Raw genomic sequence first — 57671 nt, 5'->3', positions numbered from 1 at the left:
GCCTGATATTTCAAATTCCAGTTATCAGATGTTATTCCTTGTGAATTAACTTGGAATGTATGAATCATATCAGGGCGTTTAAATAAATATGAAATACATTTTGAGTCAATTCCATTATTTGGGGCAAGTACTGTATATGCAGGACTAACTATACCTTCGTATGGGGAGTATCCACTTGCACCTTGCCACATTCTCATAGAGTTATAGGCTATGTCTCCAACACACACCTTCTTATACTTAGATTTATCATCGTTAGAAGTATCATGTCTTCCAAGTTCTGAAAATTTCTTTATTCCATCATTTATAGTAACAGAAATCAATTCCCCATCAGGCATACTTTCAGACCTTTCTGAAAAGCAGTCTCCCAACTTACGAAATTTCCAATCATCAGTAAAACCACCAAATCGAATTTCAGGCACATTGCTACCGCTACCATCTATAGGGAACATTTTTTCCAACATAGACTTTTTAACAATAATTAGCTTATCATACTTTCGCTGATGAAGAGTGATAAGGCTATCCAGGTTTTGAAAAAACTGCCCAATTTTTAGTTGTTCCTTTTCTGAATCTGGGTAAATTATTTCCGTGTTCTGTAGTGCCGACTTTGAAATAGATGAAATTTTTGTACCCTGTATCAGTGGTAATAACTGATCATGATAAGCGCTTGAATTCATATAATATCCAAGGTAACCAGTCTCAAATGTCTTGATAGGTCTACAAGGTATCGTATGCAATCCAGAGACAATACTTATACAACCTATTCCTTTGATTTCACTGCATTTCCCGACAGTTTCATCTTCTGCAGCATCAGCTATTACGATATCTCCATTCCGCAATAATGAAGTGCTACTGGTATTAAATTCATTATTAGAGATGAACGGAATTTCTGTTTTTTCTACATCCAAAACTTCTCCAAACTTTATTAGGACATCCCCATAATGAACGTTTTTTACCGAGCCTTGCTCATAGTTTAAATCTGTTCTTGAAAGTGAATTGTTCTGTAAATAAATAAAGATTCCTGAGAACTTGCGCTGCTCCCAAGCATCAGTAAAGCCTTTAAATCTGATTTCGGGTTTTTTCTTTTTTTCAGCCATGTCTATACCCCCAAAATCTTCTTCAATTCTTCTAATCCCTCAATATCTGCCACACTGCCAACAAGCTTATCAATCATATTTGATAATTTCGCACTTGTGTTTTCGATATCATGTTCAATATCGGAAAATGTAGTGCAATATTTATCGTGTAGATGAATTACTTTGTTAATCAGCTCTCCGATGATTTCATCTGGAATAGCAAAAAGGGAATCTACTAATGGCTTTATCCATTTTAATTCTAACAAACGCAAAGATTCGTCTTCATCCAGATTTTCAATGGTTTCTTTGGTCTTAATATGGAGGGCTTCCGATTTCTGTTTTAGATCTTTTTTAGCCTGGCTTTCTTCTTCCATAAGAGATAATACGGTCATCACTTTCTGTTCAAAGGAATCTTTCGGGAATTCATACATCCTTTGCAATTCGCTTATTCTACTAATAACAGAACCTTTCTTATATGCTCCATCAGAACCTTGTTCCATTAAATTCCACGAAACTATATCACATTTATTTACATAATCTAGCTTTTCTTTTTTCTTTGAAAGGCTTAGATATCCTCTTAATGCTTTAATTTCATCATTTTCCACATCGCTGAGGGCTTCTGCAACAAAACTCTTAACTTCTTTTGCTACAAAAGCATCGTTAGCTTCATTCAACACACTGCTTTCTCTTTCTTCTTCATCAAGCGAATCAATAATTTCACCATACAAAGAAGTGATTTCAGTTAATCTTTTTTCTATTGCCTGAAGTTCTTCTAAATCTTCAGTAAGAATCTCTCTCTGAACCAAATCAAAAGGCAGTATATGACCCTTCCACCCATCTTGTACCTCTGGAACCTCATCATCGTTAGCTTCTTTCTTCTTTAAAATCATGTTAGGATCCACTTGATTGATAACCTCAAAACCTTCTGACTGAATCATTTCCAAATCTGTTGAAATCACATCCCAATTATCCGAAAGTATCTGGTACGCTTTATACTTGTCAGCAAGTTTTACATTTTCTATTCTTATAAAAATATCCTTGCTTACCTTTTCTTTCTCATGCTCAGCAGATACATCAAGAATTTCTTCAATCAAATCATTTTTAAGTTCTTCATAAAAATTACCAAATTCATTTGAGAATGCCTGTTTATAGATTTTCAATGACTCATGAGAGGTAATAGCCGCTTTAATATCATCGCATTTCACAGCTAAATATTCATTAGAAATTTTCCGAAAAATTGCATCTTTGAGTTCGGGAAAAGCCTCCCAATACTCAAATAGTTGGTCTACTTCCTTTACAGGTATTCCACCAAACATAGTCGCATGAATATCCCAACTTTCTGCAGGTTCTAAGGAATTAACATAGCGAGGGATATTAAGGTTATAGCCATTTTCTCGGATGGTTTCCTTAGAAACAAGAGTCGAATACTTTTCAATGGATTCTCTGCTCTTAACAGTGTCAGCAATTTTTTTAATGTCACAGGCTCTCAATTTGTTATTCTTTCCAACTTTCTCAAACCCTTTAGATGCATCTATAATCAACACGTCTGAAGTAGGGCGAATTCTTTTAAGGACCATTATAATAGTAGGAATACCTGTACCAAAGAAAATATTTGGTGGTAATCCGATAATTGCATCTATGCGGTTTTTTTCTATAAGTTTCTCTCTGATTTTACCTTCCTCTCCACCTCTAAAAAGTACACCATGGGGAAGAACGATTGTCATGATACCATCGTCCTTTAGGTGATACAAATCATGCAATAAAAATGCATAATCAGCCTTACTCTTTGGTGCAACACCATAATACTTATATCGTGGGTCAAATTCTTTATCAGATGGATCCCATTTTTGTGAGTAAGGTGGATTAGAAACAACGGCATCTACTGGTATAAATTTATATGTTTTATCCTTGTCGGTATCCTCAAAAAAAGGCCAATCATCCTCTAATGTGTCACCATTTCTCACATTTATATTTGCAGGACTGATGCCACGCATAACCAAGTTCATTCTTGTGAGGTTATAAGTATTTTCCTTAAGCTCCTGTGCGTAATAATCTATCTTGTTTTCTCCATCTATAAATTTTGCAGCTGAGTTACCAATATTTATCAGCAACGAACCCGACCCAGATGTAGGGTCATATATTTTAATTTGCTTTCTATTTTTCAAATGTTCTGCAATAATTTCTGACATTAAAACAGAAACTTCATGCGGAGTGTAAAATTCTCCTGCTTTTTTACCTGCGTTGGCAGCGAACATACTAATTAGATATTCGTAAATGAACCCAAGAACATCATAATCTTGCTTTCCATCCATAGGAATTTTTCTTATCAATTTAAGAAGACTTTTTACAGCCTTTGTTTGTGCTTGTGCAGTTTCTCCAAGCTTAGATAAGCCTGTCTGCAATGTATTGAAAATTTTCTCAAACACTTTTCTATATACATCATCAATGTTACGATCAAAAGCAGATAATGCATCCCTAACATTCGATATATCAAAATCATTACCTTTCTTAAGCCAAGTTGAAAAAAGATTTTCATACGCAATAAAATATCCCAAATTTTCTCTTACATGGGATGCGTACTTAACATCATCTTCTGTAACTTTTTCAATATCTGCATCGGTTAATCTTTCTTTTCTAAAAAAGGCCACCTCTTTCTCAGATAAATATTTGTAGAAAATAAAGCCAAGAATAAAATCCTTATACTCATTAGCCTCAATTTTTGACCTCATTTGGTTTGCCGATTCCCAAATAGTTGATGCAAGCTGCTGTTTATTCATCTTCCTTATCCTCTCTTTTCACGTAAATTAATTCAATGTCATACCCCAAGCCTTCCATAATCTGCACAAAAGTTTTATTTAATACCCCATCATTCTTTTTCACAATTCGATTTATATACTGACCTGTCTTGCCAATTTTTTCTGCAAGGCCCATCTGAGTAGTATCATTTTCCAGACATTTCATTTTTATATCCTTTTCAATGTTATTTAATACCATCTTTGTCCTCCATTTCCTTACAAGGATATTCTAGTACTGTCAAGTTTTAATTGTCCGTTTATACTATAACACAATATCGTTTGAATTTCAGCACAAAAAAGATGATTTTATAAACATAATAGGTTTTTTGCATTTTATAATCATAAAGTAATCTACTAAATTCACCAATATCAATTCTATCTCCACAACCTATCCATTTTAATCCTGTCAACTCAACCCTAAGGTATTTCTATCGTGGATATGTTTGGTTCTGATTTATCCAATAAAAAATCCGAGAGTCAGAGTTTTTACTCCGGCCCTCGGAAATCCTTTTATTTCAAGGCTTTTTAACCCTTTACCTATCTTTTCGCTTGGTGCCATTTTCTGCTGTTGTCACATTACTACGGCGGGTCTTTTCAATTTGTACAGCCTTAAATTTTTCATCTGAAATAATTGCTGGATTATTATCTTCAACAAGATAATGAACTTCACTATTACGCGAATTGAAAATTCTAATTATTCCTATATATTTTTCATTACTTAAAATAACGTCAATAGTACACTTATTAACCCATTTTTCTTTACCCATAGGAGATTTAATTCCAAGCTGTTCCAACTCTGCTACTTATCATTTTAGCCGATCTTACTTAAATATTGATTAATCTAAACCGTTAATTTACCCAAATTTTCCTCTAAAATATCTAATCCACTCACTCAACAAAAACACATCTAACCTACCCACTCAACCTACCAAATATCTAATTTGCCTACTCAACCCTAAAGTCACCTAATCCTTATATATACTACATTAGGACATAAAAATAAGAGCTCCTAAAACTAAAAGTACTCTTTGCAAAAACAGCAAATTTGCTTCTAATCTTGGGAACCCTTTATTTATCAGTGCTTCACACACTCTTATTTTTCTTTTCGTGACATCAATACTACCGTCTCCACGTGAGCAGTCTGTGCAAACATATCCACAGGCTGTACTTCTTTAGTCATATATCCGAGCTCTCTCAACACTGCTAAATCCCTGGCAAGGGTTGCAGGATCACAGGACACATAAACTACAGTCCTTGGTTCCATATCTGCAATTGCCTTAAGGAGCCCCATATCACATCCCTTTCTTGGGGGATCAACCACTACCACATCAGCCTTTATTCCTTTGCTTATGAGCTCTGGTATCACTACCTCAGACTTTCCCGTTATAAACTCTACGTTATTTACCCCATTTTGCTCCGCATTTATCCTTGCATTTTTTATGGCTTCATCGATTATTTCCACACCATATACTTTCTTTGACTTCTGGGATAAAAATAAAGATATAGTTCCCGTACCACAATAAGCATCAAATACAACTTCATTCCCACTTAAGCCTGCATATTCCAATGCTTTACTGTAAAGCACTTCCGTTTGAATAGGATTTACCTGAAAAAATGAAAGAGGGGATATATTAAATTTAAAATTACCTATAGCATCCCTTATAGTATCCTGTCCCCATAGATTTACACATTTTTTACCCAATATCACATTAGTTTTATTATTATTTATATTATGTACTATACTCTTTACTCCAGATATGTTCTTACACATAAGTTCTACAAGTTCTTTTTTATGAGGCAAGTTTTCAGTAAAAGTTACAATTACCAGCATAATTTCACCTGTAGCAAATCCTTTTCTAGTCATTATATGTTTTATAGTACCTCTGCCTGTTTTTTCATCATAGGGTTCTATATTATACTTTTCAATCCAATCTCTCATAAATTTTACTATTTTATCTGAAGTTTCGTCTTGAATGAGGCAGCTTTCCATATCTATTATTTCATGACTTGCCTTTGCATAAAATCCTATATTTATTTTTTGATTACATTTACCTACTGGCAATTGTACTTTATTTCTATATCTATAGGGATTTGTCATACCTAGAGTGTTATACAATTTTACTGAAGTATCTTCACTGCTTTTCTCTAAAACATTATCTTTAAATATTCTATCCTGTTCCTCTACTTCAAATTTTCCTATTCTCTCTAAGCAATCTTTTACCCTCTTTTTTTTGAAATCAAGTTGCCCTTCATAGGACATATGCTGAAGCTGACATCCACCGCATCTTTTATATATACTACAGAGAGGATTTGCCCTATAAGGAGACGGTTCAAGTACCTCCAGCAATTTTCCAAAAGCAAAATTTTTATTTACCTTTATGACTTTTACCTTTACCTTTTCTCCCTGAATAGCTCCCTGTATAAAAATTGTAAACCCGTCTACCTTTCCAACTCCCTCTCCCTGGTATCCCATGCCATCTATTTCAATTATATATTCTTTATTTTTTTCTATTTTTTCACTCATATATTCACCTACTTAAACAAAATCTAAAACTTTTCATTATTAATTCTTAACTCAACCACAACCAATACATAGTCCAATTTATGATTCAAAATTTCCATAAGTACAGTATACAATTAAAGGAACACTTTGTACAAACAAAAAAAATTGCACCCGCAAAGGTGCAAAAAATAGAATCAGTTGTCTTACTTTCTCTGTTATATAATTTTAGCCATATATTGTTATATTATACATTAAAGTTATGTTAAATTTCAATAAATATTTAAAAATATAACTACATTATATTTACTCTGCCGTTATATACTATTCCTCTTATGACGTCCATAGTAATAAATGTGCCTGTCTTTAATATTTCAGTGGCACCTCCTGCATTGCAAATAATAGGTATTTCTCTTGTAAGACATTCAATGGCAAGGTGAGAGGTTAAGCCACCTTTTTCTGATATGATTCCTGCAACTCTATCCAAAATATTAATATATCCTTTATCCAAATCTTTAACTACTAAAATGTCGTCCTTTTCAACTACTTCATCTGCTTCTTTCGGACTACTTACTATCTTTGCAGTTCCATAACCCGGTCTAGTCCCTGATCCTCTTCCCTGAGCTAGTATATCTCCTACTATATGAACTTTAAGCATATTTGTAGTTCCAGAATAGCTTACAGGTATACCTGCTGCTATGATTACCAGGTCTCCTTTTTTTACATATCCACTTTTCAAAGATATTTCAACAGAATTGTCTATCATTTCATCTGTAGACTCCACCTTTTTGGCAAGTATTGGGAATACGCCCCAATTTAAAGCAAGTCCCCTAGCTACTTTACCACTTGGAGTTACAGCTATAACATGACATCCTGGCCTATATTTTGAAACCATTCTAGCAGTATTACCGCTTTGAGTAGCTGTTATTATAGCAGAAGCTTTTAATTCCGAAGCTGTAGTACATGCAGCAAGGCTTATAGCATTTGGTACATTTTGTATATGTGCTTCTCTCTTTTTCTCAAGCAAAGAATCATAGTTAATTTGCTCCTCTGCTCTCTTAGCTATCCTTGCCATAGTTTTAGCAGCTTCCACAGGATATTTTCCATTAGCAGATTCTCCACTTAGCATTATAGCATCTGTACCATCAAATATAGCATTAGCTATATCAGAAGCTTCTGCTCGTGTAGGTCTAGGATTTCTTATCATGGAATCAAGCATCTGTGTAGCAGTTATAACAGGCTTTCCTGCCTTATTACATTTTTCTATTATAAATTTCTGAATCATTGGTACTTTTTCTATAGGAATTTCTACTCCCATATCTCCTCTTGCTACCATTATCCCATCAGAAAATTTTATTATTTCATCTATGTTGTCAACGCCTTCTTGACTTTCTATTTTAGAAAATATCTGTATATCTTGTCCTCCATTTGCTTCAAGTACTTTTCTTATAGCCATAACATCAGCTGCTTTTCTTATAAAGGATGCAGCTACCATATCTACTTCCATATAACATCCAAATTTCAAATCATCTTTATCTTTTTCAGTTATGGCAGGAATAGATATAGAAACTCCCGGTACATTTACACCTTTATGATTGCCAACTGCCCCGCTATTTTTAACTGTGCAATTTATTTTATTTGCTTCAACACTTTCAACTTCAAGTCCAACTAGACCATCATCAATAAGTATGCTGTCGCCCTTTTTTACATCATTGCTCAATTCAGCATAAGTTATGGAACATTTAGTCTCATCGCCTAAAATATCTTCTCCGCAATAAACAGTAAACTGCTGCCCTTCTTTCAATTCTGCCTTATCTTCCTTAAAATTACCCGTTCTTATCTCAGGTCCCTTTGTATCAAGCATTATTGCTATTGGCTTATTGTATTTTTCTCTAAGTTTTTTTACCATATTTATTCTCTTCTCATGTTCTTCATGATCTCCGTGAGAAAAATTATGTCTTGATACGTTCATTCCAGCCTCAATAAGCTCTGACAAAACCTCTTCTGAACCACTTGCAGGGCCAATGGTGAAAATCATCTTTGTTTTTTGCATAGTAACACACTCCTTAATAGAAAATATTATTTACGCTAGCGCATAAGCTATCTCATAAAGCTTTTCGTCAAACCTTCTTGGCTCACTTAGTGCCTCGTCTATATCCAAATCAACAACCTTTCCGTTTCTAATTCCAACAACTCTAGAAGATTTGCCTTGTTCTAACAATTCGACAGCTCTATATCCAAATCTTGAAGCTAAAATTCTATCTGAACAAGTAGGACTTCCTCCTCTTTGAATATGTCCAAGTTTTGTAGCTCTAGTTTCTATACCGGTAATATTCTCAACCTTCTCAGCTAAAGCTTCAGCTCCACCAATACCTTCTGCAAGTAATATTAAATTGTGCATTTTTCCTTTCATCTTTGCTTCTAATATACTTCTACACAATTCTTGTTCATCATATCCTTTTTCAGGTAAAATTATATTTTCAGCTCCACCTGCAAGTCCAGAATAAAGAGCTATATCTCCACAATTTCTTCCCATAACCTCTACAATGCTTACTCTTTCATGAGAGGTAGAAGTATCTCTTAACTTATTTATAGCATCTAAAACGGTATTTACTGCTGTATCAAATCCTATGGTAAAATCTGTATATGCCAAATCATTATCTATAGTTCCAGGTAATCCTATAGTAGCTATCCCTAATTTAGATAATTCATGTGCTCCCCTGAAAGATCCATCTCCACCTATAACTACTAATCCATCTATTCTAAATGTTTTTAATATATTTACTGCTCTTTCTCTTCCCTCTTCTGTTTTAAATTCCTTAGATCTAGCAGTTTTTAATATAGTTCCTCCTCTTTGTATAATGTCTGCAACACTACTCCTCTGCATGGGTACTATTTCGCCATTCATTAATCCACTATATCCTCTTTTAATTCCCATTACGTTTAAGTTTTTATCTAGAGCTGTCCTCACTACTGCCCTTATAGCAGCATTCATTCCAGGAGCATCTCCTCCACTTGTTAACACAGCTATTGTTTTCATATGCACACCCCCTATGACCGCAGGGACTATTTATGTCCCGCTTTAGTTAAAACCAACTTAATTTACTATAATTACAATCATAATTATAACATACAATTATGTACTTTTCACCACATTATGAACTTTATTCAAATAAAATTCTAACAACCAAAACATTATAAAAATTTCTTTCTTATAGTATTTTGGTTGTTTTGTCACAAAAATATACTTCTTATCTATATAATTTTTACATTATTATCTCCAAAGCTTTTTCTTAGAAAAGACATAAGTTCCAAATCAGATTTTATCCATAATTCCCTATCCAACCTAAACTTTTTTCTTTCCTTTTTTGTACACAAATATACGGGAATATTTCCTTTAAAGTTTACAAATACAGGTCTAATTCTCTCTAAAGCTTCCTTTAAAATATCTTGATCTTCAATCAAAATATAAAGTTTTTCTGTATCTATTCTCACCAGAGGCTCTATAACTTCGCAGAGAAGCTTAGGCTGTTCATCTTCCCTTACGCTTACTCTACCCTTTGCTATAATCATATAATCATCTTCAATTAGACTTCTAACTCTCTGAAATACTTTTGGAAATACTATTATCTCCATAATTCCATAAAGATCTTCTAACTTTGCAAAAGCCATCATATCATTATTTTTAGTAATTTTTTTAGATACTTCGGAAAGTATTCCACCAACTATAACTCTATCACCATCATTTACTTTAGCTTCCTCTACAAAATTATCTTCTAAAGTTTTCCTACCTACTATGTCAGATATTTTAGTATCTGCCTGCAATTCTAATGTTCTTGCATATTCATCCAGCGGATGTCCTGAAAGATATAATCCAGTCATTTCCTTTTCCATAGCCAGCATATCTAGCTTTTTAAATTCTTCTATAGAAGGATATTTTATTCTTACACTACTATCTTCAATTTGAGAAAATAGGCTCACCTGTCCTTCTATATTCTTTTTTCTAGAATTTATAACACTGTCAATTACTTTTTCATGTACTGCTATAAGTTGAGATCTCAGCACTCCAAAACAGTCAAAGGCGCCTGCTTTAATTAAACTCTCTACTACCCTTTTGTTTATGGAATCCAAGTCTATACTATTACAAAAATCCACTATATCTTTAAACTTACCATGTTTGGACCGTGATCTGACTATACTATCTATTACATTCTCACCTACATTTTTTATAGCAGACAACCCAAATCTTATATTCCCATCTTCTACTGTAAACTTTGTACAACTTTCATTAATACTTGGAGGCATTATTTCTATTCCAATACTTTTGGCAAACCTTATATAATAGGCTACTTTTTCACTGTCTCCTTTTACACTATTTAACATAGCTGCTGTAAACTCAGTAGGATAATAATACATTAAATACGCTGTTCTAAACGCCACTACAGCATAGGCTGCAGCATGGGATTTGTTAAATGCATAGGATGCAAAATCCATCATAGAATCAAATATGTCATTGGCTATTTTTTCAGATATACCATTGCGCACACAGCCTGGTACCTGTATTTCACCTTTTTCATCTACAATTCCATATACAAAATTATGTCTCTCTTCCTCCATAACATGGTGTTTCTTTTTTGACATAGCACGTCTCACCAGATCACTTCGGCCCATGGAATATCCTGCTAAATCTCTTACAATTTGCATTACCTGCTCCTGGTATACCATGCATCCATAAGTAACAGAAAGAATGTGTTCAAGCTGAGGGGTTACATATTCTATTCCCTCAGGGTTATTTTTGTTTTTAATATATTTGGGTATTTCTGACATAGGTCCTGGTCTATAAAGACTTATTCCTGCTATTATATCCTCCAGAGAATCTGGTTTTAGTTCCTTCATAAAAGAACTAAAACCAGGTGATTCAAGTTGAAATACCCCTACAGTTTTTCCTTCACCTATCATATTGTAAACAGCTTTATCATCATAATCTATAGTATCTAAATCAATTTCTATACCCTTATCCTCTTTAATCATTTCAACAGCATCTCTTAAAACAGTCAACGTACGCAATCCTAAAAAGTCCATTTTGAGAAGTCCTAGCTCCTCCAGAGTATTCATAGTAAATTGTGTAACTATATTATCTTCATTTTTTTGAAGTGGCACATAATTTACAAGAGGTTCTGAAGCTATAACAACTCCTGCCGCATGGGTAGAGGTATGCCTTGGAAGCCCTTCAAGTGCTCTAGCAATATCTATAAGTTCTTTAGTTCTTGATTCACTGTCATAAGCTTCTTTAAACTCAGGATTCATGTCAAGTGCTTTATCTATAGTTATATTGGGAATTGAAGGTATCATTTTGGCTATTCTATCTACTTCCCCATAACTGTAATTCATCGCTCTGCCTACATCTCTTATACACATCTTGGCTGCCATGGTTCCAAAAGTTATAATTTGAGACACACTGTCTTTTCCATACTTTTCTACCACATAATCTATTACTTCTCCACGCCTTTCATAACAAAAATCACTGTCAATATCCGGCATAGAAACTCTTTCAGGATTTAGGAAACGTTCAAATATAAGCTTATATTTTATAGGATCTATTTTAGTTATTTCAAGTGTATAGGCAACTATAGAACCTGCTCCACTTCCTCGTCCAGGTCCTGTCATTATCCCATTTTTTCTCGCAAATCGTATAAAATCCCATACTATAAGAAAATAGTCAACATAACCCATTTTCTTTATTATGCCTAGCTCATATTCCAGCCTACTTTTCAATTCATCTGTTACATCATTATATCTTTTATAAAGTCCCTTATAGCATAAATCCTTCATGTACTCATAAGGATCTGTGTCTTCCGGTAGAGGGAATTTAGGAAGCTTTGATTTATGAAACTCATAGTCAAAATTACATTGATCTGCTATTTTAATCGTATTCTCTAGAGACTCCGGCACATTGGAAAACATATCATACATCTCATCTGGCGACTTTAGATAAAATTCATCTGAAGGATATCTCATTCTATTTTCTTCATCTACAGTTTTGCCAGTTTGTATACAAAGCAAAATATCATGAGCCCTGTAATCTTCCTTTTTTATATAATGAACATCATTTGTGGCAACTAAAGGTATGTTTAATTTTTTAGACATAGAAATCAACTGTTCATTTATCTTGAGCTGAGCCTCTATACCATGATATTGAATTTCCAAATAAAAACCATCTTTAAAAGCACTTTTATAAAACAAAGCTGTCTCTTCAGCTTTATCTATATTTCCTTTTAATATATTGGATTGAACTTCACCACTCATACAAGCACTTAGTGCTATTAGCCCTTCACTATGATTTTTCAAATAATTATGGTCTACCCTTGGTTTATAGTAAAATCCTTTTATAGAAGCTGTAGATACTATTTTCATTAAATTCTGATATCCTTCTTCATTTTTCACCAAAAGCACCAGATGGTAGTTTTCATTTTTGCCATTGTTTTGCTTTATAGTCATATCTCCCTGAGATACATATATTTCGCAGCCTATTATAGGCTTGATTCCCTGTGCCCTTGCTTCTTTATAAAATTCCACACATCCGTACATAACACCATGGTCTGTTATTGCCATACTATCCATTCCCAGTTCTTTTGCTCTGGCTATAAGTTCTGGAATTTTAGCTGAAGAATCCAGGAGGGAATATTCCGTATGTTGGTGTAAGCTAACCCATCTATGTTTTCCTTTGTCCATTAAACATTACCTTCTTATCATTTTTGCAGATAAAATGCTTTTCCCAACTATATCCTTTTTATCATTAAGCATACTAACTTCTACTTTGCAATAATTTATACCTTTGCCTATTACATCTACATATATTGTAATTTCATTATCAATTTGTACGGGCTTCATAAAATATGTATTTATATTATCTACAAGTATATTTGCATTGTTTTTCTGTCTCAAGATTACAATTGCCATAGTGGACAAAAGCATATTTAAGGTACCCCAGGAACCTGTCCCCATAGAATCTAGCATTTCTGCAGTTATTCTTCCTGTAAAGCAATTTCTACCATCCTTAACCTGAAATTCAAATTTCTTTAGTATGGAGTCTTCAAGAGTTTCTGCTAGTTGAGGCTGCCTTGCCATGTACTGAAGTGCCTTTATCACATCTTTCCTAGTTATAACTCCTATTAGTTTTTTACCTTTTACTACAGGAAATAATTCTATACCATCCCACCCCATTATATGAGCTGCATAAGCTACTGTAGTTTTAGGCGTTACTGTAATTGGTTCCTTAGACATCACCCTGCCTATAACTTCATTATCAGAACCATGACTTGGTAAATCCTTTGGTGCAACAATTCCTACTAGTTTATTTTCATCATCTACTACAGGATATCTGTCATGCTTAAATTCTTTCATCATTTGCTTCCATTTAAGTACCGTATCCTTAACGTTAAGATAAGATGGATTAATTTGCATTATATCTTCTACAAGCACTATTTCTTTTTTTATTAAATTTTCTGAAATAGCTTTATTTATCATACTAGCTACAGTAAAAGTATCATAGCTAGTAGATATTATAGGAAGGCACTTTTCGTTAGCTAGGTTCTTTATCTGATTACTGCATCCAAAGCCGCCAGTTATAAGGACTCCTGCATCGTTTAAAAGGGCAAGTCTTTGGGCTTCTTCTCTGTTTCCTATTATGACTAAACAATCTTTTTTATATATTGCTTCATGGCCTCTATGGTCATAGCTCCTATTATAAATCGATGTAGTATTTTATGTACTCCATTTTTTCCCCCAAGCAAACTTCCATCTACTATATTTATTACTTCACCATAAGTTAGAGACTCCATATTTTTCTTTTCAACTTTTTCAATTCTCACAGTTCCTACTCTTGGGATTGTAGTAACTATTCCAAGGCTATCTGAATCTTTTATAGCTCTATATGCCGTTCCATCACTAACCCCTAACTCACTTGCTATACTTCTCACTGAAATTTTAGTACCAGTTTCTAGTGAAAGTATGTACTTGATTATATCCTCATGTTTTGACATATAATCTGTGCCTACCTTTCTTTTCTCAGTTCATCTGCTATTTTCTCAATTCTCCTAAGTCTGTGATTTACTCCAGATTTACCTACTTTAGGATTCAACATTTCACCTAATTCTTTTAAAGATTCATCCGGATAATTTAACCGAAGTTCTGCAATATCCCTTAAGTTTTCAGGCAGCCTGTTTAACCCTATCTCTTTTTGTATAAGCTTTATACTCTCCATTTGTCTTACTGCCGCATTAACAGTTTTACTCAAATTTGCAGTCTCACAATTCACCAGCCTATTTACATTATTCCTCATTTCCTTCATTATCCTTATGTTCTCTAATTCCAAAAGAGAAGAGTGTGCTCCTATTATATTCAAAAGATCCACTATTTGCTCTCCTTCTTTAATATACACTATAAAACTACTCTTTCTCTGTATTACTTTAGAATTCAATCCATATCCATTTATAAGTTTACTTAAATCCAATGCATAATCACTGTCATGAGTCACAAATTCAAGGTGATACGTCTTTTCTGGATTACTTATACTCCCACCACCTAAAAAAGCTCCCCTTATATATGCCTTTTTTAGCTTTTCATTTTCCTTAATATCTTCTGTTATACTATAATCCAGTGAAAAAACATCTTCTTCCTCCTTTAAAAGTCCTACTTTTTTAAGTATGGATCTTACATCAGCATCTTCTGTTATCATTATTACATACACATTATTTTTTTTTAAAGAATTACTCTTTTTAACCAGGATTCTAGTATGTATATGAAAAATATCCTTCAATATCTTAAATATGAATCTGGCAATTGCAGCATTTTCAGTAATTATCTTAAAGCTAAACTGCCTCTTTCCTCCAAGCATCAAAGTTCCACTAACCTTCATTATGGCAGACAATTCTGCTATAGCTTCTTCCTCATCTATATTTGAGTACCTACAAACTTCATTTTTTACTTTCAATGAAAATGACATATATATCTCCCACTTATCTCCTATTTTCCTTTAATCTTTCTGATAAATAAAAATATTCTATTATCTTCTTTCTATCAAATAACAGCTTTTTATCCATAATAGTTTCTATAAGTATGGAAGCCAATTTTTCAGAATTATGTCTTATAAGTCCATTCTTAATACTTATAAAATCTCCTTCAATTACTTTTACCCCCATAGAAGCTACTAAATCTTCATTTATTTTAACTAAATGAGATTCTTCTTCTTTATATTTCCCTTCTAACTCTGTATTTATTTTACCTACATTTATAATTACATAATCTATTATGGGAGCACCCACATGATTAAATATAGCACTAATATGGTCTTCTACAGAAAATCCATCCGTTTCTCCCGGCTGGGTCATTATATTTGAAACATAAAGCTTTACAGCATTTGTATTTTGCAGTGCACTAGCTATATCACCAACTAAAAGATTTGGTATTACACTCGTATACAAGCTACCTGGTCCAAGTATTACTGCATCGGCTTCTTTTATAGCTTCTACGGCTTCTTTTAATGCCCTAGCACCTCTAGGTTCTATAAAAATTTTATCTATTGGACTATTTCTTTCTATTGCTTTTTGGGGAATATTTGATTCTCCCTCTACAATAGATCCGTCTTTCAATCTGGCCTTTAAAGTTAAATTGTCAAGGGTAACAGGCATTACCTTACCTGTTACCGCAAGTACAGAACTCATTTTATGGACGGCTTCTTCAAAATTTCCGGATATTCCATCCATAGCTGCCAAAAATAAATTTCCAAAGCTCTGATTTTTCAATCTTCCATCCTTGAATCTATACTGGAGTAAATCTTCCATAAGTGGCTCAGTATCAGCAAGTGCCATTATACAGTTTCTTATGTCTCCTGGTGGGAGCATTCCAAGATCTTCCCTTAAATCCCCGGAACCTCCTCCATCATCTGCTACAGTTACTATAGCAGTTATATTAGACGTATAGTATTTAAGTCCTCTTAGCATAGTGGAAAGGCCAGTTCCTCCTCCAATAGCAACAATTTTAGGACCTTTTACCAAAAGACGTTTTTCATATATTAAATTTTCTAACTTTCTGGAATCTAATGACACACTTAAATATCCTTTATTTATAAGTGCTATTATAGATCTCATACCTTGAGTTATGGAAATATATACTACAAATATCCCGGATATAATTAAAAATACATAAAATGATATATAGTAAAGGCTGTAAAATCTTCTGTTTACAAATTCTATTACTCCAAATATTATAAAGAGTACTCCCATGGCTCCAAGCATAACCCACCTTTTAACTTTTATGCCAGGTCTAAGCCAATCTACAATCTTCATAATTTTTTACCACCTTTATTAACATCTTCTTCTATATCTCTATGATCAATATTAACCTTATGCCCATTGTTTTTTAGTCTATTATAAATGGCATTTGCAATAAATACAGAACGATGCCTTCCCCCAGTACATCCTATGGAGATAATCAGTTGTCTCTTTCCTTCTTTTAGATAATTTGGAATTAAAAATTCTAACATACTTTCCAGTTTATTTATAAATTCATTAGTCTCCTTAAAACTCATTATATATTTCATTACAGAGGTATCCTTACCTGAATATTCTTTTAACTCAGGTATATAGAAAGGATTTGGTAAAAATCTCACATCAAATACTAGATCTGAATCAACAGGTATGCCATATTTAAATCCAAAAGAAAGTACGGTAATCATAAGCTCTGTTTCCATCTGTCCTTCTTCTGAATATATCTTAGTTATCTCTTCTCTAAGTTCCCTAGTTACTAAATTAGATGTATCTATTATGTTGTCTGCCCTGTCTTTCAATTCTCTAAGTTTGTTTCTTTCCATAATTATACCATTTAAAATTCTTCCGTCAGGTGCTAGAGGATGTTTTCTCCTGGATTCTTTGAATCTTTTAATAAGTACTTCCTCTGAAGCATCTAAAAACAATATTTCATATTTATAACCCTGCTCCTTTAGATAATTCAAGCTTTCAAATATGTCATTAAAAAATTGACCTCCTCTTATATCTATTACTAGGGCTATTTTATCTATTTTCCCATCAGTTTTATAGCATGCTTCCGCAAATTTCGGTATTAGTGTAGGAGGAAGATTATCTACACAAAAGTACCCTAAATCTTCTAAACTTCTTATAGCCTGAGTTTTTCCCGCTCCAGATAATCCTGTCACTATAACAAATCTCATAGTCACATCCCTCCATTTAAAAATATTTTTACTTTTTCTAATTATATCACAACAAACTACAACAATAAATACAACCTAAAAAGGGGAACCAGTGCAATACACAGCACCAATTCTCCGCTCTCTACTCTTCCCCTATAACTCTAACTTCAGTATACAAGTCTACATTAAATTTTTCCTTAACTTTATGCTGTACAATAGCTATTAAATCTAAGATATCTTTTGCTGTTGCACTTCCCTTATTTATTATAAATCCTGAATGCTTTTCAGATACTTGGGCGCCACCTACACTCTTTCCCTTTAATCCACTGTCTTCTATAAGTTTTGCAGCAAAATACCCTTCTGGTCTTTTAAAGGTACTTCCTGCAGATGGATATTCTAGAGGTTGTTTTTCATTTCTCCTTCTATTCAAATCTTCTACACGGTTTTTTATCTTCTCATAATCCCCATGCTCCAAATTAAAGGTTACTTCTAGGACAGTATATTTGTATTTCAAAATGGAACTGCTTCTATATTCTAACTCTAATTGTTTTCTATCTAATACTTTGATTTTTCCTTCATTATCTATGACTTTTGCACTTTCTACAACATGTGAAATTTCGCCATTATAAGCACCTGCATTCATTGTAACTGCCCCACCTACGCTTCCAGGTATGCCACAGGCAAATTCAAAACCTGATAGCTTGTTATTAAGGGCAGTAGTTGAAATATCCTTTAGCGATACACCGCTTTCTGTAATAATCTTATTGTCCTCAACTTTAACTTCATTTAGTTTTATAAGTTTAATCATTATGCCTCTTATTCCGCCATCTTTAACAAGTAAATTAGAACCATTTCCCATTATATAATAAGGTATATTATGTTCTTTACATAACGTTATAACATCTACTACTTCCTGAAATTTTTTAGGAGTAACTAATATATCTACAGGACCTCCTACTCTAAAAGAAGTATGTTCCTTCATAGGTTCGTCTATTTTTATGTCTTCTTTATCTAATATTTTCTCTAAATTTGTAGCAAAATCTTTAAACTTATTCATTATAAATATTCTCCTTGAAAATTAAAATTAAGCGTTACACTATGTAATTATAATATACAATGCAATTACAAATTGTATCATATTTTCTTTTATCTATCAAACTAAATTTTTTCCCAAAATAAAGTTAAAAATATAGGATTTATAAACAGAGTTATTGACATTAGATGAAGTTTTAACTCCATCTAATGCTTAGAAATCCTATATTTAATTTTCATTTTTTTTAAAGTATGAAATTATGCTTTCCGCCGTACGTCTATCTATTGAAGGCGTATCCATAAGTTCATTCATGGTAGCTTTTTTTATATTCTCTATACTCTCAAATTTTTTTAACAATTCTTTTCTTCTCTTGTTACCTACATTAGGTATGTCTTCTAATACAGAATGAAGTACTCTTTTATTTCTCAAACTCCTATGATAGGTTATTGCAAACCTATGAACTTCGTCCTGTATTCTAGCAATGAGTTTAATTACATTAGAATGCGGAGATATCAAAACTTCTTCATTTTTATATATAAGTCCCCTAGTCCTATGTCTATCATCTTTTACCATTCCACACACAGGTATGTCTATATTAAATTTTTTTAACACCTCCAAGGCCGCATTTACCTGACCCTTTCCACCATCCATAAGAATTAAATCTGGGAAGGCACAAAACTTTCCTGCACTAAACTTTAAATTTCTTTTCTTTATTCTTTCTATTTCATCAAAGCCATGCTTAAATCTTCTAGTCAGTATTTCCCTCATACTATCGTAATCATTGGCTCCTTTTACGGAATTTATTTTGAATCTTCTATAATCACTGTTTTTAGCTCTTCCATTTTCAAACACTACCATAGTACCTACTGAATCCACGCCCTGAATATTAGATATATCATACGCTTCTATTCTGTGGGGTATATCTTCCATGTCTAATGCTTCTGTAAGTTCTTCAAGAGCAGTATTGTACATCTTTTTATCTTGAATTAATTTCAATTTAAAATTTTTCAAAGTTGTCTTAGCATTTTCCTCCACCATATTTAAAGTAGCCCTTTTTTCTCCTTTTTGAGGTATTTTAATATATACCCGAGCATCTTTTTTCATACTAAGCCAATTCTGGAGAAGTTCAATTTCATCAGCTTCAGGCACATATATTGTTTTTGCTATATATGCAGTTCCCCCATAAAACCCCTCTATAAAATTTGATACTATTTCACCCTTAGGCAAATCCTGAGTATTTTCTAAAATAAAATGCTCTCTTCCTATTATTTTTCCGGATCTAGAGAAAAATACTTGAACACAGCTGTCCACATTATCTGAATACATATTTATAAAATCTTCATCTTCAAATCCTCCAGTGGTTATCTTTTGTTTTTCAATTATCTTTTGCACTGCTAGGATTTTATCTCTCAGCTCTGCAGCTTTTTCAAATTCGAGTTTTTCTGAGGCAATTTCCATATCTTCTTTAAGCTTTTTACTTATGTCTCTATTTTTTCCTGATAAGAAATCCATAACTCCACTCACGATTTTTCCGTATTCCTCTTTAGTAATATATCCAGTACAAGGAGCCTTACACAACCCTATATAGTAGTTTAAACAAGGCCTTCCCTTCATTTCTCCTTCTTTTATTGATAGTCTGCAAGTTCTAATTGGAAATATCTTTTTTATAATTTCCATAGTTTCATATACAGCAGAAGGACTAATATAAGGTCCAAAATATTTACAGCCATCCTTTACCATATTTCTAGCGGATATTATTCTTGGGAAATCCTCATTTACTGTTATTTTTATGAGAGGATATCCTTTGTCATCCTTTAAAAGTATATTATACCTAGGTCTATATTTTTTAATTAAATTACATTCTAAAATAAGAGCTTCCATTTCTGAATCTGTAACTATATATTCAAACTCAGCAATATGCTTCACCATAGCCTTTACCTTTTCAGAATGATTCTTAGAATTTTGAAAGTACTGCCTAACTCTATTCTTTAAAATTTTTGCCTTTCCAACATATATTACCTCACCTAAAGAGTTTTTCATTAAATATACTCCTGGTTTATCCGGTAATACCTTTAACTGATATTCAAAATCAAACACTACATCCACTCCTAAAACTACTTACAAAATATGATTGGAAGCTTGTATATTGTAAATAAAAGTCCAAATATCATTAAAAAATCCTCTATTACACAACCAATTTTAGAATTAGTATTATAAGTTAACGGCAGTTTAAATTTTTTATTCTTAAAAGGGTAAAAAAGGGGTACCCCTCTATTGGTAACCATATCACAAAGGAGATGCATTCCATATCCTATCATAAAATAGTACACCAGATAGTGTACATTATACATGTTTCCTAAATATCCTATAATAAAAGAAAACAATATCATACCCATCAAGCTGTGAGTCAATCCATTTCTATGAGAAGACACAGCTATTATTATAAACGATATGCCAATAGCTTTAATAATAGGTGCATTAGTATAAAGATAATCGTACCAAAGTAGTCCTATCCCTAAAGAGCTATACACCATAATCTTACTTGTCTTATTTCTAAATGGAAGTATATATTTGTTTATTATACTTTTAGGGTGATCCACATCTGGAAGTATTGATGAAAATGCCACTATTAAAAGGCCTATATAATTAAATTTCCCCGGAAGTACGTTGTAAACGGACAAAAAAGTAACTATTCCCATTTCCGCATGAGTTTTCCCCTTCATATTTTCTCCTTTTTATCCTGTCATAATGTTAAATATTTTTGCATATAATTCGATAATCCGCTTATTGCCTATATTATAACATTAAATTTACAACAAATTTACTTTTTACAACAAAATTTCCCGGGGAATTTTAAAATTTCAATTATTTTCGTAATGCTGTTCTTATAACTTGCGAAGCTATAGAAGCCGCTAACTTTCCTCCCTGTCCTCCATTTTCTACAATTACCGCCACAGCTATCTGTGGATCATCATAAGGTGCAAAACCTATAAACCAGGAATGAGGTGGTGAACCAGGTCCTTCTGTCTGATTATCTGCTGTTCCAGTCTTTCCTGCTACTTCTACACCTTCCACAGAAGCATTAGTTCCTGTTCCAGATTCTACAACAGATCTCATAAGATCTTTCATAGTATTTGCTGTATTTGAAGAAATTATTTGGCCTACTTGTTCTGCTTGTATGCTCTTTACTTCTTCACCCGTACTTGTAAGCACATCGCTTACCAAATGAGGCTTCATCATAACACCACCATTAGCTATAGTGCTTGTAACTACTGCCATTTGAAGTGGACTTGCCAAATCGCTGCTCTGCCCTATAGCACTCTGAGCTATACTTCCCTTTTCATAGGATTTTAACATTGGAAATTTACTAGGTTCTACAGGTATTCCATCTGTAGGTATTTCCTTATTAAAGAAGAACTTTTCAGCAGTTTGTTTTAACCTGTCATTTCCGAGCTCAATTCCAAGTGATCCAAAATAAGCGTTGCTAGAATGAGTATATGCTTGTTTAAAATTAATACTTCCAAGAACCTCTCCTTCAAAATTGTGCAGAGAATATCCTCCACCTAAAGGAAGTTCACCATTATCCTGAAAATATCTATTTTGAATTCCTGATATATTTTCTAATCCACTTACAGCAGTTACAGTTTTAAAAGTAGATCCAGGTGGATAAAGCCCTGCCGTAGCTCTATTTAAAAGAGGTTTAGTTTTATCCTGATTTAACTGCTGCCATGTATTTGCAAGGTCATTCGGATCAAAAGAAGGTCTTGAAACAAGTGCTATTACTTCACCAGTCTTTGGGTTTAACGCCACAACTGCCCCCTTATTTCCATCAAGCAGGTCATAAGCCATTTTTTGAGTTTCCAAATCCAAAGTTGTTTTTAAACTATTTCCCACTTTCTTTTGGGATTTCCCCTTATTTTGAATAAGGCTCTTTATACTATCCTGAATATTACTGGACATTAACTGTTCATCATATTTTTTCTCAAGTCCTGTAATTCCATATTTTTGATCCACATAACCAAGTACATGGGCAAACATTGCCCCCCCTGTGTATTCCCTTTTCTGAGTTTCAGAATTTATAGGATCGCTCTTAGTAAGTGCATTACCATTTCTATCATATATGGTTCCTCTAAGCACCTCATTTCTTTTTATCCATAACCTTCTATTATAAGGACTATTCTCTATCTTAGGTCCCACTATCATTTCAAAATAAGTCATATAAGAAATAAGTGCTATAAAACATATTAAGAAGACCATCATCACTTTCTTTATATTGTTCACTATGTTATTCATAATGCTACCTACCCTCTTCTGATATCTTCTGAATTATACCCAGCGAAAAAAACGTTATTAGCATAGAACTTCCCCCCCTACTTACAAGAGGTAATGTTATACCTGTAAGTGGGATAGCATTCATAACACCACCAACTATAACTAAAACCTGAGATGCAATCATTGCACTATAACCTACTGCCAAAAGCCTTGAAAATTTATCATTCCCATAGACAGCAGCTCTCATACATCTGTAAAACAATAAAAAGTATAATATTATTATAGCAAATCCTATAAGTATCCCAAGTTCTTCACACAACACCGCAAATATAAAATCTGTAGTATTAATAGGGACGTATTCCGGATGTCCTAGTCCAAGCCCCGTTCCAGTAAGTCCCCCAGATGCTATAGAAAACATAGATTGAACAATTTGATAACTCTGATTATTAGCATAAGGCCAAGGATTTTTCCATATCATAACCCTTATTCTAACATGATTAAACAACCTATAACTTACTATTGACCCTGCAGCTGAAAGGAGAAAACATATAGCTACATACCTAAATTTAGAAGTAGCTATATACAGCATGGTTACAGATATCCCAAAAAATATAAGAGCAGATCCAAGGTCCCTTTGAATTACCATAAACACTAAGGATAGCATTACTACTGCACAAGGTATTATTAAATTTTTAAAATTTTTATAATCCTTTAATTCCGCCGCCAGATAGGCTACCAAAAATAGTTTTCCAAATTCCGATGGCTGAAACTGAATTCCACCTAGACTAACCCAGTTTTTTGAACCATTGATTTCAGTACCTGAAAAAGTACCCATTGCCATAAATATTAATGTAACTACCAAATATATATATTTATACTTGCTGAATCCGCTAGTATCCGGCATTAATACAACAATGAGTATAAATCCAGTAACTCCGACTGCAAACCAAATTATTTGTTTAATAGAGGCTGCAGTATCTATTCTATATATCATTACCATACCTATAACTGACAGTATACTGGAAAAAATAAATATATATTTATCTCCGTCAGAGAAAAATTTTCTTATTACAAAGTAAGAATATCCTATAAGAAGACAAGTTACTAGTGCCATTATCATAGCACCTTTATCAAAAGGCTGCTTTATAATTGCTAAATTAAGGAAACACACAAAACACAACAAATATGTATATCTTAATAACTTTTTTTCATCTCTAGTAGTATCCAATATTCCACCACCCACTTATTTATGATAGTTTTTAAAAACTGCTTATATTTAATCACCCTATAACTTTAAAGGATGTATTTCCAATTTTAATTTCATCACCAGAAGCCAAATAGTGCTTGCCCCTTAACTTTTTACCATTTAAAAGAGTACCATTAGTACTTCCCATGTCCTCTAATATACACTCTTTCCCATTTTTTATATAAATTCTTGCATGATGTCCTGAGGTATATGGATCCTCTAGCATAAGTTGATTATCGCCTTTTCTTCCTATGGTTATTTCCCTTCGCACTGGAATCACAGCACCTTTTCTAAGATTCGCATTTTCACCTGGATTAACTACTTCAAGTCCAAAGGATTTCCTATTGACATTTCTACCTCTCTTGCTTCCATTTTTAACATCCTTGTACATTATTCTCAGTGCCCAAAATATTATAATATATACTATACCTATGATAACAATTTTAAAAACTATACTCAATTTACTAAGATCCATTTAAATATCCTCCCTTAATACATGGAAAGACTAGCATTATAGGTGTGCTTATGCTAGTCTTTATGTAAATTATAACATCTTTTTTAAGTATTGTCCTGTGTAAGAACCCTTATTTTCAGATATTTGTTCTGGAGTACCCATGCAGAGAATGTTTCCTCCCTTTTCTCCACCTTCAGGTCCAAGATCAATGATATAATCCGCACACTTTATAACATCTAAGTTATGTTCTATAACCACAATTGTATTACCTACATCTACAATTCTCTGAAGTATATTTATAAGTTTACTTACATCATCTATGTGAAGTCCTGTAGTAGGTTCATCAAGTATATACATTGTCTTCCCAGTACTTCTTTTAGATAATTCATGGGCAAGCTTTATTCTCTGTGCCTCTCCACCAGACAATTGTGTGGAAGGTTGACCTAATTTGATATATCCTAGCCCTACATCCATAAGAGTTTGCAGCTTATTTTTTATTCTTGGTATATTTTCAAAGAATTTTAATGCTTCTTCTACAGTCATATTTAATACATCATCAATATTTCTATTTTTATACTTTACTTGAAGTGTTTCTCTATTATATCTTTTTCCCTTACAAACTTCACAAGGCACGTATACGTCTGATAAAAATTGCATTTCTATTTTTATTATTCCATCTCCGCTGCAAGCCTCGCATCTTCCTCCTTTTACATTAAAGCTGAATCGTCCAGGTTTATATCCTCTCATCTTGGATTCAGAAGTACTTGCAAACACTTCCCTTATTATATCAAATACTCCTGTATAAGTTGCAGGATTGGATCTTGGAGTCCTTCCTATAGGACTTTGGTCTATATTTATAATTTTATCTACATTTTCTGTTCCCAAAATATTTTTATAATGTCCCGGCCTATCTTTTGAATTGTTTAATTCCTTATGTAGTGCTTTGTATAATATTTCATTTACTAAAGTACTTTTTCCAGATCCAGATACACCGGTAACACAAGTAAATATTCCTAAGGGAAAAGAAACATCTATATTTTTCAAATTATTCTCTGAAGCACCTATTACTTTTATATATTTTCCGCTACATTCCCTTCTATGTTCAGGTATTTCTATTTTTTTCTTTCCGCTTAAATACTGTCCTGTTATTGATCTATCACATTTTATAATATCCGAAATAGGCCCTGCAGCTACTACTTCTCCGCCATGTTCTCCTGCTCCTGGTCCTATATCTACTATAAAATCCGACTGTCTCATTGTATCCTCATCATGTTCTACTACTATCAATGTATTTCCAATATCTCTTAAATGCTTCAAAGTAGATATAAGTCTGTCATTATCTCTTTGGTGAAGCCCTATACTTGGCTCATCCAATATATAAAGCACTCCAACCAAACTTGAACCTATTTGAGTTGCAAGTCTTATTCTTTGGGACTCTCCTCCGGATAAAGTTCCGGCAGTTCTGGACAATGTCAAATAGTCCAATCCTACATCTATTAAAAATTGCAACCTACCACTTATTTCTTTCAATACTTGGTCACTTATAATCTTATCTTTTTCCGAAAGCTGTATCTCCTTAAAAAATTTCAATTCATCTTTTATAGACATGTTACACAGCTCAAATATGTTTTTTTCTCCTACTGTAATTGCTAATACTTCAGGTTTTAATCTGGCGCCCTTACATTTTGGACATGGATTATCACTCATATAATTTTCTATTTCTTTTTTTATATAGTCGGAATTTGTCTCCATATACCTTCTCTTCAAAGTATTGACTATTCCTTCATAAGAATGATTAAATTCCATCATTCTGTTTTCTTTTCTGTATTTAACTCTTATTTTTCCGCCTCTTAATCCATAAAGTAATATGTCTACTACTTTAGGATCTAATTTTTCTATAGGTGTATCCAATTTAAATTTAAACGTACTCGAAAGAGCCTTCAGTATACTAAAAGTCCAGGAACCTTCCTTTAAACTTCCTTCTCCCCAGGCTGTAATAGCACCTTCTAATATACTCTTTTTTCTATCAGGTATTACTAGATTCTCATCTATCTCAAGCAAGGTACCAAGCCCATCACAAGTATCACATTTTCCAAAAGGTGAATTAAAAGAAAAAGTTCTAGGAGTAATCTCTCCTATACTTATACCACATTCCGGACATGCAAATTTCTCACTGAAAAGTATGTCCTCTCCACCCAATATATTTACAATAAGTATCCCATCGGACAATTTTAAGGAGGTTTCTATAGAATCCGCAAGTCTGCTCCTTATTTCACTTTTAATTATCAACCTATCTACTACTATTTCAATAGTATGCTTTTTATTTTTCTCTAATTTTATCTCTTCATCTTGAAGATCTACTATTTCTCCATCAATTCTAGCTCTTACAAACCCATTTTTAACTATGCTTTCCAGTACCTTTATGTGTTCTCCTTTTTTTCCCTTTATTACAGGTGAAAGTATCTGTATCTTAGTTCTCTCTGGCATTTCCATAATTTTATCTACCATTTGATCCACTGTCTGCTGGGTTATTTCCTTGCCGCACTTTGGACAATGGGGCACTCCTATACGTGCATACAATAACCTCAAATAATCATATATTTCTGTAACTGTTCCTACTGTAGAACGTGGATTTCTACTTGTAGTTTTCTGATCTATAGATATAGCAGGTGATAAGCCTTCAATGTATTCTACATCTGGTTTATCCATCTGGCCCAAGAATTGTCTTGCATATGCAGATAATGATTCAACGTATCTTCTCTGACCTTCTGCATAAAGAGTATCAAATGCTAGTGAAGATTTTCCCGAACCTGAAAGCCCAGTAAAAACTATTAGCTTATCTCTTGGTATAGTCAAACTTATATTTTTTAAATTGTGAACTTTAGCACCTTTTATTACTATGCTATCTTTCATAAACTTAACTCCTTAGTTATCTAATCTTTTATCCATATTATTTATTTTTCTGTTTTTTTAACTTAAGTATTGCATCTCTGAGTTTAGCAGCTTCTTCAAATCTAAGTTCTTTTGCTGCCGTTTTCATTTGTCTTTCATGAGCTTCAATGAGTTCATCTATTTTTTCATTGTCCGCCTTTACTGCTTCTTCTAAACTATTATATTCTTCTTTTTCTTCCAAAACCATAGTTGACTCTATAACTTCTCTAATTGCCTTATTAATTGTTTTTGGAACTATTCCATTCTTCTTATTATACTCAATTTGTATTTTTCTTCTTCTTTTAGTTTCACTTATAGCTTTATCCATAGATTTTGTAATAACATCGGCATACATTATAACTTTGCTTTCAGAGTTTCTTGCAGCCCTTCCTATAGTTTGAATAAGAGATCTCTCTGATCTTAAAAATCCTTCCTTATCTGCATCTAAAATTGCAACTAATGCAACTTCAGGTATATCAAGTCCCTCTCTTAGAAGATTAATTCCCACTAAGACGTCAAATTCTCCTTTTCTCAAATCCCTTATTATCTTCATCCTATCTATAGTAGCTATACTGGAATGAAGATATCTTGCCTTGACATTCATGTCTTTAAAATAATCTGTTAAATCTTCTGCCATCTTTTTAGTAAGTGTAGTGACAAGTATCCTATATCCTCTTGATATAGTTTTTTGTATACTATTATACAAATCATCTATTTGTCCTTTAATTGGTTTCACTATAATTTCAGGATCTAAAAGTCCTGTAGGTCTTAATATTTGTTCTGCCACATTTTCGGAATGTTCTAACTCATAGTCTGCAGGTGTAGCACTCACAAACACAACCTGATTTATCTTCTTTTCAAATTCTTGAAATTTTAAAGGTCTGTTATCGTAGGCAGAAGGAAGCCTAAAACCATATTCCACTAATGAATCTTTCCTGGATCTATCTCCCGCATACATGGCTTTTACCTGAGGAAGAGTAACATGACTTTCATCTATAAAAAGCAAAAAATCATCTGGAAAATAATCAATAAGGGTTTGTGGAGGACTTCCCTTAGCTCTTCCATCCATTATTCTAGAATAATTTTCAATTCCACTGCAATATCCTACTTCTCTCATCATTTCTATGTCAAAATTAGTTCTCTGTTTTAACCTTTGTGCTTCAAGCAATTTATCCTGAGATGTAAGTTCTTTAAGTCTGTGTTCTAATTCTTCTTCTATCTTTTCTATGGCTAATTCCATTTTTTCTCTTGAAGTGGCAAAATGGGATGCTGGAAATATATTTGCATGTTTTCTAAATCCAATGGTATCTCCTGTGAGCACATCAAACTCCCTTATCTTATCAATTTCATCTCCAAAAAACTCTACCCTTATAGCGTGATCTGTAGATGCTGCTGGAAATATGTCCACTATATCCCCTTTTACCCTAAAGGTCCCTCTTACAAAATTTATATCATTTCTTTCATACTGTATTTCTACTAATTTTTTTAGGACTTCATCTCTATTTTTTATCATTCCCGGCCTTAGAGACAAAGTTAATTTTTTATATTCTTCAGGATTTCCAAGTCCATAAATACAAGATACTGACGCTACTACAATCACATCTTTTCTTTCCAGGAGTGCAGAAGTAGCAGAATGTCTTAATTTATCAATTTCATCATTTATAGATGCATCTTTTTCTATATAAGTATCTGTCTGAGGTATATATGCTTCTGGTTGATAATAATCATAATATGATACAAAATATTCTACAGAATTATCTGGAAAGAAATCTCTGAATTCCGAACATAACTGTGCTGCCAAAGTTTTATTATGTGCAAGCACTAGTGTAGGTTTTTGTACTTTTTCTATTATGTTTGCCATAGTAAAAGTCTTACCAGATCCAGTTACTCCAAGTAATGTTTGAAATTTATTTCCTTTTAAAACACCATCTGCTATACTATCTATAGCTTTGGGTTGATCTCCAGTAGGTTTAAACTTAGAATGTATTTTAAAAACTCCCATTTTCTAATCATCCTTATCCTTATCTTTATCCTTATTTTTCATATCGTTTAGCATTTGAGAAAATCGGCTTTTATCAAACTTTACAACCATACTGTCCTTAGGTACCTTTCTGGGTACAAAAACTATTCCAAGCCTCTTATCTTTGTTCATCTTGTTATAGCTAACCTGTTCTAAAGCCCCAGATACATTTTTTACTTTAAACCAAATAAAATTTGAATATTCCTTTACTATTTCAGTTATTCTATCTTCACTTTCAATTTTTTCGCCATTTACTTCCACCAACAAATCTCCAGTTTTTATTCCCATTTCACTTGCAGGTGAATTAGGTGCCACAGCAAGTACCATAATCCCTTCACTGCTGCTTATGTATTTAGGTGCCCCTCTATTTTCCAAATACCTTTGCAGGATAATAATTCCTTCATGAGCTAAAGGTGCAAATATAACTACAAAGAATTTCAACACAACATTTAAAACTGCCAATTGTGCTATCCCAAATAAAATAATACCGTATAGCATTACAATAACACCAGATATTCGACTCTTTTCCTTTACACTTTTAGTAAAAGTCACACTATTGTATCCTACTACAGCATAAAATGGCATTAATGTAAGAACTGCATTCTTCAAAATATTAAACGGTATAGAAGTTTTTACTATAGGCCACCATCCAGGAAGAGACACCTGCCATGAACTTGCTATTGCAGATTTATCATGAATCATAAAAAATATAGCCACTGGAACTATCCAATACCTTCGCAGGGCAAATCCACCTATTATACTGCCACCTTTACTTGTAAAAACCGGAATAGATCCCGTCTTTCCGTCAAATATAATTAAAATTCCCTCTACAAAATGTATTACAGCTACCATACTCATAAGTGCAACTACATCTATTTTTAAGAAATTCAAATTTGGAAGGTTAAACTTTGAAGATAATATAGCCATCGTAAGACTTAGAAATCCAAGTACTGCACCAGAGTAAGAAAAACATATGAATCTTGGATTAAAAAACATAAATATTATAGATGCTAAAAATACTAAATCTACAGAGGAACTTTCATCAAAAACTATTCCTAAATACGACATAATAGTAGTAATGACAACCCCTGCAAAAATTCCTATTACAATTTGTGACATTGTAAGTTCAAAAGGAGAGTTAACTCTTTCTCCAATTATCATCTTTTGCATTACAGTTATCTGTTTATTTTTTCTGTATAACACAAGTGCAAGAACAGCTAAAATAATTATTAAATAAGGTTCTGTCAATGCAAAAGCTATGGACTTCAATGTATACAATAATATCATTAAAATTAGTTCCCCTCTCCATAAATTAAGTTAGACAGAACCAATCTGTCTAACTTAAAACTTCAAATACAATTATATTTTCCTAGTTCGTCAGAATTTAAATCTATTTTATTTTGCTTTTTGCTATTTCAAGTGCTTTGCTAAATTGAGGATCTTTGTTCCTATCATAAGCAGCTTTCTTGAGTTCTTCAGGATATACCACTTCTATATTAGGTTTTATCCCTTTCTTGTGTATGTTTTCCCCATTTGGAGTATAATACTTTGATATAGTAACTTTGAGTGCAGTGCCGCTTCCTGTATCAAGTATAGTCTGAACTACTCCTTTCCCATAGGTTTTTTCTCCAACTAAAGTTCCAATTTTATAATCTCTAATGGCTCCTGAAAATATTTCCGATGCGCTGGCACTATTTCCATTAGTCAATACTGTCAAAGGCAAATTAGTAAAATCTCCACCTTTTGATTTATACTCTTTTTTATTGTTGTATTTATCAACTGTAGAAACTATAACTTTACCGCTAGGTACAAAATTAGACACCATATCAACACATTGATCTAAAAGTCCACCTGGATTATCTCTTAAATCTATAATCAATGATTTCATACCCTGACTCCTCAATTTGTTCAATTGATCTTTAAAGTTTTTTGCAGTATTTTCATCAAACATACTTACTTGAATATATCCTACATTATCCTGCAGCATTTCACCTTTTACAGTGGCAATGTCTATTTTCTGTCTTTTAACTTTTACATCAAAATTTCCTTTGCTCTCTCTATATAATGTCAGCGTAACTTCCGTATTCTCCTGACCCTTCATTAAAGATACAGCTTTATCTAGATCTTTTCCACTAACACTAGTACCATTTACTTTCTCAATTACATCATTTTTCATTATTCCCGCTTTTTTTGAAGGGGAATTATCAAATACATCCATTACAACAATATTACTGTCTTTTGCTGCAACCTGAATTCCAACACCACTATAATTTCCCTGAGTTTGAACATTAAAATCTTGAAATTCTTTTTTATTCATAAATACAGTATAAGGATCATTCAGCGATGAAGTCATTCCTTTAATGGCACCTTCAACTAAAGTTGCATCGTTTATAGGTCCATCATAATATTTATATAATTGACTTCTAATTTCAAATAGTTTTCCAAAATTTCCTACAGTATTTCCCTGAGCGCTTGTTATAAAACTTGTAGTTCCAAACATTGTAAGGATATTTGTTATAAGTACAATTGCTATAGTCCATCCTATCCATTTTCTCTTGCTATTCAATTTGCTCACCTCATTTTTTGAAACATTCACTATTATAGTATTTATGTAAATCTTAAATAATTATAACACTAAAAAAAATAAATTTGTAAAACTATTATAAAATTGGCATGCAAAAATAAAACTTCTGCATGCCCTATATAGCTCTAAAATTTAATTAATTATCCTATACTAATTTAAACTTCCAAGAATTTTCTAATAGATAGTGCACTTCCTGCAGCGCCTATAATAATACCCACCAGAATAAATATTCCCAAAATACTAGTGATTACATAAGTAGGACTAATTAACTGCATTATTACAAGGGTAGATGCTGCTTTAACATATACTATCTTATATAGATAATAAAGTATTATATCCGACACTATTCCCCCTGCAATACCTATTATAATACCTTCTATAATAAAAGGCCATCTTATAAACCAGTCTGTAGCTCCAATGTATTTCATTATTCCTATTTCTTTTCTTCTAGAATAAACAGTTATCTTTATTGTATTTCCTATTAAAAATAGTGAAACTCCTATTAATATTATAAATATAATAGTTCCTACCCATTTTATAGTTCTAGTTATAGCTATAATTTTATCCACAATTTCTCTAGCATCTTGCACACTATATATTCCTGGCATTCCCTGTACATTTTTAACTACCCGGGACACGACTTGGGGATCTGAAACCTTCACTATGTATGCACTTGGAATTGGATTGTCCTTTTCAAGTCCCTCTACTAAAGATTTATTTTCCTGTCCCAACTGATTTCTAAACTTATCTAATGCCTGAGATTTTGTTTCGTAACTTACATCGACTACTCCATCTGTAGTATTTATTTTGTCCTCGATATTTCTCTTCTGAATTCTAGTTATATTATCCTGAAGATATATCTTTACCTCTACTTTAGATTGCACTTCCAATATACCCTGTTTGATATTCATCATAGCAAGCAGGTATATACCGAAAATAAAAAGCGTAGCTGCTACCGTAGCTGCAGATGCTATACTTATAGTTTTATTTCTATTTAAATTTCTAAATGCATCCTTAATAGAAAAACTTACAGTACTAATCCTCATATCCGTATGCACCCCTTTGCTCATCTCTTACTATAATACCTTTTTCCAGTGCTATAACTCTCTTTCTCATAGAATCAACTATATCGCTTGCATGAGTTGCCATTAGTACTGTTGTTCCAGCCTCGTTTATATCGTTTATTGTTTCCATTATGTCCATAGAAGTATCTGGGTCTAAGTTTCCTGTAGGTTCATCAGCTATTAATATGGATGGGTTGTTTACTATAGCCCTTGCCAGTGAAATTCTCTGCTGTTCTCCTCCAGAAAGTTCATGTGGAAACGACTTGTATTTATTTGCCAACCCAACTAAAGAAAGTACAACAGGTACTTTTTTTCTTATTTCTTTTGGATGAGCTTCAATAACCCTCATTGCAAATGCTACATTTTCATAAACATTTAAAGTAGGTATCAGCCTAAAATCTTGAAAAACTACTCCTAATTTTCTTCTATATAAAGGTATCTTGCTTCTTTTTAATTTTGTGATATTGAGATTGTTAACTATAATGTCTCCTGATGTAGGTTGAACTTCTTTCAAAAGTGCCTTTACAAAAGTAGTTTTTCCCGCTCCGCTAGGTCCAACTAAAAAAACAAATTCCCCTTTTTCAATTTTCAAATTTATATTTGACAGTGCGAATATGTTATTATTGTAAACCTTGCTTACGTTTTTGAACTGTATCATTTAAATCTCTCCTTATATTTAACAAGTTTTTCAGCTTGCTACATTACAAAGTTCATTATATCATACGGAAGGATGAAACTAAAAATTAAATATATGAAATTATTATTAACAAACTAAAGCTTAAAGTTTACTTTTATTAAAAAGACGATGTTATATGAAATCATAACATCGTCTTCTACTAAATTGCTATTTTAAAGCCATACATTTTTTAACAGCTTTCACTATATCCTCTGCTGTAAGTTTATAGGCTTTTAAGAGTTCTGCAGGCTTTCCACTTTGACCAAAAGTATCTTTTATGCCTACCCTTACTACTGGAGTAGGTAAATTTTCACTTAAAACTTCGCATACAGCTGATCCAAGTCCCCCAATAACACTGTGCTCTTCTGCAGTTATGACCGCACCAGTTTGTCTTGCTGCATTTATTACTGCTTCCTTGTCTATAGGTTTTATTGTATGTATGTTTAAGACTGATACTTTAATGCCTTCTTCTGCTAGATTATTATATGCTTCTAGTGCTGCGTCAACCATTATACCAGTTGCAATAATAACTGCATCTTTTCCTTCTCTAAGCTGTACTGCTTTTCCTATTTCAAATTTATAATCTGCATTGTCATTTATAACAGATACTCCTGACCTACCAAGTCTTACATAACAAGGTCCATCCATTTCAGCTACAGCTTTAACGGCAGCTTCTGCTTCTACTGCATCACTTGGACATATAACTGTCATATTAGGTATACTTCTCATAAGCGATATATCCTCTACCGACTGATGAGATGCTCCATCTTCCCCTACTGTAATACCAGCATGAGTAGCACATATTTTAACATTTAATTTAGGATAGCATATAGAATTTCTTACCTGCTCAAATGCTCTTCCCGTTGCAAACATGGCAAAAGTACTTACAAAAGGTATCTTATCACAAGTAGACAAACCTGCTGCTACTGCCATCATATTACCTTCAGCTATTCCCATGTCCATAAATCTATCTGGATATGCATCTTTAAACTTAGCAGTCTTAGTAGACTTTGAAAGATCCGCATCAAGGACTACTACTTTTTTATTTTCAGCTCCTAATTCCACTAATGCTTTTCCATAAGCTTCTCTAGTTGCTATTTTATTTGACATTACTCCTCACCTCCAAGTTCAGCTAATGCTTTCTCACATTGTTCTATATTTGGCGCTGAACCATGCCAGCCAACTTCATTTTCCATGAAAGAAACTCCCTTACCTTTAATAGTCTTACATACTATCATAGTTGGTTTGTTTTTAACTGTTTTCGCTTTTTCAATAGCATCTATTAGTTCTTCAAAACTATGTCCATTCACTTCTATAACATTCCACTTAAATGCCTTAAACTTATCCCCAATTGGATATGCTGACATTACTTCTTCGCAAGGTCCATCTATTTGAAGTCCATTAGCATCTACAAAAGCTGTAAGATTATCTAGTTTATAATGTCCTGCAGCCATAGCTGCCTCCCAAACTTCACCTTCTTCAAGTTCTCCATCACCTAATAAAGTATAAACTCTGTAATCCTTTTTATCCATTTTTCCAGCTAATGCCATTCCTACAGCTGCAGATATCCCCTGTCCTAAAGAGCCTGTAGACATATCTATTCCTGGTACTTCATTCATATTAGGATGTCCTTGAAGCATTGATCCGATCTTTCTAAGTGACTTTAACTCATCTACATCAAAATATCCTTTTCTTGCAAGAGTACTATATAATGCAGGTGCTGCATGTCCTTTTGATAATACAAATCTATCCCTATCTAAATCTCTAGGTTGTTCCGGATTAATATTCATTTCATAAAAATATAAAGTGGTTAAAACCTCTACTGCAGATAATGAACCACCTGGATGACCTGAACTAGATTCGGTTAACATTTTTATTATGTCTTTTCTTATAGTTACAGCAATCTTCTTAAGTTCTTCTATATCTTTTTTCACACCCTTAACCTCCTAAGCTATATAAACAAAAACTATACTTATTATTTTAACACAAAATTTTATTTTTATATATAATCCTGGCCATAAAATTTCACCCCTACATTTAAGATGCAGGGGCCTATAGTTCACAATATTAACTATAAAATTCATAAAATATTAGATGAATTTGGAATACTTACTGTAGTCCTACACTCACTAGAAGTGCACCATCTACCTTTTTCATATCTACATCCGTCATATGACCAATTTTTTCCTTTAACCTTCTTTTATCTAAAGTTCTTATTTGTTCAAGCAGCACTACCGAATCTTTATTTAACCCATAGGCTTCTGAAGAAATTTCAACATGAGTAGGTAGTTTTGCTTTATTTATCTGAGAAGTAATAGCCGCAACAATTACAGTGGGACTGTACTTATTACCTACATCATTTTGTAGGATAATAACCGGCCTTACCCCTCCTTGTTCAGACCCAACTACAGGGCTCAAATCAGCATAAAATATATCTCCTCTTTTCACTACTGTTGTCATCTGACAAATCACTCTCCGAAAGCTTCGCTTCATATTCTTTTAATTCCTTTATGTCACTTGCAAAGCCCATTTCTGCGAATTCAAGATTAAGCTGCGCCATTTCCCTATATCCTTTTTCCATTTCTGATATTCTATTTAACCTTTTTTTCTCATTAATATATAATATGATAACTTCCCTAATAAATTCACTTCTTTTTTTGCAATCTTCTTTAAGTGCTTTGTTAAATTCATTGTATAGTGTTTCTGAGAGGTTTACCACCAATCTTTTAGAATTTGACATATACAAATTAATACCTCCTATTACCCTAAGCGAAAGATATATACAACGTAATTATATTACCAAATCCACAAGTGTGTCAAAGAAATTATCTTTAATTTCAACATTTTTCTACTTGTATTTTTTTTACATAGGGCTTTTCATATCTATATTGATTTAATATAACTTTTGCCATATTTCTATTTAAGTCTATTATAATTTTATATGTAACAATTTCAGATATTAATTAAATATATATGTAATAATTCATTCTAGTCATTTGCATATTGTATAATTTACTTTTTACACCCAATTACTAATTTTATGTTAATCATTTGTAATGCAAATCAACTTTATGAATAAAATTTTCATTCATTAACCTTATTATTATCCTATACCAATTTCTAAGCTTATATTCATAATTTTCTGGTGTGTATATGCCTATATATCAGATTGGAAAATATATTTTAAGAAATGTTTCAGTTTTTTCATATTTTTCATATACATAGTTACTTATATAATAATTATTGAAAACGCAGTTTGTTAAAAGCCATATGCAAGTATTCCTTTCTAAATATGTAATTAATTTAATTCTATGATTTTATTTATTAAAATTTATTTACAATTAAGATATAACTGCTGCATATAGCAATTATCCTAACTTAAAAAGTAGAGTACATATGACAGTTAAAAAAAAATATATATGAACTTGTTATCTTCTGTAATTTTAACCACTTTATTATCTTTTGTATTAAACTTCAATCAATTTTTTCAACCATGAGCATGATACCATCATCTACATTACCTTTATAATTATTTCAACTCTTATAATTAATTAGCTCTTGTCCACATCATATGATTGAAGATACCTATTATATGCAATATCACCTTAAATTAATCTTTACTGTACATGCCTAATGTTTGACTATAAAAATATCACCCCCCAAAATCAATTAAGTACTTGAATACGTTTCTCAGTAAAATTATGAGATTATTGATTAAAAATATTACTTACATATTCTTATATTAAAACTAATTTATCTTAAACATATCCTCTTTTAATTCCACATTGGATTTAAAATCAGTATATTTAATTTCTATCCGTTTTTTATATTTAGAATCGTATATTATGACGTATGCAGGAACATTATCTTTTATATTTACATACAACTGGGCTTTATACATATTTTTATTATTGCCAGGTATGTCTAAATTTATAACTTGATATTCTTCATTTCCAACCTTTTTAAATGAATTTTCAATCTTTTCATTCGTATAAAGGAGAGAGATATATTCTTTTATAAAACTAAACTTAAATAAACTTTGAAAATTTTTATCTATATTATAGGAATTTCCTCTTTTAATATCCTTAACATATATTTTGTTATCTTTATAAATAATTATTCTATTGTTGTCTAAATCAAATCTCTCTCCATATCTACTGTCATAAAATTGCCTTCCATTATAATTTATCTGCTGTTTGTCATTTTTTATTAAAATATTTACATTGCAGCTGTAGCTGTTCAAATTCTTTAAATAATAAATTATTTTCTCTGTATTTTGAGGGTCTTTACCACAAGATGAAAAAATTACACTTAAAATAAAAAACATAATTCCTAATATCAGTAGTCTTTTTCTCACTTCGTTCCTCCAGTTTTCACAACTTTTTACTACTAATCTATTCTATTATGTTTTTCTATATTACTTTTTTATGAAATAATTATATGAAAATAAGACTATTCTGTTAATTTTTTTATTGAAAAAGGCAATTGATGTAAAACATGACTGGCATTTACAGAATACATATCTTTCGATAATTCTTCTCCTACATATCCATGTATAAATGCAGCAATAGAAGCTGCTTCAAAAGGACCTTGTTTTTGTGCAGAAAAAGAAGCTATAATTCCCGTTAGACAATCTCCCATGCCACCTGAAGCCATAGCTGAATTTCCTGTAGAGTTTATGGCAACTGAGTTTCCATCTGTAATAACCGTATTATATCCTTTTAAAAGTACAATTATATTATACTCCTTCGCAAAGTCTTTGGCTACTTTAATTCTATTTTCGCTTATATATTCAATTCCTAAACCGGTAATTCTAGCCATTTCTCCCAAATGGGGGGTTAAAATCACATCACATTTTTTCTGTTTTAAAATGTTAAGATTCCTACTTAGGACATTGATTCCATCTGCATCTATTACTACCGTTTTTTTGAAAGTAGTAATAACTTTTTTCACCAAGTTTAAAGTACTATCATTAGCTCCCATACCTGGGCCTATAGCAATAGCATCGCTTTTTTCTATAGTTTTTTCTAATTTAAAATTTTCTTCCAAATCTATAGTCATACCTTCAACAAGCTTTTCACTAAGTATAGGTTGTATATCTTTATAACATCCTAAAGTGACAAGTCCTGCACCACTTCTTACTGCTCCCTGAGTACATATATAAGCTGCTCCTGTAAATCCCTTAGATCCAGCTATAATAAGTACCCTTCCATAGTCTCCTTTATGACTATACTTATCTCTAATTTTTAGTTTTCCTTTTATAAAATCTTGATCCATTATAAATTCAGATCCAGAAAATTTTTCAACAGCTAAACTTGGAATTCCTATGTCCTCTACTATCACTTCACCTGTAAATTTATCACTTCCGTATTTTAGAAATCCCATTTTATATAGCTGAAAAGTAATAGTTTTATTAGCTCTCACACAGTTACCCATAACATTTCCTGTATCACCATTAAGCCCAGAGGGAATATCTACAGAAATAATATAACTGCCATACTCATTAATAAGGGTTATTACAGAATCTTGTATTCCTAGTATATTTCTAGAAATTCCTGTTCCAAACAAAGCATCTATAGTAACATCACTTTCTTTTATACACTTTTTAAGTTTTACAAGACTTTCTTCTGAATCTACTATATCTAAATTAATCTTTAAATTTTTCAAAATGTTGTAATTTACGCTGCAATCTTCACTCATTCCACTTTCTTTTCCAACTAAAAATACATGAACCTTTTTGTTTAAATTATAAAGATGTCTTGCTACCGCAAAGCCATCTCCACCATTATTTCCCTTTGTACAAATTACACAAAAAGATTCACATTTTTTTAGATCTATGTTTTTGACTACCTTTAGTGCTGCATTTTCCATAAGTACAATTCCTGGTATTTTTAATTCATTTATACTGTACCCATCTACAGCTCTAGCTATTTTTACAGTCGCTATCTTCAACTCCATCTACCTCCATTACGGCATAGGCTATAGCGTTATCCACTCCATGAGATATACTGAGATGAATCTTGTAATTCCCACATTTATTAGCTATTAACTTTGCCTTTCCCTTTAATACTACAATAGGTTTACCTAAAGCAGTTCTATCTACTTCTATATCTCTAAAATCAAAACCACTAAATCCAGTTCCTAGTGCCTTTACTATAGCTTCCTTAGCAGCAAACCTTCCTGCTATAAATTCAGGTCTTAAATTTTTATTTTTAAGATATTCTACTTCATTCTTACTAAAAATTCTATCTATAAAATTTGAGTGTTTACTAACAGCCTGTTCTATTCTCCTGATTTCAACTATATCAACCCCAACCCCAAATATCAAAATATAACACCTCCAATTTTAATACCTTTAATTATATACCTATTATATTAATTTTTTAATATAGGTATAATAGATATATTAACTTTTTATATAAAAAAAAGAGGATTTCTCCCCTTTTCTATTAAATTAATATGCTGCATAATTTTTTTGGTTGTCAAAGTCCATACTGTATTCGTCTACATAATCACCTATTACATCAACCAAGTGGATAGGTGAAACTTTATTGTCATATAGTAATTTCAATAAATTATGTACTTTATACCTTTCAGGACTTATATTTTGAACACTATCTCTTTGCACATTTATCAATTTTCCATCTAATATATCCTGTCTCTCAATTTCAATTCCATAAGCCTGCACCTCTTCAACATCCTTATGGGAATATGAAATAGCTATTTTGCCTTTAAGTAATCTATAAAAGTATACATACTTAATTTGATCTACTTTCTCCTTACTAATAAAATTCTCTATTATCATAAATTTTCTCCCCCCATAACCTAGCTCATTATTGTCTTAAAAATATATTAGCATATATATAAAAAAAATGTGTCACTTCCTGATTAGCTTTTCTTAGAAATTATCCCTTATATATGACAATAAAAATCTATTGCTCACTTATCTTAAAAGCATATATATTTTTATCCTATTTAATAACAATTTTTATTAAATGATGCTGTCGAAAGCTCATCTATTTTGGCTATATATTTTTAAACTACCTGCAAAATCTATGTTTACCTATAATTTTAATAAGAGGTCTCGACCATATCCATGAACTTGTTGCTGTAGAGGGATTAAAATAGTATATTGCTCCTCCTGAAGGATCCCATCCATTTAAAGCATCCCTTGCTGCATTTATAGAGCTCTGTTGCATATTTGAATGTATTTGTCCATCCACCACAGCAGTAAAAGCTCCTGGTTGATATATAACTCCTGCTACAGTAGATGGAAACCTAGGATCCCTAGTTCTATTTAGTATTACAGCTCCTACTGCTACCTGTCCTTCATAAGGTTCTCCTCTAGCCTCTCCATTTATCAATCTAGCTATTAATGTTACATTTTGACTGTTTCCACCAGTATTGCTTCCAGTATTTATTGCAAGGGCTGCTAAAGTTGCATCTCCAACTATACCATCAGATTTTAGTCCATTTTTCGATTGAAAATATTTTACTGCAGTGTAAGTTTGATACCCGTATACTCCATCTACGCTGCCATTATAATACCCCCAACTTCTGAGTTTTTGCTGTATTTGTATTACCATATTTCCTCTTGAGCCATAGTAGTAGGCCACAGCTTTCACTGCATTATTATAGGGGAGCAAGAATAGAGAAGTTGATGCATATGTAAACACTATAGCAAGTATTAGTACTAATTCTCTTTTAAATCTCATAATTTTCTTACCCATATGACCATCTCCTTTTAATGTTGGTTCTCCTAAATGTAGTCTGTACACAAACGAAGTAAAAAATACATAAAAAAATACTATCAATTTCACTTTAAATAAGTGGAATTGATAGTATTTTCTATCCTACTTTTCTTAGCCTTTTTCTCCAATTTGGTATTAATATGTCTTCTACTAAGTCATTCATTATAACTATGCCACACAGCTTTTCTTCATCATCTATTACAGGTAATGAAATAAGATTATATTTTGAACACATCTCTATGGCTTCATCTATATTTTCCTTATGATTTATACTTACTACATCCTTGATCATTATCGCCTTTAATGTATCTTCAAAATCTGACAATATCAAGTCTTTCAGAGACACCACACCTTCAAGCTGCTTTTGATCATTGATAATATATATATAATGTGATACCTCATCTTCCGGATTAATTTCTTTTAAAAACTCAATAGTATCTTTAACGGTTATGTTTATATTAAAGCAGATAAAATCCTTATTCATTATACTTCCTACAGTTTCTTCCTTATATTCCATAAGTGATCTTACTTCATCTGCATCATTTTTTTCCATATTTATAAGTATTTTTTCTGCAGTATCTTTATCTACTTCATCTAAAATATCCGCTATTTCATCATTAGGCATATTGTATAATACCTCATCCCTTTTAGATTGACTCAAATTTTCCAGAATATCCAGCTGTACTTCTGGATCTATTTCCTCTAATGTATCCGCTGCTAGATCCTCATCTAAACTTTCAAAAACCTTCTTTCTGTAGTTTACATCCATATCTTCTAATATATCTGCTAAATCAGCAGGATGGAGTTTAGATAACTTTTTATATGGTACGGAAAGTTTTAAATTGTTATTTATCATTTCTAGTGATTCTACATTATCCCAAATTATAAGGCTATCTTCAGGTTTTTTATTAAATAAATCATAAAACTTTTTTATGATTTTTTCTATACCAAGCCTTCTTCCTAAAGCAAGAACTCCTGTATCTACTGCTACAACCCTATACTCTCCTGCCATTTCTGCAATTCTGAGATCATTAACTCTTACAAGTTTTTTCCCGTTTATATCCACTATCTGTCTATCTAAAAGATGTTTTGATAAAAGATAGGAATAACTTTGAAGTATTATTTCCCTTATACCTTCTCCTTTAATTATAACCTTGTCGTTATCATCATAAAAGTTTATGTTCCTACACTCACAATTAAGTATTTCTTTGCCCTTTTTTATCTTATATCCTATGGCTCTTGGCATTCCATGATCAGAAGATACATAAACGTCCCAAAGTTTCCCTACATATTCGTCAAATTCATTATAAACCTTTTTATAAAGAACCTTACTCAACAAGAAACTAGATAACTTTTTCATAAATATTCCTCCTTATATGCAGAGAAATATTTATAGAATCTACATCAACGTTTTAAAAGTTATCAATAGCATTGCCATCACCAATTAGACCTAATACTTCCCTGCACTCCTTCTATTAAATTTTCTTCTAAGATGCACCGACCTCCATAAGGTCCGTTTTCCATTTAACACACCACCTAAATTAAAAAATTTAAACATATGCAAACAACTAAAAAAAGCCCATAGGGCTCTTAAACTAAAACTTTTTTAATCGTACGAGTTTTAGCACTATATAGCTTTAGATTTTCATCCAGCTGCATTAAGTAAAACCTTACTACGGTAATACCTGTTCACCCATTGGCATCTCTCGATGTTTCGGGGCAGCAGCATATGTCTATATAGGAGCCTCACCTAACATAATTAAACATAAACATTTACTTTTATATTATAATTATATTACAAATTCACTATAATGCAACTAGTAAATATTAAATTTATTTATATTTACCTGTTATGATACTTTAATTTCATTTTGCTCATTTTAATGTAAAATATCATAATTTATCTTTGCATGTTTATATTATTTAGTGTGTGTTCTCTTTTCCTTATCACTATTCAAAATCTACATATTCCTAAATATTTATCTCATAATATAATATGTTATACTAAAAATAAGTGAAACTAAATCTGAAATATAAGAACGGAGAATGTAAATTGAATTTAAATACTAGTTTTTTACCTATATGTAAAAATGACATGAACGCAAAAAATATAAATCAGTTAGATTTTGTCCTTATAACAGGAGATGCTTACGTAGATCATCCTTCTTTCGGCTCAGCTATAATATCAAGAGTCCTGGAAAAGGAGGGTTTTAAAGTAGGAATAATAGCTCAGCCTAACTGGAAAAATGTAAATGACTTTATGAAACTTGGAAAACCTAAATTGGCTTTTTTAATAAATTCCGGAAATATAGATTCTATGGTAAATCATTATACCGCGTCAAAGAAAAAAAGGCATGATGATCTTTACTCCCCAGGAGGTAAATCTGGTTACAGACCCGACAGAGCTGTAATAGTATACTGTAACAGGGCAAGAGAAGCCTATAAGGATGTTCCAATAGTAATTGGTGGAATAGAAGCTAGTTTAAGGAGATTTGCCCACTATGATTACTGGAGTGATAATGTAAGAAGAAGTATCCTTTTAGATTCAAAAGCAGATCTACTCATATATGGTATGGGAGAAAAAACCATAGTACAAGTGGCAAACCTATTAAAATATGGAATGGGCATCCATAAAATTACAGATGTAAGAGGTACAGTGTACCCTTGTAAAGATAAATCGCTCATAAAGGATTATGTAGAAGTACCTTCTTTTGAAAAAGTAACGCAAGAAAAAAACGCTTATGCCGAAAGCTATAAACTAGAATATTACGAACAAGACGCATTAAGAGGAAAAACCTTAATACAAAAACATGGAGATCATTATATTGTTCAAAACCCACCACAGTTTCCATTAACAGAAGAGGAAATGGATATAGTATATGATTTACCCTACATGAGAACATACCACCCTATATATGAAAAATTTGGTGGAATACCTGCTATAAAAGAAGTAAGTTTCTCCATTACAAGTCATAGGGGTTGTTATGGAGGCTGCTCTTTTTGCGCTCTTACTTTTCACCAAGGTAGAACCATCCAAAATAGGAGCCAAAAGTCTATAATTGACGAGGCCAAATTATTAACTACTTTAGACGACTTTAAAGGATACATACATGATGTAGGAGGTCCTACTGCAAATTTTAGGCATAAGGCGTGCAAAATACAAGAAAAGGCTGGGGTGTGTAAAAATAGACAATGTCTCTTCCCTTCTCCCTGCAAAAACTTAATTATAGATCATAGTGAATACTTAAATCTATTGAGGAAAATAAGAAAAATTCCTGGTATAAAAAAGGTATTTATACGTTCAGGAATAAGATATGACTATTTAATAAATGATAAAAATACGGATTTTTTTGAAGACTTATGTAAATATCACATAAGTGGTCAATTAAAGGTAGCTCCAGAACATATAAGCGACAGGGTTCTAAATCAAATGGGAAAACCTAAAATGGACGTATACAATAAATTTGTAAAAAAATATTTTGAAATAAACAAAAAAATAAATAAAAAACAATATCTAGTTCCTTACCTCATGTCCAGTCACCCGGGAAGTGATTTAAATGCAGCTATAGAACTAGCTGAGTATATAAAAAGCATGGGATATACTCCTGAACAAGTTCAGGATTTTTATCCTACACCTGGTAGTTTATCTACAACTATGTACTATACAGGCATTAATCCTTTAAGTGGTGAGAAAGTATATGTACCTAAATCACAAAAAGAGAAAAATGAACAAAGAGCACTTTTACAATTTTCTGTTCCGAAAAATTACAATTTAGTAAAAGAGGCTTTAATCAAATGTGGTCGTGAAGATCTAATTGGATCTGGTCCTCATTGCTTAATACCAAAAAATCCTCCAAGAAGACGTCATCATAAAAGTAGTCATAAGAGCTCTAAGTAAGAAATGGCTTTATATTCCGGATATTTTTACAACCTTAAGTACGTTAAATATTTTGATAAGTCTAAGCAAAAAATTCCAAAAATCTAAGAACTTTTGAAAACTCATGCCTCAAACAATTCGAAAGTTCTAAAATTTTTTAAGGAATTTTTCACTAAGACTTATATACAAAATATTTAAAAGTACTTCATTATTGTAAAAATATCTTTACATATAAAAGAATTTCTTAAATTAGAACATTATATGATAACTTTCCTCCCAACGTCATGAAACATTAAAATTATAGATTTCCTGAGGTACGAGGGAAGTCATCATTATTTGAACTTTGATATTTGGACTTTAAACTTTTTACCATGTTAAATGTTGTAAAAATGTTCGGAGCATAAGTTATTTTTTACCTGAAACTTTGTTAGGGACTTTGTAATTAATCCTGTCAGCTGTTTTTTTTACTTTACTCAAAGCATATATGAAAACAACAATCCAACCTACATCTCCAAGTACATTTTCTGCTAAGACTCTAATACCCATAAGCCACGCTATGAGCTCTGATATAGTTATGCAAGCTGCCAACAATACCATGTATATACCAAGTTTATTGGCATTGGTTTTATTAACAAATCCCAAAACAAAAAATATTACTAAAGTATTAAATACCAAGTATCCCCAGTATATATATTGATTTGATAAAACAAGAGTATATCCTAAAATAAACTTGTACTCCTCTAAGTTCTGCAGTACAGCTTCGCACTTATACATCACAATAGCATATGCAGCACAAAGTACTGCAGTTATTATAAATATGTAATAAAATTTAACATTATCTTTTCTTACAAAAATATAAAGCACTGTAATAACTATAATTGGGACTGAGAGTAAATTCAAGAAAAAAGGCACTTTCAGCAAATATAAATATTTCATACTGCTGGAAAAGTACATAATAAAAATAGAAGTGTACCTTAACAACATAGCCCCTATAATAATAAAAGCTACAACTTTTATTTTATACGATAAAAATCTAATTAAAATAGCTCCTCTGAAGAGCATTATAAGCATGATAAGCAATAAAAAAACATAAACGTAGAATGCCATATATTCTCCTTCTTTATTAATAGTATTCTAATTATATTTATTAATATCGCTTATCTTATATTACTATTTTAAATAAATTTATAACTTTATCTCATCTTTTAATCCTAAAACTTCTATTCCACCTTTAATACACTCTATAACAAGTGGAAAATCCGGTCCCCTTTCACCATCTATATCAGTGACTATATCTTCATCACAATACACTTCTATTTTATTTGATTTAAAGTATATAAGTCCAGAAGTATCTTCCAAGTGATCTCCTCTTAGCATTTTTATAAATAGTGATATAATATCCTTTATCATTCCTGCTTTTATTATAATTACATCTAAAAGTCCATCTTGAATTTGAGCTTTATATGCAAACTTAAAGTTTCCTGCCATCTGTCCATTAAATATGAGCATAAGGTACATGTCCCCATCAAAAATTGCATTCTCAGACTTAACTTTTACCTTAATTTTTCTTAAATTTGGAAGTTGCTCTAATCCTTTAACATAATATGCTAACTTTCCCATAGTATTTTTTAAATTTACATCTGTTTTTTGAGATACATCCGTAAACAGTCCCGTACTAGCAACATTTATGAAATATTTGTCATTTACCTTTCCTAAATCTAATTTTTTAGGAACACTGTTTACTATCTGTTGGCAGGCCTTTTTAATATTTTGCGGCATTCCTATAAATTTAGCAAAATCATTGGCAGTTCCTACCGGAAGTATGGCTATAGGCATATCTATATTTAACCTTTTCATACAGTTTACAACATTGTCTACTGTTCCATCCCCTCCAGCTATCAGTATGTATTTGTAAGTTTCATCTATATCTTCAAATGCCTTTTTTATGTCAAATTCAAAACTTATTCTAAAAGGAACTATTTCATAACCATATTTTTGATGTATCATAATAACTTTATCTATATTTGATATTATTGTATTTTCTCCTGAATATGGATTATAAATAAATTTCACTTTATTCATGTTAAACTCCTCTAATTATATAAATTACAAACCTAGATTCTTTATTTAAATATGTCACCTGATATTATATCACCTAAAGTAATAAATCCACAAGATTACTTGTAAATCTTGTGGATTTATTTACAAATTATTAAATTCTAAAATGCTGAGTAGTTATTTTCCGATATACTACTCAAAGCATCTCCTGCCTGAGTATTTGATTTAGGATTTACTGCTAAATCTCCTAAAGATACCATTCCAACTACATTTTTATTTTCAACAATAGGTAATCTTCTTATTTGCTTATCACTCATTATTCTGGATGCATCTTCCAAATTCATATCAGGTGATCCAGTTACAGGATTTGCCGACATAATATCTCTTACAAATTTGGATTCAGTACCTCCACTCTGGGATGCTGATCTTATAGCTATATCCCTATCTGTCACAATTCCTATAACTTTTCCATTTTTACAAACTGGAACAGCTCCTATATTATTTTGCTGCATAATTTGTGCTGCTTTTTCCACAGTATCGTCATCATTTAAACTTATTACAGATTTAGTCATTATATCTTTAACTTTCATTTCAAACACCCCTTTAGTCATTTTCAAAGAAATATCTACTAGTCAGTATGCTAGCCTATTTTCTTTCAAATGCCTTAAATTTAATTTCATATTTATTATGTCCTAATCTAAAGATTATGTTACTTATAAATTATTGGTATCTTTAGACTTTTTTTTATGCATGTATATAGAAATACATGCTATAATAAATAAAACTATTATGGGCAATATGAACTTAAATGAAAACGGCTTTGTCAAATTTCCTCCTATTAAGGAATAAGTCACCATTTCAGGTAAAATTCCTACTAAAGTTCCAAAAATAAAATCTCTATATTTAATTTTTGTAAGTCCTGCAGCATAACTAAGTGGATCATAGGGGAATACAAAACTTAATCTCATTGCAGTCATAATCCTAAATCCATACTTTTCTATATTGTCATTTAATGTTAAAGCCTTCCCTTTAAGAATCTTATTTACAAAAGATCTACCTAAAAATCTAGATAAAAAGAAAGCTAGTGTAGCTGATCCAAAGCAGCCAATCATACTGAGCAAAAGAGCTATATATGAATTAAATATGCTCCCCGCAATTATTGACATAAGAGATGCAGGCAATATAATCACTACAGGTCTTATAGTATAAATTAAAATAAAAATAATATCTGAAAATTTCCCATAGCTTTGTATATAGCTTCTGATACTATCCATACTTATCCTATATAAATTTCCTTTATATTTGTATAGAATAAATATGATAGTAAAAACCAAAAAAAATACTATCAAACACTTAAAAATACTTTCTTTACTATTTCTCATAAATCCACAACTATCCTTTTTTTAATTTTAAAATACAAATTAAATTACTAAATATATAATAAAATAAAGAGTAAATTCTGTATATAGTTTTTAGTATTATAACTTATACATGTAATATTTACATATTTTTGATAAATATTCAATAGAAAATATATGACCTATTTATTACATTAAAGGCTTTTCCAAAATGATTTTAGTTGTGAATTGAAGTTTCTTGTATGTTTTTAACAAAAAATTTACAATTTTGTCATAGAAAAGACACAGACTATGTACTTAACTATTTTCATAAAATGAGGTATAATTAACTTACGCAATTATATACTTTTTAATAAGTTGAGGGAATATAATTTAATTTTGTTATTTTTAAGGAGTGGTCACAGTGGCTAAAATAGCTAGAAGTTCAGTGCCTAATGCGTTTACGTTTGCTAATCTTAGTTGTGGTGTAATGTCTCTAATGATGTCCTTTCAGGAAAATTATTTATGGGCTGGTATATTTATACTACTTGCATGTTTAGCTGATAGATATGATGGAAGAGTTGCTAGGTTTTTAAAAGTGTCCAGTGAATTAGGTAAACAACTGGATTCTCTTGCAGATTTAGTTTCTTTTGGAGTTGCCCCATCAGTTCTTACATTTAATATATATAATTTTTCTACTTTTGGATTATTAGGTTATATGTTAGTATTATTGTTACCAATATGTGGAGCATATAGACTGGCAAGATTTAATATTACTGATTTTGATGGACAATTTTTTGGTATTCCAATAACTTTTGCAGGTATGTTTATGGCTTTATATTGTTTAATTACATTTAGACATCCTGTTCCTGCAGAACTTACCATTTTACTTATCGTAATACTTTCTTACCTTATGATTTGTAAATATAGGTTTAAGAAGTTCTAATTTTAGTAAATAACTACATTTTATAAAAGAGATTAAGTAAAAATGTATTTTACTTAATCTCCTTTTGTATCATCATCCTCATCCATATCGTCTAAATTATTTAGAAACAATTCTTCATCTATTTCTGTTTCCACGTATTTAATTTGCATTTTTGCTTTTATAACTTCAGTAGTAATTTTACAGTATTCTGAGTATACTTCAGTAGAATCTTTTAATGTATCCACAACTTTATCAATTACATTTCCAAGCTTATATACTCTCTTTAAGGAATCTTTAACTTCACCTTTATGCACTCCTGCTATAGAATTTAATTCTCCAGCTCCACCTATTAGTAGTCTATAGGAATTAGTTAATTTAGATAATAGCTCTGCTAAATTATTTACATCACAATAATAATCTTCAATTATTTTTCTATGGGACAATATTTATCACCCTGCCTCAAATTTAAGATTTTCGCAACATGGTGAAGAAAAACCTCATTCATTTTGGTCTTTAACTATTAACTCAACCTTCGCAGTTTAAAAATAATTGGATCTATATCAAATCCAACCTCCACTTAGAAAGCCTATAGTATACTATATTATTATTTAATAAAATTAATGCACTAATTATAAAAATTTATAATTAGTGCATTAATTTTACTCTTACATATATAAATTTAATGGTATTGAATTTAATGTAAACATATTCATTTAATTCTTATTAGTGAAATTAAATACAATATGGCTTTAAAAAAACATATAATTATTGTATCATTAGAGTATATTATTTATATTGGTAGTATTCAGTACCATAATTTTGAAAAATTATTTTTATTATTTAGTGTGTACAGAGGTGGTATACTTTGAACTATAAATCAGGAGAAAGTGAACTTTATCACAAAGAAACACTTTACCTAGATAGTTTAAAATGCTTTACTAAACATAAAGCAAATAAAGGAAATTATAACTTATGGATTCTAGAAGGAGTCTTAAAAGGTATTACTGATATTATAAAGGTATTTGACTCCAATGGTAGGATTCTATTTTTTAATGAAGCTGGGTGTAAGTTTTATAAAAAAACTAAAGATGAAGTTAAAGGTAAAAAGTGTTTTGAAATTTTAAATATGAAAGAAAACTGCAAAAACTGCGGTGTAGAAGAAGCCCTTAGAACTAAAAAACTAATAAGAATAGAAAAATATTTTCCAGAGCATAACAAATTTATGGATTGCACTTATAATCCTGTTATGGACAATTTGGGAAAAGTGGCATTTGTTGTAGAACAGCAAAAAGATATTACCAAGAAAAAAATATTAGCAAATACAATTAGAGAAAGTGAAGAAAGATACCGCAAAATTATTAATCTTTCACCAGAAGCAATCATTATAACAGTAGATAGTAAAATTGTACTGGCGAATCACAAGGCCTGTAATTTAGTAGGTACAGACTATGATAAAATCATTGGAGAAAATATTTATAAATATATATCAAAGGAATTTATAAAAATCGCCCATAAAAGAGCGAAACAGATATTAGAAGGTAAAAAATCTAAATCCATATATGACTATAAAATTATTCGCTATAGTAATACCCTAATAGATGTAGAAATATCAGCAAGTTATTTAATGTATAAAGGCAGTCCTGCGATTCAAGCAATAATTAGAAATATTTCTGATATGAAAAGGAGACTAAACGAAGCCTCTAAGCTTCAAAGAAAATACATCGAAGACACATCTCCTATACCTGAAAAACTTAAATTAGAAAGCCTGTACATGCCTGCTAAAACAGTAAGTGGAGACTTTTTTAGGCTGTACAAAGTAAATGAAGATTTAGTTCTTGGAATAATTGGAGATGTTAGTGGCAAAGGAATTACAGCAGCTCTTAATGTACTAGCATTTTTTGTTTTATTTCGTGAAGCAATTTTAATAAGCCGTGATCCACTTGAAATAGTTAAAATTTTAAATAAAAAAATTGCTGACTATTTAAGTGATAACCACTGCATCGCTGCTTGCTGTTTTAGTTTAGATTTTAAGAAAAATGAAGCAAGAGTAGCAGGTGCTGGGATAAGCCAGTTTATGTTTCAAAAAAGCAACTGTAATCCACAAGAATTCATAGTTAGGGGTCCTTTTCTAGGTATGTTTCAAAATGCAGTATTTGATGAAAATGTGATTTTCTTTAAAGAAGGTGATAGATTTTATTTTCCTACGGATGGGTTGGACTTCATATTTAATGATAATGAAATTAGAAAAAATTATCTTAAATCACACACATTAACTGAATTTATAACTTACTTGAAAGCTAAATTAAATAACATAATCAATGAAACCGGAGCATTAAAAGATGACAGCACAATAATAGCTTTGGAAATAAAATGATTTTGGAGGATTAGATATGAAAAGTAATGAATTTATTCTATATGGTTTGTCCAAGCACAAACAGATTATCGATAAAATCACTGCTGAGTTAAATGCTTCAAAGTATAATTTTGATATTAAGCTAATACTTACAGAAGCTTTAACCAATGCCTTTAAGCATGGTAACAATATGAGCATGGACAAACCTATTTATTTAAAATATGTATATGATGATTCAAATGTTCAATTTGAAATTAAGGATTGTGGTACTGGATTTAAAGATACAATAATTAACAAACAATTAGATAATGAAAATATACTAGAAGATGAAGGAAGAGGATTATTTCTCATTAAAAATCTTTCAGATCATATAGAATTAAAACAAAATACCCTAATTATAGAAAAATCCTTGGCTAGCTAGGAAATAACAATAATATTTATCATTAATAATTATTTGAAAAAACTTATCCAAGTACAAAATTTACTTATCTCCCATTTTTACCGAAGATGGGAGTTTTGGCGACTAAACAAGAGTATAAAAGTTTGGAGGTATTTTAATGAAAAAAAGTTTAAAAAATAAATTAAGTTTAATGTTCTTTGTATTTATAACTGTTCCTCTTATTATTTTAGGAACTTTCTCTTATATTAGGACTTCTAGTTTATTGCAAAATACAGTTAAAAACCAATTAGAAAGTACTTCAAGTCAAACAGTACAATCTATAAATGAAAAAATAGATTCAGTAGACGAGTATATTAAAATTTTAAGTTCTGATGAGCGTATGGCAAAAATTGCTTCAGGCGATACTACTTACAATAATGAAGTCTATACTTATCTACAAAAAATACAAAAAGAAAACAGTAGTGTAATAGAAAGTCTAGTTATCACAAATGCATCAGCTAAAGGAATTATTAGTAACTCAAGTGAAAATTATAACGTTGACTATAGTGACAGGGACTATGTCAAAGACGCCTTAGAAGGCTCTAAAAACACTAATAAAAAAACTGTTTTAATATCAAAAGTTACAGGTAAACCTGTAATAGGAATTGCACATCCTTTAAAAATTGACAATAAAATTGTAGGTACATTAATCGGAATAATACCTTTTAAAGGAGTATCTAACGTCAAATTAGGTAACTTTGGATATGCATATATGATTAATAAAGATGGACTTATTATCTCCCATCCTAAAACAGATAAGATATTTAAAGAGAATATTTTAAATAGCACTAACAACCAATTAAAATCTTTGATAAATGAAGCTAAATCAAGTGGAACTTCCGAAGGATACTATAGCTATAATGGATCACGTAAGTTTGGAAAATTTGTTTCCAATAATAATTGGATTATAGCAGTAGAAGCTGACTATAGTACATATATGTCTCCTGCTGCAAGTATTAGAAACTTTACAATTATAATAGCTATATTGGCTTTACTTATTACAATATTTTTATCCTATAGATTTTCTATGAGAGATATAATAAACCCAATTAAACAATTGGAAAGTTTAATGACCAAAGCTGGTGAGGGTAACTTAACTGTAAGAGCTAAAATAAATACAGAAGACGAATTACAGACATTAGGTGAATACTTTAATAAAATGATTGAACATCAGCATAATACAATACATAATGTCAGAGATGCATCAGAAAATTTGGCTGCTTCTTCAGAAGAACTAGCCTCTTCTAATGAGGAAATAAGTTCTACAACAGAACAAATGACTGGCACTATAGAAAAAGTTGCACAAGATGCTGAAACTCAGAATAGCTCTATTGTAGAAGTATCAGAAGTTTTGGTCCAACTGTCAAGCTTGGTTCAAATATCCCAGAATAGGGCACTCACAGCTAAAAAGAATTCCAAACATACTATGGACACTGCAGAAGAAGGAAGAAATAAAATTGAAAATACAGTTGATGCTATTGAAAATATCCGTAAATCATCAACTGCAACAGAAACTACTTTAAAAGTCCTGCAGGAGCTTTCCAAAAAAGTAAGCGGAATTATTGATACCATAAACAGTATTTCATCTCAAACTAACTTATTAGCACTAAATGCAGCTATTGAAGCAGCAAGAGCGGGAGAACACGGAAAGGGCTTTACCGTGGTGGCAGAAGAAGTTCGTAAACTTTCAGAAGAAACTAACACTGGCGCAAATGAAATATCTTCATTGGTAAGTAAAATGGTAAATGAAATAACCAAAGCTGTAAAAAACATGAATTCCAGCAAAGACGCGGTTGAATCTGGTGTAGTAATAGCAAAAGATGCCGATAAATCTTTTGTAAGTATCATAGACGCCGTAAATCAAATATCAAACAACGTAAATGAAATAGTAGATGTTACAAAAGATGAAGTTGCTACTTCTGACAAAATAGTAAATCTTATTAATACAGTTGCCACTATTACTGAAAACACTGCAGCTAGCAGCGAAGAAGTTGCCGCATCTGCCGAAGAACAAAATTCAGCAATTGAAAATGTGGCAGCTAGTGCTGAGGAGTCTAGTGCATTAGCCGTATCCTTAAACAATCTTGTGGAAAAATTTACAATTTGAGGTGATTTAAAATGAAGGATTTAAATATTGAAATACCAGAAAACTTTGCTGTTGACGAAGCAGATGATCTTAGACAAAAACTTAATTCTCTAATAGATAAAGGCGAAAAAAATTTTTCATTGGATTTTAGTAAGTGTACCTTTATTGATAGTACTGGACTTGGAGTTTTAGTCTCAATTTATAAAAAGTGTAAGAACATAAACGGAAGCTTTAAACTTTATTCAGTTAGAAATGCAGATGTTATGAAAATTTTTAATATGACACGATTAGATAAGGTATTTGAAATAAATAGTTAACTAAAAAGGGTATGTTATACTAGTTCATTCTTAGTACAACATACCCTTTTTAACTTACATCCACAAAATATAACAAGACAATCCTAAAGCTTGTTTATAATACTAGCTATATACCCTGCCCCAAATCCATTATTAATATTTACTACACTTACTCCACTGGCACAACTGTTAAGCATTGAAAGAAGAGCAGCTATTCCTCCAAAACTTGCTCCATATCCTACACTTGTAGGTACTGCAATAACAGGTTTATCAACAAGACCTCCTATGACGCTAGCAAGTGCACCTTCCATACCTGCAATTACTATGATTACTTTAGCTTTTCTTATAATATCTAATTTATTAAACATCCTGTGTATTCCCGCTACACCTACATCAAAAATCTTTTCTACTTTATTTCCAAAAATATTAACAGTTTCAAAAGCCTCTTCTGCTACAGGTATATCTGATGTTCCTGCTGTAACTATAGCTATATATGATTCTGTCTTCTCTTTAGAGTTTTTTACTATAGTTATAGTTCTCCCTAATTCATTATACTTTGCATAAGGACAAATTTCTTTTACAGCTTTATACATTTCTTTGCTAGCCCTAGTTCCCAATATATTATTATCCTTGGTAAGCATAAACTCAACAATTCCCTTTACCTGATCTACAGTTTTACCTTCACAATATATTACTTCAGGGTAGCCAACCCGTATCTCCCTATGGTTGTCTACCATAGCATATCCTAAATCTTTAAACGGAAGATCCTTTAGTTTTTCAATTCCTTCTTCAACCCCTATTTTGTTGTCTTTAATATTTTTTAACAAATTTCTAAGTTCTGATTCATCCATTTTTTCACCTCATAAAGTAAAGTTATTTATCCGATCGCTACCATTGTTAACACCCCATTTTCTATCGAAGTGGGGCATAAGTACTGCTACGCGCCTGGATAACGATTTCTAAGCATCAGATTGAGTCAAAAAACTCAACCTGATGCCAAGAACTCTGTTTATGCCACAACAATTATCAACTATAGAAACAACTTCCCCCTATAAATTCTCTCAAAATGGAGTTATCAGGGACAAAATTAACATCCACTGATTTAAAGAAATGGAGGAAACTTTTAAGCCTCAATGCTTCATAATATACAGGACTAGAGTTATTTATATCGTCCAATTCTTTAAGTGCATAATCCTTTAGCACACATAGCTCGTACACTAACGTAGAATTAAACATAACATCTGCATTTTCCTGAAATACAAATATATTTTTTTCTTCCCCATTTTTTATAGAAGGCCACATCTTTAAAGTATCTTCCGCACTATAGCCTCTAAAAAGAGAATCTCTAACTATTCTCCTTATAATTCTAACATCAGTAGTAGCTATTCTATTGTGATTATCCAAGTTTAATTGAGTAAGAGCACTTATATATATTTTAAATTTATTTTCTTTTGAAATAGCAGAAGTAAGAAGTTCGTTCAATCCATGTATTCCTTCAATTACAATTACCCCTTTTTCTGGCAGTCTCAACTTATTACCAACCCATTTTCTACATCCTGTTTTAAAATCAAAGGTAGGTACTTCAATTTCTTCTCCCCTCATAAGTGCTTCTAGATCATCATTAAAAAGTTTTAAATCAAGGGCATATATAGATTCAAAATCATAATTTCCATTTTCATCTTTGGGAGTATGATCCCTATCCACAAAGTAATCATCCAGTGAAATTGGAACCGGTATTATTCCATTGACTCTTAACTGTATTGAAAGTCTTTTTGAAAAAGTAGTTTTTCCAGAAGAACTTGGTCCAGCAATCAACACAACTTTTACATTTTTTCTTTCGCTTATCATATCAGATATATAGGCAATTTTCTTTTCATGAAGTGCCTCAGCTACCCTTATCATGTATGCAATTTCTTTATTTTCAACTTTATGATTTAAGGATCCTACATCTCCTACTTCAAGTATATTTCCCCATTTTTCAGTTTCATAAAATATCTTACTTAATTTTTTATATTCTACAAATTTAGGCAAATTATAAGGATCAGATTCCACAGGATACCTTAATATAAATCCTGGCTCATAATACATTAAATCAAACACCTTCAATACTCCCGTAGAAAATGCCATAGAGCCATAAAAATAGTCGTATCTACCATCTAATTCATATAATTTTACTTCATCTGTATTTACATAATTTAAAAGTCTTACTTTGTCTTCCATGCCATAGTTTCTAAAAATTTCTATTGCACGTTCCTTAGTCATCCCTACTTTTTTTATAGGTATATCCTGTTTTATTATCTCTTTCATTTTCTTTTTTATCTTTTTTATATCCTCTTCACAAAGGGGAGTATCTTTATGAATTTCCCCAAATATACCTTTACTTAAAGAATGCTCTATAGTAACTTTTGCCCCTTTAAATAAATCATATACAGATTTAATAAGAACAAATTGAAGTGTTCTTGCATAGGTTTTGTTTCCTAACTTGTCCCTTATATCTACTATCTTAAAAGTCCCAGATTTCTCTAATAAATTAGTAAGTTCAAAATATTCTTCATTGACTTTTGCAAGTACCACAGGTATATCTTGTACAGGATAATTGTCCCTAAATATTTTATACAAACTAGTTCCCTTTTTAACTAATATATCTTTCTGACCAACTTTAAGATTTAATATATCTTTTCTGTCTTTCTCTTGT

At 31.6% G+C, this 57671-nt stretch carries 46 protein-coding genes, 1 pseudogene and 1 riboswitch (2 of these 48 cut by a window edge); of the genes and pseudogenes, 6 read left to right on the top strand and 41 right to left on the bottom strand.

Annotated features, from left to right (window positions below):
* The 34 genes and pseudogenes from CLJU_RS01620 to CLJU_RS01455 all read right to left on the bottom strand — a co-directional run.
* Nucleotides 1-1094, bottom strand: partial view of a restriction endonuclease subunit S gene (locus CLJU_RS01620; RefSeq protein ID WP_013237014.1) — the 5' portion only. Its footprint begins 160 nt before the window's first position; the window shows 1094 of its 1254 coding nt (coding positions 1-1094); it begins with the start codon at nucleotides 1092-1094; its stop codon lies beyond the left edge, outside the window.
* 2 nt (nucleotides 1095-1096) lie between these two features.
* Entirely contained in the window at nucleotides 1097-3850 is a 2754-nt protein-coding gene (locus CLJU_RS01615) for a type I restriction-modification system subunit M (RefSeq protein WP_041704998.1), read from the bottom strand.
* Nucleotides 3843-4067 (bottom strand): helix-turn-helix domain-containing protein, encoded by a 225-nt coding sequence (locus tag CLJU_RS01610; RefSeq protein ID WP_013237012.1) that lies wholly within the window; start codon nucleotides 4065-4067, stop codon nucleotides 3843-3845. Before CLJU_RS01610 ends, CLJU_RS01615 begins: the two co-directional genes overlap by 8 nt.
* A 334-nt stretch (nucleotides 4068-4401) precedes the next feature.
* Nucleotides 4402-4662 (bottom strand): recombinase family protein, encoded by a 261-nt coding sequence (locus CLJU_RS01605; protein ID WP_013237010.1) that lies wholly within the window; start codon nucleotides 4660-4662, stop codon nucleotides 4402-4404.
* A gap of 299 nt (nucleotides 4663-4961) precedes the next feature.
* The gene (gene rlmD, locus CLJU_RS01600) at nucleotides 4962-6392 is read right to left on the bottom strand and encodes a 23S rRNA (uracil(1939)-C(5))-methyltransferase RlmD (protein ID WP_013237009.1); all 1431 of its coding nucleotides are present in this window, start codon (nucleotides 6390-6392) and stop codon (nucleotides 4962-4964) included.
* 271 nt (nucleotides 6393-6663) lie between these two features.
* Nucleotides 6664-8421, bottom strand: a complete 1758-nt coding sequence (gene pyk / locus CLJU_RS01595) for a pyruvate kinase (RefSeq protein WP_013237008.1) — start codon at nucleotides 8419-8421, stop codon at nucleotides 6664-6666.
* 30 nt (nucleotides 8422-8451) lie between these two features.
* Nucleotides 8452-9408, bottom strand: a complete 957-nt coding sequence (gene pfkA, locus CLJU_RS01590) for a 6-phosphofructokinase (RefSeq protein WP_013237007.1) — start codon at nucleotides 9406-9408, stop codon at nucleotides 8452-8454.
* 215 nt (nucleotides 9409-9623) lie between these two features.
* Nucleotides 9624-13100 (bottom strand): DNA polymerase III subunit alpha, encoded by a 3477-nt coding sequence (locus tag CLJU_RS01585; RefSeq protein WP_013237006.1) that lies wholly within the window; start codon nucleotides 13098-13100, stop codon nucleotides 9624-9626.
* A gap of 6 nt (nucleotides 13101-13106) precedes the next feature.
* Nucleotides 13107-14410, bottom strand: a pseudogene (locus CLJU_RS01580) (DRTGG domain-containing protein).
* 11 nt (nucleotides 14411-14421) lie between these two features.
* On the bottom strand, nucleotides 14422-15372 hold the full coding sequence (gene whiA, locus CLJU_RS01575; protein ID WP_013237005.1) for a DNA-binding protein WhiA: 951 nt from the start codon (nucleotides 15370-15372) through the stop codon (nucleotides 14422-14424).
* Between the two features lie 13 nt (nucleotides 15373-15385).
* Nucleotides 15386-16714, bottom strand: coding sequence for a gluconeogenesis factor YvcK family protein (locus CLJU_RS01570; RefSeq protein WP_013237004.1), 1329 nt, complete (start codon nucleotides 16712-16714; stop codon nucleotides 15386-15388).
* Entirely contained in the window at nucleotides 16711-17595 is an 885-nt protein-coding gene (gene rapZ / locus CLJU_RS01565) for an RNase adapter RapZ (RefSeq protein WP_013237003.1), read from the bottom strand. Before rapZ ends, CLJU_RS01570 begins: the two co-directional genes overlap by 4 nt.
* Nucleotides 17596-17716: 121 nt before the next feature.
* A complete protein-coding gene (gene murB / locus CLJU_RS01560) occupies nucleotides 17717-18631 on the bottom strand; it encodes a UDP-N-acetylmuramate dehydrogenase (RefSeq protein ID WP_013237002.1) in 915 nt (304 codons plus the stop codon).
* A 204-nt stretch (nucleotides 18632-18835) separates the two neighbouring features.
* Nucleotides 18836-20704, bottom strand: a complete 1869-nt coding sequence (gene uvrC / locus CLJU_RS01555) for an excinuclease ABC subunit UvrC (protein WP_013237001.1) — start codon at nucleotides 20702-20704, stop codon at nucleotides 18836-18838.
* A gap of 17 nt (nucleotides 20705-20721) precedes the next feature.
* On the bottom strand, nucleotides 20722-21330 hold the full coding sequence (locus tag CLJU_RS01550) for a metal-dependent hydrolase (protein WP_013237000.1): 609 nt from the start codon (nucleotides 21328-21330) through the stop codon (nucleotides 20722-20724).
* 142 nt (nucleotides 21331-21472) lie between these two features.
* Nucleotides 21473-22900 carry a peptidoglycan D,D-transpeptidase FtsI family protein gene (locus CLJU_RS01545; RefSeq protein WP_013236999.1) on the bottom strand — a complete coding sequence of 476 codons (1428 nt, stop codon included), beginning with the start codon at nucleotides 22898-22900 and terminating at the stop codon, nucleotides 21473-21475.
* A gap of 4 nt (nucleotides 22901-22904) precedes the next feature.
* Nucleotides 22905-24107: an FtsW/RodA/SpoVE family cell cycle protein gene (locus tag CLJU_RS01540; RefSeq protein WP_013236998.1), complete on the bottom strand. Its 1203-nt coding sequence runs from the start codon at nucleotides 24105-24107 to the stop codon at nucleotides 22905-22907.
* A gap of 52 nt (nucleotides 24108-24159) precedes the next feature.
* Nucleotides 24160-24600, bottom strand: coding sequence for an FHA domain-containing protein (locus CLJU_RS01535; protein WP_013236997.1), 441 nt, complete (start codon nucleotides 24598-24600; stop codon nucleotides 24160-24162).
* A gap of 69 nt (nucleotides 24601-24669) precedes the next feature.
* Nucleotides 24670-27492 carry an excinuclease ABC subunit UvrA gene (gene uvrA, locus CLJU_RS01530; RefSeq protein WP_013236996.1) on the bottom strand — a complete coding sequence of 941 codons (2823 nt, stop codon included), beginning with the start codon at nucleotides 27490-27492 and terminating at the stop codon, nucleotides 24670-24672.
* 37 nt (nucleotides 27493-27529) lie between these two features.
* Entirely contained in the window at nucleotides 27530-29512 is a 1983-nt protein-coding gene (gene uvrB, locus CLJU_RS01525; protein ID WP_013236995.1) for an excinuclease ABC subunit UvrB, read from the bottom strand.
* A gap of 3 nt (nucleotides 29513-29515) precedes the next feature.
* Nucleotides 29516-30817: a PDZ domain-containing protein gene (locus CLJU_RS01520; RefSeq protein WP_013236994.1), complete on the bottom strand. Its 1302-nt coding sequence runs from the start codon at nucleotides 30815-30817 to the stop codon at nucleotides 29516-29518.
* Between the two features lie 103 nt (nucleotides 30818-30920).
* Complete coding sequence (locus CLJU_RS01515; protein ID WP_013236993.1) at nucleotides 30921-32096, bottom strand: S41 family peptidase; 1176 nt, start codon at nucleotides 32094-32096, stop codon at nucleotides 30921-30923.
* A gap of 173 nt (nucleotides 32097-32269) precedes the next feature.
* Nucleotides 32270-33160, bottom strand: a complete 891-nt coding sequence (gene ftsX / locus CLJU_RS01510) for a permease-like cell division protein FtsX (protein ID WP_013236992.1) — start codon at nucleotides 33158-33160, stop codon at nucleotides 32270-32272.
* Entirely contained in the window at nucleotides 33150-33836 is a 687-nt protein-coding gene (gene ftsE / locus CLJU_RS01505; RefSeq protein WP_013236991.1) for a cell division ATP-binding protein FtsE, read from the bottom strand. Before ftsE ends, ftsX begins: the two co-directional genes overlap by 11 nt.
* Before the next feature lie 186 nt (nucleotides 33837-34022).
* Nucleotides 34023-34964, bottom strand: coding sequence for a transketolase family protein (locus CLJU_RS01500; RefSeq protein ID WP_013236990.1), 942 nt, complete (start codon nucleotides 34962-34964; stop codon nucleotides 34023-34025).
* Nucleotides 34964-35788, bottom strand: coding sequence for a transketolase (locus tag CLJU_RS01495; RefSeq protein WP_013236989.1), 825 nt, complete (start codon nucleotides 35786-35788; stop codon nucleotides 34964-34966). Before CLJU_RS01495 ends, CLJU_RS01500 begins: the two co-directional genes overlap by 1 nt.
* A 175-nt stretch (nucleotides 35789-35963) precedes the next feature.
* Nucleotides 35964-36314 carry a type II toxin-antitoxin system PemK/MazF family toxin gene (locus tag CLJU_RS01490; protein ID WP_013236988.1) on the bottom strand — a complete coding sequence of 117 codons (351 nt, stop codon included), beginning with the start codon at nucleotides 36312-36314 and terminating at the stop codon, nucleotides 35964-35966.
* On the bottom strand, nucleotides 36274-36594 hold the full coding sequence (locus CLJU_RS01485) for a CopG family ribbon-helix-helix protein (protein WP_029170139.1): 321 nt from the start codon (nucleotides 36592-36594) through the stop codon (nucleotides 36274-36276). The genes CLJU_RS01490 and CLJU_RS01485 overlap by 41 nt, the downstream gene beginning before the upstream one ends.
* A 1008-nt stretch (nucleotides 36595-37602) precedes the next feature.
* Nucleotides 37603-38211, bottom strand: coding sequence for a germination lipoprotein GerS-related protein (locus tag CLJU_RS01480; RefSeq protein ID WP_013236986.1), 609 nt, complete (start codon nucleotides 38209-38211; stop codon nucleotides 37603-37605).
* 95 nt (nucleotides 38212-38306) lie between these two features.
* Nucleotides 38307-39806, bottom strand: coding sequence for a bifunctional ADP-dependent NAD(P)H-hydrate dehydratase/NAD(P)H-hydrate epimerase (locus tag CLJU_RS01475; RefSeq protein WP_041704996.1), 1500 nt, complete (start codon nucleotides 39804-39806; stop codon nucleotides 38307-38309).
* The gene (gene acpS / locus CLJU_RS01470) at nucleotides 39778-40182 is read right to left on the bottom strand and encodes a holo-ACP synthase (protein ID WP_013236984.1); all 405 of its coding nucleotides are present in this window, start codon (nucleotides 40180-40182) and stop codon (nucleotides 39778-39780) included. Before acpS ends, CLJU_RS01475 begins: the two co-directional genes overlap by 29 nt.
* A gap of 126 nt (nucleotides 40183-40308) precedes the next feature.
* Nucleotides 40309-40659 carry a DUF6514 family protein gene (locus CLJU_RS01465; protein WP_013236983.1) on the bottom strand — a complete coding sequence of 117 codons (351 nt, stop codon included), beginning with the start codon at nucleotides 40657-40659 and terminating at the stop codon, nucleotides 40309-40311.
* Nucleotides 40660-40894: 235 nt separating this feature from the next.
* Nucleotides 40895-41584, bottom strand: a complete 690-nt coding sequence (sleB, locus tag CLJU_RS01460; RefSeq protein ID WP_013236982.1) for a spore cortex-lytic enzyme — start codon at nucleotides 41582-41584, stop codon at nucleotides 40895-40897.
* A 118-nt stretch (nucleotides 41585-41702) separates the two neighbouring features.
* Complete coding sequence (locus tag CLJU_RS01455; protein WP_013236981.1) at nucleotides 41703-42965, bottom strand: magnesium transporter; 1263 nt, start codon at nucleotides 42963-42965, stop codon at nucleotides 41703-41705.
* A gap of 238 nt (nucleotides 42966-43203) precedes the next feature.
* Nucleotides 43204-43370, bottom strand: a riboswitch (M-box (ykoK) riboswitch).
* A gap of 288 nt (nucleotides 43371-43658) precedes the next feature.
* Between CLJU_RS01455 and CLJU_RS01450 the strand changes: the two genes are divergently transcribed.
* Nucleotides 43659-45503, top strand: coding sequence for a YgiQ family radical SAM protein (locus tag CLJU_RS01450; RefSeq protein ID WP_013236980.1), 1845 nt, complete (start codon nucleotides 43659-43661; stop codon nucleotides 45501-45503).
* 384 nt (nucleotides 45504-45887) lie between these two features.
* Here the strand turns inward: CLJU_RS01450 and CLJU_RS01445 are convergent, their stop codons facing one another.
* The 4 genes from CLJU_RS01445 to CLJU_RS01430 form a co-directional block, all read right to left on the bottom strand.
* Entirely contained in the window at nucleotides 45888-46589 is a 702-nt protein-coding gene (locus tag CLJU_RS01445) for a hypothetical protein (RefSeq protein ID WP_013236979.1), read from the bottom strand.
* A gap of 78 nt (nucleotides 46590-46667) precedes the next feature.
* Nucleotides 46668-47564: a YegS/Rv2252/BmrU family lipid kinase gene (locus tag CLJU_RS01440; RefSeq protein ID WP_013236978.1), complete on the bottom strand. Its 897-nt coding sequence runs from the start codon at nucleotides 47562-47564 to the stop codon at nucleotides 46668-46670.
* Between the two features lie 137 nt (nucleotides 47565-47701).
* Nucleotides 47702-48130: a CBS domain-containing protein gene (locus CLJU_RS01435; protein WP_013236977.1), complete on the bottom strand. Its 429-nt coding sequence runs from the start codon at nucleotides 48128-48130 to the stop codon at nucleotides 47702-47704.
* Nucleotides 48131-48253: 123 nt separating this feature from the next.
* Nucleotides 48254-48814, bottom strand: coding sequence for a TVP38/TMEM64 family protein (locus CLJU_RS01430; RefSeq protein ID WP_013236976.1), 561 nt, complete (start codon nucleotides 48812-48814; stop codon nucleotides 48254-48256).
* A 487-nt stretch (nucleotides 48815-49301) separates the two neighbouring features.
* On the opposite strand from CLJU_RS01430, the gene pssA reads away from it, so the two are divergent.
* A complete protein-coding gene (pssA, locus tag CLJU_RS01425) occupies nucleotides 49302-49823 on the top strand; it encodes a CDP-diacylglycerol--serine O-phosphatidyltransferase (RefSeq protein WP_013236975.1) in 522 nt (173 codons plus the stop codon).
* Between the two features lie 53 nt (nucleotides 49824-49876).
* Here the strand turns inward: pssA and CLJU_RS01420 are convergent, their stop codons facing one another.
* Entirely contained in the window at nucleotides 49877-50245 is a 369-nt protein-coding gene (locus CLJU_RS01420; RefSeq protein WP_013236974.1) for a hypothetical protein, read from the bottom strand.
* Nucleotides 50246-50667: 422 nt separating this feature from the next.
* On the opposite strand from CLJU_RS01420, the gene CLJU_RS01415 reads away from it, so the two are divergent.
* The 4 genes from CLJU_RS01415 (at nucleotide 50668) to CLJU_RS01400 (ending at nucleotide 54997) form a co-directional block, all read left to right on the top strand.
* Nucleotides 50668-52176, top strand: coding sequence for a SpoIIE family protein phosphatase (locus CLJU_RS01415; RefSeq protein ID WP_013236973.1), 1509 nt, complete (start codon nucleotides 50668-50670; stop codon nucleotides 52174-52176).
* Between the two features lie 16 nt (nucleotides 52177-52192).
* A complete protein-coding gene (locus CLJU_RS01410; RefSeq protein WP_013236972.1) occupies nucleotides 52193-52576 on the top strand; it encodes an ATP-binding protein in 384 nt (127 codons plus the stop codon).
* A 136-nt stretch (nucleotides 52577-52712) separates the two neighbouring features.
* A complete protein-coding gene (locus CLJU_RS01405; RefSeq protein WP_013236971.1) occupies nucleotides 52713-54701 on the top strand; it encodes a methyl-accepting chemotaxis protein in 1989 nt (662 codons plus the stop codon).
* A gap of 11 nt (nucleotides 54702-54712) precedes the next feature.
* Nucleotides 54713-54997 carry an STAS domain-containing protein gene (locus CLJU_RS01400; protein ID WP_013236970.1) on the top strand — a complete coding sequence of 95 codons (285 nt, stop codon included), beginning with the start codon at nucleotides 54713-54715 and terminating at the stop codon, nucleotides 54995-54997.
* A gap of 83 nt (nucleotides 54998-55080) precedes the next feature.
* Here CLJU_RS01400 and larB read toward each other — a convergent pair whose 3' ends face one another.
* Together larB and CLJU_RS01390 are read right to left on the bottom strand one after the other, a co-directional pair.
* Nucleotides 55081-55827, bottom strand: coding sequence for a nickel pincer cofactor biosynthesis protein LarB (larB, locus tag CLJU_RS01395; protein ID WP_013236969.1), 747 nt, complete (start codon nucleotides 55825-55827; stop codon nucleotides 55081-55083).
* Nucleotides 55828-56002: 175 nt separating this feature from the next.
* On the bottom strand, nucleotides 56003-57671 hold the 3' portion of the coding sequence (locus CLJU_RS01390; protein ID WP_183128078.1) for a nucleoside kinase. The gene runs 23 nt beyond the window's last position; only the last 1669 of its 1692 coding nucleotides appear in the window; its start codon lies off the right edge, out of view — the gene reads right to left on this strand; its stop codon occupies nucleotides 56003-56005.

Origin of the sequence: Clostridium ljungdahlii DSM 13528 (assembly GCF_000143685.1) — a bacterium.
GTDB classification, from domain to species: Bacteria; Bacillota; Clostridia; order Clostridiales; family Clostridiaceae; genus Clostridium_B; species Clostridium_B ljungdahlii.
This window is presented reverse-complemented; position numbering and strand designations above follow the sequence as displayed.

Coding starts and splice junctions, on each gene's coding strand:
- CLJU_RS01615 (WP_041704998.1), bottom strand. CDS start 3,850: ATGAATAAACAGCAGCTTGCATCAACTATTTGGGAATCGGCAAACCAA.
- CLJU_RS01610 (WP_013237012.1), bottom strand. CDS start 4,067: ATGGTATTAAATAACATTGAAAAGGATATAAAAATGAAATGTCTGGAA.
- rlmD (WP_013237009.1), bottom strand. CDS start 6,392: ATGAGTGAAAAAATAGAAAAAAATAAAGAATATATAATTGAAATAGAT.
- pyk (WP_013237008.1), bottom strand. CDS start 8,421: ATGCAAAAAACAAAGATGATTTTCACCATTGGCCCTGCAAGTGGTTCA.
- pfkA (WP_013237007.1), bottom strand. CDS start 9,408: ATGAAAACAATAGCTGTGTTAACAAGTGGAGGAGATGCTCCTGGAATG.
- CLJU_RS01585 (WP_013237006.1), bottom strand. CDS start 13,100: ATGGACAAAGGAAAACATAGATGGGTTAGCTTACACCAACATACGGAA.
- whiA (WP_013237005.1), bottom strand. CDS start 15,372: ATGTCATTTTCATTGAAAGTAAAAAATGAAGTTTGTAGGTACTCAAAT.
- CLJU_RS01570 (WP_013237004.1), bottom strand. CDS start 16,714: ATGAAGATTGTAGATTGGCTTAGACCTGGCATAAAAGTTAAAAGGTGG.
- rapZ (WP_013237003.1), bottom strand. CDS start 17,595: ATGAGATTTGTTATAGTGACAGGATTATCTGGAGCGGGAAAAACTCAG.
- murB (WP_013237002.1), bottom strand. CDS start 18,631: ATGAATAAGTTTAAAGATTTTGCTACAAATTTAGAGAAAATATTAGAT.
- CLJU_RS01550 (WP_013237000.1), bottom strand. CDS start 21,330: ATGAAGGGGAAAACTCATGCGGAAATGGGAATAGTTACTTTTTTGTCC.
- CLJU_RS01545 (WP_013236999.1), bottom strand. CDS start 22,900: ATGAATAACATAGTGAACAATATAAAGAAAGTGATGATGGTCTTCTTA.
- CLJU_RS01535 (WP_013236997.1), bottom strand. CDS start 24,600: ATGGATCTTAGTAAATTGAGTATAGTTTTTAAAATTGTTATCATAGGT.
- uvrA (WP_013236996.1), bottom strand. CDS start 27,492: ATGAAAGATAGCATAGTAATAAAAGGTGCTAAAGTTCACAATTTAAAA.
- uvrB (WP_013236995.1), bottom strand. CDS start 29,512: ATGGGAGTTTTTAAAATACATTCTAAGTTTAAACCTACTGGAGATCAA.
- CLJU_RS01520 (WP_013236994.1), bottom strand. CDS start 30,817: ATGATATTATTGTATACATTGAAGTCCATAGCTTTTGCATTGACAGAA.
- ftsX (WP_013236992.1), bottom strand. CDS start 33,160: ATGAGGATTAGTACTGTAAGTTTTTCTATTAAGGATGCATTTAGAAAT.
- ftsE (WP_013236991.1), bottom strand. CDS start 33,836: ATGATACAGTTCAAAAACGTAAGCAAGGTTTACAATAATAACATATTC.
- CLJU_RS01500 (WP_013236990.1), bottom strand. CDS start 34,964: ATGTCAAATAAAATAGCAACTAGAGAAGCTTATGGAAAAGCATTAGTG.
- CLJU_RS01490 (WP_013236988.1), bottom strand. CDS start 36,314: ATGACAACAGTAGTGAAAAGAGGAGATATATTTTATGCTGATTTGAGC.
- CLJU_RS01485 (WP_029170139.1), bottom strand. CDS start 36,594: ATGTCAAATTCTAAAAGATTGGTGGTAAACCTCTCAGAAACACTATAC.
- CLJU_RS01465 (WP_013236983.1), bottom strand. CDS start 40,659: ATGATAATAGAGAATTTTATTAGTAAGGAGAAAGTAGATCAAATTAAG.
- sleB (WP_013236982.1), bottom strand. CDS start 41,584: ATGGGTAAGAAAATTATGAGATTTAAAAGAGAATTAGTACTAATACTT.
- CLJU_RS01455 (WP_013236981.1), bottom strand. CDS start 42,965: ATGAAAAAGTTATCTAGTTTCTTGTTGAGTAAGGTTCTTTATAAAAAG.
- CLJU_RS01445 (WP_013236979.1), bottom strand. CDS start 46,589: ATGGCATTCTACGTTTATGTTTTTTTATTGCTTATCATGCTTATAATG.
- CLJU_RS01440 (WP_013236978.1), bottom strand. CDS start 47,564: ATGAATAAAGTGAAATTTATTTATAATCCATATTCAGGAGAAAATACA.
- CLJU_RS01435 (WP_013236977.1), bottom strand. CDS start 48,130: ATGAAAGTTAAAGATATAATGACTAAATCTGTAATAAGTTTAAATGAT.
- CLJU_RS01430 (WP_013236976.1), bottom strand. CDS start 48,814: ATGGATAGTATCAGAAGCTATATACAAAGCTATGGGAAATTTTCAGAT.
- CLJU_RS01410 (WP_013236972.1), top strand. CDS start 52,193: ATGAAAAGTAATGAATTTATTCTATATGGTTTGTCCAAGCACAAACAG.
- CLJU_RS01405 (WP_013236971.1), top strand. CDS start 52,713: ATGAAAAAAAGTTTAAAAAATAAATTAAGTTTAATGTTCTTTGTATTT.
- CLJU_RS01400 (WP_013236970.1), top strand. CDS start 54,713: ATGAAGGATTTAAATATTGAAATACCAGAAAACTTTGCTGTTGACGAA.
- larB (WP_013236969.1), bottom strand. CDS start 55,827: ATGGATGAATCAGAACTTAGAAATTTGTTAAAAAATATTAAAGACAAC.